The organism is Halomonas sp. ABH4_019 (assembly GCF_056159885.1).
In genome coordinates this window covers 449498-504977 of record NZ_JBSWWC010000002.1, presented here as the reverse complement: position 1 = coordinate 504977, position 55480 = coordinate 449498, and the positions used below count along the sequence as shown (strand labels likewise).

The following is a 55480-nucleotide window of genomic DNA, read 5'->3' as shown; positions in this document are numbered from 1 at the left end:
ATCATGGCTCAGATTGAACGCTGGTGGCAGGCCTAACACATGCAAGTCGAGCGGAAACGATGGAAGCTTGCTTCCAGGCGTCGAGCGGCGGACGGGTGAGTAATGCATAGGAATCTGCCCGGTAGTGGGGGATAACCTGGGGAAACCCAGGCTAATACCGCATACGTCCTACGGGAGAAAGCAGGGGATCTTCGGACCTTGCGCTATCGGATGAGCCTATGTCGGATTAGCTAGTTGGTGAGGTAATGGCTCACCAAGGCCGCGATCCGTAGCTGGTCTGAGAGGATGATCAGCCACATCGGGACTGAGACACGGCCCGAACTCCTACGGGAGGCAGCAGTGGGGAATATTGGACAATGGGCGAAAGCCTGATCCAGCCATGCCGCGTGTGTGAAGAAGGCCCTCGGGTTGTAAAGCACTTTCAGTGAGGAAGAACGCTTGTGGGTTAATACCCTGCAAGAGAGACATCACTCACAGAAGAAGCACCGGCTAACTCCGTGCCAGCAGCCGCGGTAATACGGAGGGTGCGAGCGTTAATCGGAATTACTGGGCGTAAAGCGCGCGTAGGCGGCTTGATAAGCCGGTTGTGAAAGCCCCGGGCTCAACCTGGGAACGGCATCCGGAACTGTCAGGCTAGAGTGCAGGAGAGGAAGGTAGAATTCCCGGTGTAGCGGTGAAATGCGTAGAGATCGGGAGGAATACCAGTGGCGAAGGCGGCCTTCTGGACTGACACTGACGCTGAGGTGCGAAAGCGTGGGTAGCAAACAGGATTAGATACCCTGGTAGTCCACGCCGTAAACGATGTCGACTAGCCGTTGGGGTCCTCGAGACCTTTGTGGCGCAGTTAACGCGATAAGTCGACCGCCTGGGGAGTACGGCCGCAAGGTTAAAACTCAAATGAATTGACGGGGGCCCGCACAAGCGGTGGAGCATGTGGTTTAATTCGATGCAACGCGAAGAACCTTACCTACTCTTGACATCGAGCGAACTTTCCAGAGATGGATTGGTGCCTTCGGGAACGCTCAGACAGGTGCTGCATGGCCGTCGTCAGCTCGTGTTGTGAAATGTTGGGTTAAGTCCCGTAACGAGCGCAACCCTTGTCCCTATTTGCCAGCGATTCGGTCGGGAACTCTAGGGAGACTGCCGGTGACAAACCGGAGGAAGGTGGGGACGACGTCAGGTCATCATGGCCCTTACGAGTAGGGCTACACACGTGCTACAATGGCCGGTACAGAGGGTGGCAATACCGCGAGGTGGAGCTAATCTCATAAAGCCGGTCTCAGTCCGGATCGGAGTCTGCAACTCGACTCCGTGAAGTCGGAATCGCTAGTAATCGTGAATCAGAATGTCACGGTGAATACGTTCCCGGGCCTTGTACACACCGCCCGTCACACCATGGGAGTGGACTGCACCAGAAGTGGTTAGCCTAACTTCGGAGGGCGATCACCACGGTGTGGTTCATGACTGGGGTGAAGTCGTAACAAGGTAGCCGTAGGGGAACCTGCGGCTGGATCACCTCCTTAATCGACGACGTCACCGACCCTCGGCAAGTGTCCACAATGAATTACCTGATCGGCCAGAGCAAAGACTGTTTGGGTATAGACCCAGCGTGACCAATGGGTCTGTAGCTCAGTTGGTTAGAGCGCACCCCTGATAAGGGTGAGGTCGGCAGTTCAAGTCTGCCCAGACCCACCAATTTTATCCAGTACCGCGTTGTTTTGTGACTCGCATAGCAGGCTATGCGTCGCCACAAAACGCCTTGTCCTGAATAAAATTCCCCATGTCGCGTATGGGAGTTCAGAGGGGCCTTAGCTCAGCTGGGAGAGCGCCTGCCTTGCACGCAGGAGGTCAGCGGTTCGATCCCGCTAGGCTCCACCATTCTCCCGACAGTCGATGACCGTTTCGTGACCAGTGGCAAGCGTTATCGCTAGCGTTTCTCACTGTTCTCTGAACAGTTGCTCTTTAACAATGTGAATCATGCTGACAAAGTCCCTTTCCTACCCGGGAAAGGGCATGAGATACGTCTCAAGCGTATCCGGCAATTGTCGTTGTTGTCATCGCGGATCAGACCCCTTGGGGTTATATGGTCAAGCGATGAAGCGCATACGGTGGATGCCTTGGCAGCCAGAGGCGATGAAGGACGTGGAAGCCTGCGATAAGGCTCGGCGAGGTGGCAAACAACCTGCGACCCGGGCATTTCCGAATGGGGAAACCCACTCAGGGTAACCTGAGTATCCTGCACTGAATCCATAGGTGCAGGAGGCGAACCGGGGGAACTGAAACATCTAAGTACCCCGAGGAACAGAAATCAACCGAGATTCCCCCAGTAGCGGCGAGCGAACGGGGACCAGCCCTTAAGCGGGTGACAGGTTAGGCGAATGAGTTGGGAAACTCAGCGATACAGGGTGATAGCCCCGTAGTCGAAAGCCTGATCCCGTGAAATCGAGTAGGTCGGGGCACGTGAAACCTTGACTGAAGACGGGGGGACCATCCTCCAAGGCTAAATACTCCTGGCTGACCGATAGTGAACCAGTACCGTGAGGGAAAGGCGAAAAGAACCCCGGAGAGGGGAGTGAAATAGATCCTGAAACCGTATGCGTACAAGCAGTGGGAGCACTCTCGTAGTGTGACCGCGTACCTTTTGTATAATGGGTCAGCGACTTATATTCAGTGGCGAGCTTAACCGTATAGGGGAGGCGTAGGGAAACCGAGTCTTAACTGGGCGACCAGTCGCTGGATATAGACCCGAAACCGGGCGATCTATCCATGAGCAGGTTGAAGGTTGAGTAACATCAACTGGAGGACCGAACCAGGATCTGTTGAAAAAGATTTGGATGACTTGTGGATCGGAGTGAAAGGCTAATCAAGCCCGGAGATAGCTGGTTCTCCTCGAAAGCTATTTAGGTAGCGCCTCACGTATCACCGCCGGGGGTAGAGCACTGTTTCGGCTAGGGGGTCATCCCGACTTACCAACCCGAGGCAAACTCCGAATACCGGTGAGTGCAGCGTGGGAGACACACAGCGGGTGCTAACGTCCGTTGTGAAAAGGGAAACAACCCAGACCGTCAGCTAAGGTCCCGAAATCCTGGTTAAGTGGGAAACGATGTGGGAAGGCTTAGACAGCTAGGAGGTTGGCTTAGAAGCAGCCATCCTTTAAAGAAAGCGTAATAGCTCACTAGTCGAGTCGGCCTGCGCGGAAGATGTAACGGGGCTCAAACCAGGTACCGAAGCTACGGGTGCATCGAATGATGCGCGGTAGAGGAGCGTCGTGTACGCCGACGAAGGTCCATTGAGAAGTGGGCTGGAGGTATCACGAGTGCGAATGCTGACATGAGTAACGATAAGGGGAGTGAAAAACTCCCCCGCCGGAAGACCAAGGGTTTCTGTTCGACGCTAATCGGAGCAGAGTGAGTCGGCCCCTAAGGCGAGGCCGAAAGGCGTAGTCGATGGGAAACGGGTCAATATTCCCGTACCTCACTGTATTGCGATGGGGGGACGAAGAAGGCTAGGTGAGCCAGGCGTTGGTTGTCCTGGTGAAAGTCAGTAGGCTGGGGAATCAGGCAAATCCGGTACCCCAAGGCCGAGAGACGAGACGAACAGACTACGGTCTGGAAGTCATCGATGCCACGCTTCCAGGAAAAGCCTCTAAGCTTCAGATACAGTGGGACCGTACCCCAAACCGACACAGGTGGTCAGGTAGAGAATACCAAGGCGCTTGAGAGAACTCGGGTGAAGGAACTAGGCAAAATGGTGCCGTAACTTCGGGAGAAGGCACGCCGCATTAGGGTGAAGGGACTCGCTCCCAGAGCCCGACGCGGTCGAAGATACCAGGTGGCTGCAACTGTTTATTAAAAACACAGTACTCTGCAAACGCGTAAGCGGACGTATAGGGTATGACGCCTGCCCGGTGCCGGAAGGTTAATTGATGGTGTTAGCTTCGGCGAAGCTCCTGATCGAAGCCCCGGTAAACGGCGGCCGTAACTATAACGGTCCTAAGGTAGCGAAATTCCTTGTCGGGTAAGTTCCGACCTGCACGAATGGCGTAATGATGGCCACGCTGTCTCCACCCGAGACTCAGTGAAATTGAAATCGCAGTGAAGATGCTGTGTACCCGCGGCTAGACGGAAAGACCCCGTGAACCTTTACTACAGCTTCACACTGGACGCTGATGTTGCTTGTGTAGGATAGCTGGGAGGCTTGGAAACCCGGTCGCCAGATCGAGTGGAGCCAACCTTGAAATACCAGCCTGGCATCATTGGCGTTCTAACTCAGGTCCGTGATCCGGATCGAGGACCGTGTGTGGTGGGTAGTTTGACTGGGGCGGTCTCCTCCCAAAGCGTAACGGAGGAGCACGAAGGTACCCTCAGCACGGTTGGAAATCGTGCAATGAGTGCAAGAGCATAAGGGTGCTTAACTGCGAGACAGACACGTCGAGCAGGTACGAAAGTAGGTTCTAGTGATCCGGTGGTTCTGTATGGAAGGGCCATCGCTCAACGGATAAAAGGTACTCCGGGGATAACAGGCTGATACCGCCCAAGAGTTCACATCGACGGCGGTGTTTGGCACCTCGATGTCGGCTCATCACATCCTGGGGCTGAAGTCGGTCCCAAGGGTATGGCTGTTCGCCATTTAAAGTGGTACGCGAGCTGGGTTTAGAACGTCGTGAGACAGTTCGGTCCCTATCTGCCGTGGGCGTTGGAGATTTGAGAAGCGCTGCTCCTAGTACGAGAGGACCGGAGTGGACGTACCTCTGGTGTTCCGGTTGTCACGCCAGTGGCATTGCCGGGTAGCTATGTACGGACGGGATAACCGCTGAAAGCATCTAAGCGGGAAGCCCCCTTCAAGATGAGATCTCCCCGAGGCCTCGAGCCTCCTGAAGGACCCAGCAAGACCAGCTGGTTGATAGGTCGGATGTGGAAGCGCTGCAAGGCGTTGAGCTAACCGATACTAATTGTCCGTGAGGCTTGACCATATAACACCCAAGTGGTCTGTCGATGACAACAGACGACGCCGGATACGCGAGACGCATCTCGTCAGCATGATTTGCATTGCCCTTTTTCGCCTGACGACCATAGCGTGCGGGAACCACCTGATCCCATGCCGAACTCAGCAGTGAAACCGCTCAGCGCCGATGGTAGTGTGGGAGTTCCCATGCGAGAGTAGGTCATCGTCAGGCATCTATTCCGAGAAAACCCCGAGCCCACAAGGCTCGGGGTTTTTTCATGTCGGACGAAAAGATCCGGAAGCTTCCCGCCGATGGAGCTCGGTCGCTGGCGGCTCGATGGCGTCGAAGGCTTGGCGAAGCGAGCGTCGATCGGTATAAGAGTGGCCTCGTCTTCCCGGCGAGACGCCGGGAAATGTTTTCCCAGGAGAAAGGAGTCTCTCTGCCATGCTGCCCCGTCGAACGACGCTATTCTCCCTCGCGCTGGCCGGTGCACTCTGGGCCGGTGCCAGTGCCCAGGCCGCCGAAGGGCCCGCCTGGTCCTATGCCGAGGCACGGCAATGGGCCGCGCTGTCGGCCGATTATGCCGTCTGCGGAGCGGGCCATAATCAATCGCCGGTGGATATCGTCGCGCCTCTGGAGGCCGACTTTTCCGCGCCGGTGCCGGACTACCCCGCCGTCGGCAATCGCGTCCAGCACGACGGTCACACCCTGAAGGTCGAGTTCCCGCCGGGGAACACCCTCGCGGTGGAGGATCGCAGCTATCGACTGCGGCAACTGCATTTCCACGTGCCGGCCGAGCATCGGATAGGGGGGCGCTCGTTTCCCATGGAGGCCCACCTGGTGCATGAGGCCGCGGATGGACGCCTGGCGGTGCTGGCCGTGCTGTTCGAGCGAGGCGAGCCGTTGCAGGCCCTGGCCGGACTGCTGGCCCAGGCGCCCGAGGCGCCGGGTGAGCGAGTCGCGCTGCCCGGCGGCCTCGATGCCCGCACCCTGGTGGGAGGCGATCTCGATGTCTATCGGCTGAACGGTTCGCTGACGACGCCGCCCTGCTCGGAGGGGGTGCTCTGGTGGGTCGCCAAGACGCCGCGCACGATCGGCGAGGCCCAGCTCGAGGAGCTGTCGCGGCGCATCGGCGAGGCCAACAACCGGCCGCTGCAGCCGCTGAATGCCCGGCGCGTGCTCGACTAGCGCGAGCTGCTACGCGAGGCCGGCCGCCGATGGTGGCGGGCTCCCGAAAACGAGAAGGCCGGGCATTCGCCCGGCCTTCTTGCATGCCATGCCCCTGCGAAGGGCAGGGTCAGGCGGGGTTCTGCTCGATCCCCTGGACGTGCCAAGGCGCACCGTCGCGCAGCTCGCGGACCAGGTGCCAGGTCTCGTTGAAGGCGTTCTGCTCGCCGTTCTCGTCGAGGATGCCGTGGAAGAGCACGGTGGCCTCGGCCTGGGCGCCGACTTCCCGGACGCTGCCCAGCTCGGCGAACAGGCGCACGATCTCGGTGCGGTTATTGGCCGGATGCTGGTCCCGCTCCTGGCGCAGCAGGTTGTAGAGCTCGGGCGTCACGTAGTCCTGGATCTGCGAGAAGTCATTGTTGTCCCAGGCCCGCTGCAGGGTCATGAAGTGTTCCTTGGCGCCGCCGAGGAAGCGCTCGCGATCGAACCAGGCGGGGTCCTTGCCGAGGCCGCCGACGCCCCCCAGGGGGCTGGCCTGGAAGGCCTGGGGCTGGTCGTGGGCCTCGCGGGCAGCCGCTGCCGGCCCGCCCGCCATGGCCGGGCGGCGCTTGCGAGCGAAGAGTCGGAACAACAGGAAGATCGCGCCGCCGATCAGCAGGATGTCGAGCATGCGCAGGTCATCGAAGGCGCCGCCGAAGAACAGCGAGGCCAGCAGGCCGCCGGCCAGCATGCCGGCGAAGGGGCCGGCGAAGCGCGACAGGCCGCTGGAAGGCTTGCGCTGGGCGGCGGCGGCTCCGGCTCCGGTGGAGCGGGTGGTCGTCGCGCTGGGCGCGTCGGCGGAGCGGGAGTAGCTGCCGAAGCTCTTGCCACCGCCCATGCGGCGGGCATCGGCGTGATCGACCGCCAGGCCGAAGCCCAGCAGGCCGACGACGAGCATGACGAGGAGTTGACGCATCGTGGGTTCTCCAGAGAATGTGGCGGGGGATCCGCCGTGAAGAGTCGAGACGCTCATTCTAGCGACTCCGCGGGTCACCGACACCGTCTATCGAACGAGGCCGGACGATGCGCATGACACGAGGGGACAGCCTGCTGCTGATCGTCGATCTGCAGGCGGGACTGGTGCCGGTACTGGAGGGCGGCGATCAGGCCGTGGCCGAGGCCGGCTGGCTGGGCGGCGTGGCAGACGCCCTGGGGGTGCCGGTGTGGCTCACCGAGCAGTATCCGGCGGGGCTTGGCGGCACCGACGCGCGTCTGCTCGAGGTCCTGGGTGACGTGCGTCGCTGGGAGAAGACCCGCTTCGACGCCCTCGCCGAGCCGGAGTTCGCCGCAGCGCTGGCGGCGAGCGGGAAGCGCCGGGTCGTGCTGTGCGGCGCGGAGGCGCATATCTGCGTGCTGCAGACCGGACTCGGGCTGCGCGAGGCGGGCTATGAGGTCGCCTGGCTGGCCGACGCGACGGTGAGTCGGCGCGGCGAGGAGGCCACCCTGGCCCGGCGGCGCCTCGAGCGCGCCGGCGGATGGACGGTGAGCGCCGACATGGTGGCCTACGAGTGGCTGGAGCGCTGCGACGATCGGTGTTTCAAGGACGTGCATCGGCGCTTTCTCAAGGGGCGCTCCCCGCGCCCCTTGCGCTTCTTCTAGCGGTCCCGCTCGGCGCGGCAGAACACCAGGGTATCGCCTTCGGACAGGGCGGCGCTGTAGCGGTAGCCGGCCACGTCGAAGCCCTTGAGGCCCTCGGGGTCGTCCAGGCGCTGGCGGATCATCCAGGCCGCCATCAGACCGCGGGCCTTCTTGGCGTAGAAGCTGATGATCTTGTACTGGCCGTTCTTCTCATCCTTGAACACCGGGGTGATCACCCGGGCATCGAGCGCCTTGGCGTCGACGGCCTTGAAGTACTCGTTGGAGGCCAGGTTGACCAGCACCTTGCTGCCGCTCTCGTCGATGGCGCGCCCCAGGGCGTCGGTCAGGGCGGGCTTCCAGTAGGCGTAGAGGTCCTTGCCCGCCGGGTTGGCCAGCTTGGTGCCCATCTCCAGGCGATAGGGCTGGATCAGGTCCAGCGGCCGCAGCAGGCCGTAGAGGCCGGAGAGGATGCGCAGGTGATCCTGGGCGAAGGCGTTATCGTCCTCGTCGAACGAAGCGGCCTCCAGCCCCACGTAGACGTCGCCCTGGAAGGCCTGGGCCGCCGCCTTGGCGTTGTCCGGGGTGAAGGGCGTCTGCCACTCGGCGAAGCGGGCGGCGTTGAGCCCGGCGATCTTGTCGCTGACCCCCATCAGCTCGCCGATCTGCTGGGGCGAGAGGTCGCGCAGGATGCCGATCAGCTCGCGACTGCGGTCGAGGAAGTCCGGCTGGGTGGCCTGGGACGTGGTCGCCGGGGTCTCGAAGTCCAGCGTCTTGGCGGGCGAGATCACGCTCAGCATGGGGCGCTCCTGTGCCTGGATAGATTCGGCACGAGTATATCAGGCGCGCCCGCGGGCCGGGGCTATGGCCTCGATAGCCCCGGCGGCGGAACTCAGGGGCTGGGGTTGGGGTGGCGCTGGTGCACCGCCTCGATGGCCGCCAGCACCTCGTCGTCGAGGCGCAGCGACTCGCTCGCCAGGTCGCTCTCCAGCTGCGCCATGGTGGTGGCGCCGATGATGTTGCTGGTCAGGAAGGAGCGCGAGTTGACGTAGGCCAGCGCCATCTGGGCCGGGTCGAGGCCATGCTCGCGGGCGATCGCCACGTAGGCGCGGGTCGCCTCCTCGGCCTGCGGCGTGTTGTAGCGCTGGAAGCGCTCGAACAGCGTCAGGCGTGCGCCCTCGGGCCGGGCGCCGTCGAGGTACTTGCCGGATAGCTTGCCGAAGGCCAGCGGCGAGTAGGCCAGCAGGCCGACGTCCTCGCGATGGGCGATCTCGGCCAGGCCGACCTCGAAGCTGCGGTTGAGCAGGCTATAGGGGTTCTGCACCGAGGCGACCCGCGGCAGCCCCTGCCGCTCGGCCAGTTGAAGGGCATGCATCACGCCCCAGGGCGTTTCGTTGGAGAGCCCCACGGCGCGGATCTTGCCGGCCTGGACCAGTTCCTGCAGCGCCGACAGGCTCTCCTCAAGGGCCGTGGCGTCTTCCTCCGCGTCGTGCTCGTAGCCCAGGCGGCCGAAGAAGTTGGCGCGTCGGTCGGGCCAGTGCAGCTGGTAGAGGTCGACGTAGTCGGTCTGCAGCCGCGACAGGCTGTCGTCGATGGCCCGGTGCAGATGGTCCCGGGTCAGGCGCGGGCCGCCGCGGATATGGTCCAGGCCCGGGCCGGCGGCCTTGGTGGCGATGATGACGTCGTCCCGAGTGCCCCGCGCCTTGAGCCAGCTGCCGATGTAGGCCTCGGTGAGTCCCTGGGTCTCGGCCCGGGGCGGCACCGGGTACATCTCGGCGGTATCGATGAAGTTGATGCCGAAGGCCACGGCGCGGTCGAGCTGCTCGTGGGCCTCGGCCTCGCTGTTCTGTTCGCCGAAGGTCATGGTGCCGAGGCACAGTCGGCTGACCTCGAGGCCGGTCCGGCCCAGGGGGCGGGTCTGCATCCGTCACTCCTCATCAAGAAGGGGGTTGGGGCGGTTCGCACCGCATGGTAGCCCCGGGCCGCGGCAGCGTAAATGTCGGGGGGTTGAGTCGCCGCCGGGGCGGGCGTATGCTTGCCCTCCCGTTGCCCCGGCGGAGGCCGCAGGGCCGATTTTCCCAGGACAGGACGCCGGACACAGGATAGTGCTCGACGTCGTCAATCGATCCACTGGACGCAAGGTTGTTTGCCATGCAGCAGGCATCATCACTGTTCACTCGGCTCGAGTATCGTCTGGCACGACAGCTATTCCATACCCGCTGGCTGCCGCGCTCGCCGCGCACCCAGCGCCTGACGCTGCACCTCTTCCAGCGTTGTGCCGACGCCGGCCATCCGGCGGCGCTGTCCCTGTACGGCCATATGCTGTTCCATCGTGCCGTCTCGCCACAGGACAAGGCCCGGGGGGCCCGCTACGTGCTCGAGGCCGCCCAGGGCGGTGACCGCCAGGCCCAGTACCAGGCCGGGCAGATCTACGAGCATGGCTGCGACCAGTATCCGCGTCGCGACGACCGGGCCGTGACCTGGTATGCCCGCGCCGGCGAGGCCGGCCACCCGCTGGCCGCGGAGCGCCTGGCGCGCGCCTATCGCGACGGCGAGCTGGGCCTGCCGGAAGATACCGAGCGCACCGCGTACTGGGCCGGCCTGGCCGAACAGCACGCCGGGCCGGCCGAGTCACTGGACAGCGGCGAAGCCGGGACGCGACACTAGGATGATGGCGCCTCGTTACGAGGCGGTGCCCTCGGTCGCCAATGAGCGGCGGCCCTACATCATCAAGGACTCAGCAGCCCGTGACGCTACCGACACTGCTGGATATCGAGGCGTCCGGATTCGGACGCGGCAGCTACCCCATCGAGGTCGGCCTGGCCCGTGCGGACGGCAGCACCTGTGCCTTCCTCATCCAGCCCCTCGAGGAATGGACGCACTGGGACCCCAAGGCCGAACTCCTGCACGGCATCTCGCGTGGCCGCCTGGCCCGCGAGGGCTATCCCGTGCGCCAGGTGGCGCGCTGGCTGAATGACGAACTCGCCGATGTCGGCGTGGCCTACAGCGACAGCTGGGGCTACGACAACACCTGGCTGTCGCTGCTCTTCCATCATGCCGGCATGCTGCCGGCCTTCCGCCTGGAGGCCCTGCGTCGTTTGCTCGGCGAGGCCCAGCTGGCGAGCTGGAGCGCCACCAAGGAAGCGCTCATCCGCGAGCGAGGCATCCACCGTCACCGTGCCGGCGAGGATGCGCTGCTGCTGCAGCTGACCTACCAGCGTACCCTGGCGCTCTAAGGCGCCATCGACAACGGCCTGCGCCCGCAGGGGCCCTCGCCTAACGCTCGCCACTGACCTCGAGCAGCACCTTGCCGATATTGGCGTCCGCCTGGACATGAGCATGGGCGGCCTCGGCCTCGATGATCGGCCAGTGGCGATCGACCAGCGGGCCGATCTCGCCGTTCGCCAGCCGCGGCCAGACATGGTCGCGCAGCGCGGCCAGGATCTCGCCCTTCTCCGTCGGCGGACGACCGCGCAGCGTCGAGCCGATCACCCGCTGGCGCTTCATCAGCAGCCGTCCGAAGTCCAGCTCCGCCCGACGACCGCCCATGAAGCCGATCACCACCAGCCGGCCGTCGGCGTTCAGCACCTGCTGGTTGTCGGCCAGGTAACTCGCGCCCACCGGGTCGAGGATCAGGTCGGCGCCGCCCCAGGCCTTCACCGCCTCGACGAAACTGCCTTGATGGCGATTCCAGCCGGCCTCGGCGCCGAGTTCGCGGCAGGCGGCGAGCTTGGCGTCGCCGCCGAGGGTGACGAAGCAGGGGTGGCCGAAGGCGCGGCATAGCTGGATGGCGGCGGTACCGACGCCGCTCGCCCCGGCGTGGAGCAGCACCCGCTCTCCCGGTGCGAGGGCACCCTCCATGAACAGGTTGAGCCAGGCGGTGGCGAACGCCTCCGGCAGAGCGGCGGCCTGGCGCAGGTCAAGGCCCCCCGGCAGCGGCAGCACCTGGCGGGCGTCGACCACCACCTCCTCGGCGTAGCCGCCCCCGGTCAGCAGGGCGCAGACCCGCTGGCCCGCCTCGAGCCCATCGACGCCCTCGCCGACCTCGACCAGGGTGCCGCTGACCTCCAGGCCGAGGACCGGCGAGGCCCCGGGCGGCGGAGGGTAATGGCCGGCGCGCTGCATCAGGTCGGCGCGATTGACGCCGGCCCAGGCGACCCTGAGTCGGACTTCGCCGCGGGCCGGGCCCGTCGGGGCGGGCGTTTCTCGCCAGTTCAGGCGGTCGTCGTCATGGTGAATGGCCAGCATGGAAGCGCCTCCGTTATCGATGGTGAGCGCACCGCGTCGCCGGTCGCCTCAGCGCCGGTTCCCGTCGAGCCTGGCTTCCAGGGCATCGAGCAGGGCGTCGGGCGCCTCGGCGGCGAGCAGGTCCCCGCGGGTATGAGCGTCGAGGAAACCGTGTTCCACGGTGCTGTCCAGGAAGGTCAGCAGCGGCGTATAGAAGCCGCCGGTGTCGAGCAGGCCGATGGGCTTGTCGTGCAGGCCCAGGTAGCGCCAGGTCCAGGCCTCGAACAGCTCCTCCAGGGTGCCGATGCCGCCGGGCAGGGCGATGAAGGCATCGCTGTGGGCCGCCATGTTGGCCTTGCGCTCGTGCATGTTGCGCACCCGGATCAGCCGGGTCAGTTCGAGATGGGCCTGCTCACGCTCCACCAGGTGGTCCGGCATCACCCCGACGACCTCGCCGCCGGCCGCCAGCACGCTGTTGGCCAGCTCGCCCATCATGCCCACGCGGGCGCCGCCGTAGACCAGCGAATGGCCGCGGCGGGCCAGGGCCTCGCCCAGGGCGCGGGCGGCGGCGAGGAAGCGGGGGTCGCGGCCTTGCCGCGAACCCAGATAGACGCAGAATCTCGACATGGGGTTCTCTCCTTGATGAGCCCTTCATCCTATGGGAAACGCTGCACAAATGTCTGCGCGAACGAGTCGCTGTGTTACGCGCTGCTCGCAAGCCTCACCTATACCCATAGGTTCCGGTTGCTGCGCTGCGGGCGCCTTGCGCCTCATCCGCTCGCCTATTTGTTCAACGCTTCCTTGGCGGGGGCGGGTAGCCGGCGGCAAAGCGCGCGGCCACGAAAAAGGGCGCCGAGGGCGCCCTTGGGGAAAGCATCGGGGGAGGCGCTCAGCGGGCGCGGGCGGCGTCGCGACGGATGGCGCGGCGCAGCAGGGCGCCGCCGCCGATGGCGATGCCGATCAGGCTGGCGATCAGGGCGAGACTGGCGATGACATGGGTGTCCAGATACATGGGGGGCTCCTGTTGTGGTGTCGTTATGGAGGGCGTCAGGGCAGGCGGTCGATGACGCCATACTCGGCGTCGACCCACTGGCCGATGACGTTGTCGCCGCACAGGTGGTGCGCGTACTGGGTGTGCAGGCAGCGCACCTGATCCCAGTTGGCGATGCCGCCGATGCCGCGCTGGCGCAACACCTCGGCGTAGCCGCGGCGCTCCACCTCGTCGCGCTGGGCCGGCGTCATGTGGCGCCAGCGGGCGGCCACGTAGTCCTCGTGGCTGCGATGGTAGGCGGCGAGAAACTCGGGGTCCTCCTGCAGCCGGGCCTCCAGGGTCTTGATCACCCCGGCGGCCTCGATGCGCGACAGCTCGACCTTGAGGCGCTCGTCGCTCAGCCAGAAGAGGGTCGGGAAGGGGGCCTCGTCGACGATGGGCGCCATGCGCAGCACCAGCGGCGTACCCTCGCCGTCGGTGGCGGCCAGCGCCTCGATGCCGCGGGGGGCGCGGCCGAGCTGGGCGGCGATGACGTCGAGCTGGCGTGCGTCAGGCGTCGTGTCGGGGTGGATCACCATCGTCGGGGTCGTCTCGTATGAACTTGGTCGAGCGTCCCACGGCGCGGAAGAAGGTGCGATTGAGCTGCTCGGGGGTGGGCACGTAGTGCCAATGCCGTTCGCAGTATTCGTTGCCCCGCGCCATCAGGACATCGTAGAGGCGGTTGAAGGGCGCATCATAATCGTAGGGATCGGCCCCGAACAAGCGGATGTGGGGGAAGTCGGCGAAGCGCTCCAGGAAGAAGTTCTCCAGGTCGGCCTCCACGGCGCGGTGGCGTGCCACGTCGTCGGGGTCGAGCCAGAGGTCGTAGCGTATGGCCATGGGCGGCTCCCTCGGGTGAATGGGCCGGGCATATGTGTGGGACCGCGCGGGGCGGGATTCGGCTCAGACGCGCGCCAGGGGGACGAAGGTCGCCGACAGCAGGCCGGCCAGGTCGGCCGGGGCCAGGGCGAGCTCCAGGCCGCGGCGCCCGCCGCTGACGTGGAAGCGCGGCAGGGCCTCGGCGCTGGCATCGATGAACGCCGGCAGGCGCTTCTTCTGGCCCAGCGGGCTGATGCCGCCGACCACGTAGCCGGTGGCCCGCTCGGCCTCGGCGGGGTCGGCCATGCGTGCCTTGCGGGCGCCGGCGGCGCGGGCCAATGCCTTGAGGTCGAGCTGGGCGGGCACCGGCACGATGGCCATCGCCAGGCGGCCGTCGTCGAGGCGGGCGAGCAGCGTCTTGAACACCGTCTCGGCGGGCAGGCCCAGGGCCTCGGCCGCTTCCTCGCCATAGGCCGGGCGGCGCGGATCGTGTTCGTAGCCGGCCGTCTCGAAGGCCACGCCGGCCTTCTCCAGGGCCTTGACGGCGGGGGTCATGCCTCGACGGTCTCCGTATCCTGCAGGTGGGCGGACAGCGCCTCGCGCAGCTCGCCCTCGATCGGCACGGCGCGCTTGGCCTGGTGATCGTAGTGGACCAGCACGGTATGGCCCAGGTTGGCCAGACGCCCATCCTGCCAGGCCTCCTGGGTCACGGTGAAGGAACTGTTGCCCAACCGGGTGAGGTAGGTGCGGATCTCGATGTCGCGGCCGTAGAAGAGCTCGGCCCGGTAGTCGACCTCCATGCGCGCCATGATCAGCCGCCAGCGGCCGGGGTCCAGGTCCGGGGTGAAGAGCCGGAAGAGGTCGTTGCGGGCCAGCTCGAACCAGGCCGGCAGACGCGTGTTGTTGACGTGGCCCAGGGCGTCGGTGTCGTAGAAGGCGGGTTCGATGGTGCGTGTGAACATGGGGGCTCCTCATCGGGTAGGCCGAGCCGGCCGGCCCTCCAGCATCGCCGCCGAGCAAGCGCTCGGTCAAGCGGCGGCGCGGCGGGCCCGCCACCAGGCCTGGCCGCGGGTCCAGGCCAGCAGCCAGGCGGTGGCGGCGGCGAAGCCGATCAGCGTGCCGGCCACCAGCCCCAGGCTGTCGTAGGTCAGCGAGACGCACAGCGCATAGCACAGCAGCGAGCCGAGCCCGGCGGGATAGTGCTTGATCACCGTGGTCACCGGGCCGGGCCCATGGGTCAGGTGGAGGATCACCAGGAACGGATACATGGTCACCGGGAAGGCGGCCATTACGCCGGCCCAGGCGGAGGGCAGCACGTGGGCCAGGCCGGTGATCAGGAAGATGATGCCGGCGGCCAGGCCGGCCCGCAGCCCCAGGGCGCCCCAGGAGAAGCCGCCCTTGGGCTGGGCGGTGGCGTCGGGCAGGCGGCGATACAGCCACAGGAAGACGGCGATCGCCGCCACCGTGGTCAGGGTGCCGGTGAGCCGATCGAAGTCGACCAGGGTCAGTAGCCAGGCCGCCACCAGCCAGGCCGCCAGGCCGGCGAGGGTACCCATCACCACGCCGGGCAGGCCCGCGCGGCGCCCGCCCAGCAGGTAGCCGCCGCCCAGCGCCAGGGTCGCGGAGAAGCCGGCCAGGGTGTGCACCGCCCCCTCGGCGGCGAAGGTCGGCGAGATCTCCAGGCCGATGAAGAACAGCGCGATGGCGGTGCCCAGCGGATAGCCGGAGAGCAGGCCGGCCATGCGGGTGCTGAGGCGCTCGGCGATCACCGAGAGGCCCAGCACCACGCCGATCGAGACCAGCAGCTTGGCCAGTTGCCAGGCGAGCGGAACGTCCATGTAATTTTCCTTATCCTAATAGGCCAGTATCGTCGTGGAGGTGGCCATGGCCGGTCATGACTTCTCGCCGCCGCCCCGTCCGGAGGGCTGTGCGCTCTGCGGGCGGGCGGCGCCGCTCACCAAGCATCACCTGATTCCCCGCGCCCTGCACGGCAAGGCGCGCTACCGGCGGCGTTTCGATCGGGTCGAGCGGCTTACCGCCATTCTCTGGCTTTGCCATGCCTGTCACAAGCACGTTCACGCGGTGCTCGGCGAGCGTGAGCTGGCCGAGCACTATCGCAGCCGCGAGACGCTGCTGGCGCATCCGGAGATCCGCGCCTTCGTCGAGTGGCTGGCCACCAAACCGGCGGGCTTCAAGCCCAAGAAGGCGCCGCGGCGGCGTTAGCGTTACACGAGGCGAAGCCCCTGGCGGTCCGTCCAGGCCGCCTTGAGGGCCGCGTCCAGCGGCTCGCGAAGATGCTCGGGGAGCGCCTCCCGGGCGGCCTCGAAGCTCGCCGGGTCGCGGTTGCGCAGCCAGCAATAGGCCCAGGCGCAGGCCTCGGCATCGTCGCCCGGCAGCGGCCGGGCCGGCATCTGCACCAGCAGGAACACCGCGGTGCGCCCGGCCCACAGCGGGATCTCGTCGTCGCCTTGCGGGTCGGCCCAGGCATGGAGCCGGGTGCCGTCGGGGGTGTCGTCGGGCTCGCCGAGCTTGGCCACCCGGGCGGTCTCGGCGAGGATCAGCGCCAGGCGGTCGGGCTCACCGCGGCCCAGCTCGAGCCAGCGGGCGATGATGGCCGGCAGGCCGCGGCGTACCTTGGCATAGAAGCCGCTTTGCGGCATCGTCTCGTTCATACGTCATGACCTTTCTTCGGAGCAGGGACTGCCATGGAATTCGATTTTGCCACGCCCGTGGAGCGACGCCACCCGCCGGGAGCCGACTGGCCGTCCCAGAAGTGGCACCGCTACGGCGAGCGGGTGCTGCCGCTATGGGTGGCCGACATGGACTTCCGTTCGCCGCCGGCGGTGACCGAGGCGCTGCGGGCCCGCGTCGACCATGGCGTCTACGGCTACGGCCTAGTGCCGGACAGCCTGCGCCGGGCCCTGTGCGACTGGAGCGCGACGCACTACGACTGGGCCATCGAGCCGGACTGGCAGCTGTGGCTGCCGGGCGTGGTGCCGGCGCTGCACCTGGCGAGCCTGGCGCTGACCTCGCCGGGCGACGGCGTGCTCACCGTGACGCCGATCTACCCGCCCTTCCTGCAGGTGGCCGAGCGCACCGGCCGGCTGCCCCAGCAGGCCGCCATGCGCCCGCCCGAGGCGCCCGGGGACGACTGGCGACTGGACCTCGACGCCCTGGAAGCGGCGATCACCCCCGAGACCCGGCTGCTGCTGTGGTGTCAGCCCCACAACCCCACCGGTCGGGTATGGCGCGCCGAGGAACTCGACGGCCTGGCCGCACTGGTAAAGCGCCACGACCTGATCGTGGTCTCCGACGAGCTGCACTGCGACCTGCTGCTCGACGAGGGCGCCCGGCACCGGCCGCTGGCCGCCGCCTACCCTGAGCTCGCCGCGCGCATTCTGACCCTCTGGGCGCCGTCGAAGACCTTCAACCTGGCCGGGCTGACCGCCGCCTGTGCGGTGATACCCGATGCGAGCCTGCGGCGCCGCTTTGCCGCGATGGCCAAGGGGCTGCAGCCGGACGGCAACGTGCTGGGCCTGGTGGCCGCCGAGGCCGCCTATCGCCATGGCGACCCCTGGCGTCAGGCGCTGCTCGAGACGCTGCGTGGGCATCGGGCGCGGCTGGTGGAGCGGGTGGCCGGCTGGCCGGGCGTGCGCATGGCGTCGCCGGCTTCCACCTACCTGGCCTGGCTGGACCTGCGCGAGGCGCCGGCGCTGCAGGATGCCGGCGCCTCGCCCCAGCGCGTGCTGCTCGAGCGCGCCGGGGTGGCGCTGTCCGATGGCGCCGCCTTCGGCTGGCCGGGCTTCGTGCGGCTCAACTTCGGCACCACCGCCACCCAACTGGAGGCGGCGCTGGCACGGCTGGATGAGGTGCTGCGGGCATGAGCCGTCGCGTCCGTCTCCCTGACGGGCGGCGAGACGGACGCGACGAGGCTCAGTAGAGCTGGGCGAACAGCTTGCGGCGGTAGGTGACGGTCAGCGGATGGTCGGCGCCCAGGGCGTCGAAGACCCGCAGCAGCGTCTTGCGGGCGGCATCGTCGCCGTAGGCGCGATCGCGCTTCATCAGCGCCAGCAGCGCCTCGAGGCCAGGCTCGTACTGGCCGTCCGCCACCTGGCGCAGGGCGCGCTGGTACTGGGCCTCGCTGTCGTCACGACCCTCCAGGGCGGCGAGCTCGTCCGCCGAGGGCGCTTCCTCGCCGAACTCGATGCTGGCGCGGACCCCGCGCGCCGCGGGCGCGTCGCGCTCCTCCGGCGGCAGGGCGTCAAGCAGGGCGCGGGCCTCCTCCGCTTCGCCGGTGGCCACCAGGGTGCGCGCGAGCTCTACCTGGTAGGGGCCGTGGTCCGGCCACTGCTGGGACAGTTCCGCGTAGATCTGGCGGGCGGTCTCGGCATCGCCGGCTTCCAGGGCGGCGGCGGCCTGCTCCTCGGGGCTCTGCTGTACGCCCTCGGGTTCCGGGAAGTACCTGCCGAGCCACTCGCGCACCTGCTTCTCCGGCAGGGCGCCCTGGAAGTGGTCCACCAGGCCGCCCTGGCTGATCAGCTTGACGTCGGGCACCGAGCGCACGCCCAGCTGGCCGGCGATGTCCTGGTTATCGTCGATATTCAGCTTGGCCAGGATGAAGGCGCCGTTGTACTCCCGGGTGAGCTTCTCCAGCACCGGCATCAGGTTCTTGCACGGCTCGCACCAGGGGGCCCAGCAGTCGAGCAGCACCGGCACTTGCATGGAGGTCTCGAGCAGCTGCTGGATGTTGCTGCGATCGACGTCGATGATCAGGTCGTCGCGCGGCTGGCCCTGTTGATGGGCGGCGGTCGCCGTCTCGGTTGGGGTGTCGGAGGTGAGTGGCTCACCGGTACGGGGATCGACGATCGGCATGGTGGTCTGGCCTTGGCTTTTAAGGTGAGTTCGTGCAGAAGATGCGGGTGTCGGCCCGCGTATTCAAGGGGGGAGGGCGATGAGACGACGCCGTCGCTGGGCGCTCGGAGCGGCGCTGCTGCTGGCCTTGCTGCTGGCGGGGCCGTTGGGATTGCTGGTGACCCAACAAATGGCGGGGGAGATGCATTGGTCCTCGGCCAGTCGGGCGTCGGCGGGCCTGGCGCCGCGCCCGACCCAGGCCTCCGGCGCGGTGGTGCAGGTCTACGAGGCCCGGGCCTGGAGCTGGCGCGGGGCCTTCGGCGTGCACACCTGGATTGCGACCCTGGCGCCGGGCGCCGAGGCCTATCGCCTGCACCAGGTACTGAGCTGGCGTCGCCCGACCCTGGTGACTCGCGTCACGGCCACGCCCGACCGGGCCTGGTACGGTAGCGCGCCGCGTCTGTTGGCCGATTACCGCGGCGCGGCGGCCGCGGCGATGCTCGATGACATCGAGGCCGCAGTCGCGGCCTATCCCGCCGCATCGCGCTATCGAGTCTGGCCGGGGCCCAACAGCAATACCTTCACCGCCTGGGTGGTGCGTCGTGTCGCAGGGCTCGAGGTCGGCCTGCCGGTCACCGCGGTGGGCAAGGACTACCTGTTCGATGAGCGCCTGGCGCCGGCCCCGGCCGGGCAGGGGGTGACCGTCTCGCTGTCGGGGCTGCTGGGGCTGACCCTGGGGCGCGACGACGGCCTCGAGATCAGCCTGCTGGGGCTGGCGTTCGGCATCGACCTGCGACGCCCCGCCCTCAAGCTGCCGGGCATCGGGCGGTTGGGGATGTCGCCGCGAATCGCCGGGCGGTAGCGGTGCCGCCGGGCTTGAGAGAGCGAACCGATGACCTTCCCCGGCCGGTAGCGTAGCGGGTCTGTCGAACCGGCTTGAGAACGAAAAAAGCCAAGATCGAGTGATCCTGGCCTCTTTCGATATTTGGTAGCGGGGACCGCTGGGCTTGAGAAAGCGAACCGATGGCCTGCCCCGGGAAACGAAAAAGACCGACACCCGTGGGTATCGGCCTTCTTCTGATGTTGGGTAGCGGGGCCGCCAGGCTTGAGAAAGCGAACCGATGACCTTCCTGCCATGAAGCGCCGAGCCCGACGAAGGGGCTAGCACCTGACACAAAACGAAAGAGGCCAAGATCGAGTGATCCTGGCCTCTTTCGATATTTGGTAGCGGGGACCGCCGGGCTTGAGAAAGCGAGCCGATGGCCTGCCCCGGAAAACGAAGAAGGCCGACACCCGTGGGTATCGGCCTTCTTCTGATGTTGGGTAGCGGGGACCGCCGGGCTTGAGAAAGCGAACCGATGACCTTCCCCGGCCGGTAGCGTAGCGGGTCTGTCGAACCGGCTCGAGAACGAAAAAAGCCAAGATCGAGTGATCTTGGCTTTTTTCTGATGTTTGGTAGCGGGGACCGGATTTGAACCGATGACCTTCGGGTTATGAGCCCGACGAGCTACCAGACTGCTCCACCCCGCATCAACGTGAGGCGTATTATACACAGGAAATGATGCAGGTCAACCGTGGATCGTCGTCGGGTCCTGAGCCCTCGTGTTGTCCGCGCGACCTGGTCCATACTCGGGCTGAGCTGTCACAAGAATGACAGCCTTGGCGACGATACTTTCGTCGAGGGACCGGGCCGATGCCCGGTCGCGGTCGTCAACCATCAGGGAGAGCATCAATGACAACATCAACTGCCGTAGCCTGGGTGACCGGGGGAACCGGAGGCATCGGGAGCGCCATCTGCCGCGCCCTGGCCGATGCCGGCTATCAGGTAGTCGCTGGATACCACAATCCCGAAAAGGCCAAGGCCTGGCTCGAGCAGCAGCAGGCGGATGGCTACGACAATATCGCCCTGTCGGGCGTGGACCTTTCCGACTTCGAAGCCTGCATGGCCGGGGCGAAGGAGATCCGCGATACCCATGGCCCGATCGGCGTGCTGGTCAACTGTGCCGGCATCACCCGCGATGGCACGCTCAAGAAGATGACCTCAGAGCAGTGGGGCGAGGTCATCGACACCAATCTCAACAGCGTCTTCAATACCTGCCGCAGCGTGATCGAGGACATGCTGGAGCAGGGCCAGGGGCGCATCGTCAACATCTCGTCGATCAATGGCCGCAAGGGCCAGTTCGGCCAGGTGAACTACGCCGCGGCCAAGGCGGGCATGCATGGCCTGACCATGTCGCTGGCTCAGGAGACGGCCACCAAGGGGATCACCGTCAACACGGTATCGCCGGGCTACATCGCCACCGACATGATCATGAAGATTCCCGAGAAGGTCCGCGAGGCGATCCGCGAGACCATCCCGGTGAAGCGCTACGGCACGCCGGAGGAGATCGCCCGCCTGGTGGTCTTCCTGGCCGACAAGGAATCCGGCTTCATCACCGGGGCCAACATCGACATCAACGGCGGCCAGTTCATGGGCTGAGGGTGGTTGCCACTCACGTCGCGAACGCGAGGCTTCGGCCTCGCGTTCGCGTTTGTGGCGGCATGATCGGATCAGGGCGGCGGGAGGCGCGTCAGGCTCTCCAGGGTGCGGTCGAGTTCGCCGACCTCGCGCTCCCACAGGGCCTGGGGGATCGGCCCGGTGGCCAGCAGCTCGGCGAGTACGCCGCGCAGCTCCTCGGCCCGGGACGGCTCGCGGCCCAGGTTGTCGTTGAGTCGTTCCACCTGGATCGCCAGTCGCAATGGGTCGTCCTGGCGGTGCGTCGGGTCGCCCGCCAGCACCGACAGGTGCACGCGCAGCCGTGCCAGGCGTTCCGCCACGTCGTCCGGCGGTGCCGGGGCGCCACGGGCGGCATTGCGCTCGTCGTGGGCCTGCCTCAGGTCCGCCGGCAGCTCGGCCTCGGCCGGCAGTGCCACCTGCCGGCATGAGGCCTCCTCCAGGCAGGCCGCGTCGGCCTCGAGATGGGCGTCCAGCAGCGGGCGCACCCGTCGCCAGCGCTCGACCTCCTCCACCAGGGCCAGCCGCGCCAGGCGCTCGCGACGGGCGCGGACGATGCCCGACCAGCGTCGCCGCATGCCCTCGCTGCGCCGTCCCGCGGGTAGCGGTTCCAGCGCGGCGGCCTCGCGGATGGCGTCCTCCAGGCGGGCCTCATCCTCGCTGTGGGTCGGCTGCCAGGCGTCGATGCGGTCGATCAGGGCCTGCATGGCCTCCAGCTGGGCGCGGCTGCGCTGGGCCTGGTCGCTGCGGGCGGCGTCGCGGTGGGCGAAGATCTCGTCGCACAGGTGGCGGAATTCCCGCCACAGCGCCTGTTCCTCGCCCTTGGGCGCGCGCCCCAGCTCGCGCCAGCGCCGCTGCAGGGTCTTGGCCTGCTCCGCGCGCCGGTTCGCCGGGAGGCGGCCGTCGCGCAGCTTGCGGGCATCCTCGATCAGCGCGCGCTTGGCGTCGGCGATCTCGGCGGCGCGCTGCTCGATGAGCGCCTGCAGATCGTGGCGGATGCGACCGAAGCGCCGTCCGATGGCCTCGGCCTCGTCCCGGGGCACCGGCGACAGGCGCCGCCATTGCTGGCGGGCGCGGTCGCGGATCTCGCGCAGGGCGTCCGGGTCGGCCGCGGCGGCGGGCTGCGCGAGCAGCGTCTCGAGCTGTTCGCAGAGCGCTTCCCGGGCCTCCAGGTTGTCGCGGCGGCGCCGCTGCTGGCGCGCGTACCAGTCGCTCAGGCGCTCGCGGATGCGTTCCGAGGCGTCGCGGAAGGCGCTGGCCTGTTCCCGGTTGGCGGCCGCGTCGCCCAAGGCCCGCCACTCCTTGACCAGGCGGCGATGGCGGCGGTCGAGCTCGGCGTCGTCGAGGCCGTGATCGTCGGCCAGGGCCTGGATGGCTTCGCAGAGATGGGCGCGCTTGGGGCCGGCGACGAAGCCGCGCCAGTCGCGCAGCTCCGCCAGGCGGGCGCCGAGTCGCCGGAGCCGCGCCTGGTGCTCGCCCGCCTGGGCGCCGGGCACCGCCTCGGCCAGCTGGCGCAGGCGTTGATGGAGCCGGCTCGCGCCCTTGAAGGCGCCGTGATCGAGCAGTTCTTCCAGGCGGTCCAGGTCGGCGCCCAGGCGGGCGAGTCGGGCCTCCGGGGCGCCGTTGTCGTCGTCCCGGGCCGTGAGACGGTGGCGGGCGCGCTGCAGCAGCGGCGACGGGGGCAGGTTCGACGGCCAGCCGCAAGCGTCGACCAGGCCGGACAGGCGTTCGTCGTCGCCGTCCTTCAGGGCCTGCTCGATGGCGTCGGCGCGCTCGTCCAGGCGCACCCGAGCCTGGACGATCTGGTCATAGCCGGCCAGCGCCTGGTCGTAGCGACGACGCAGCGCCTCATCGGCGAGGTGCTGCTCGGAGAGCGCCTGCCAGCGGCTGGCCAGCAGCTGCTTCTGGGCCCGCAGGCTGGCGATGTCCTGGTCGGCCAGGCGTTCCCCGTGGCGCAGTCCCTCGAGGCTTTCCTCCAGGGCCTCGACCAGGGACTCCCGGGTCTGGTCGGCGTTCTCGCGGCGCTGTTCGGCGGCGTCCCGGGCCTGCTCGTGGGCCTCGTGGTCGCTGATCGTCTTGCGGCAGCGCTGACAGGCATCCAGGTAGCGGCGCTCCTGGTCGGCATCCGGCAGGTCGCCGAGCGACGACCATTCGCGCATCAGGTGGCGGAAGCGGCCGGCGTACAGCGGTTCCCAGGAGCTTCGGGCATGGCTCTCGAGCCGCTCCAGCAGGGCCTCGCGGCGCGCCTTCGCCTCGGCCAGCGAGGCCGCGTCGGCGCGCCGTCGATTGAGGCGTTCCCGGGCCTGGCGGACCACCCGGCGGTCGCGCTTGGCCTCATGGGTCAGGCGCTGCAGGCCGGCCTCGCTCTCGACGCGGGCGGCGGCGGCCTGGCGCACGGCGGCGATGCCGTTGTCGCAGGCCTGGCGGATCAGCGCGTCTTCCTCGCCGAGGCGGGCCAGGGCGGCCAGGCGCAGCTGCTGGTTGTCGCCCTGCAGGGCGACGCGCTCGGCCAGGTCGGCATCGTCCAGGGTTTCCACCAGGGCGATTCGGCGGGGCAGCTCGAGGGCGCCGTCGCGGCCGCACAGCAGCCCCACCAGGCGCTCGCGCAGCTCGATCGAATCGGCGCCCTCGCCGCGCAGGGCCAGCAGCCGCCGGGGATCCGTGAGCGCGCCCAGGGCGGCGCGACGCACCTCGGGGTCGTCATCGACGGCCAGGCGCTCGAGTCGCGTGCGCTGCTCCGGTTGTGCCGGGTCGAGACGGACCGCGGCCTGGCGGCGTACCTCGGCATCCGGGTGCTGCCAGCGGGGAGCGAACAGGCGGCGAAGGAGTCCTGGCATGGGGGGTCCTGACATGGGCCGGCGAACCTGACGTGGCCGGCGCGCTGTGACGTAGGTCGCGTCGCAACGACGCGGGATCATTGACTTATCTAAGCATGCGGCGTGCCGGCAGAAAAGGGGAGGGGCGGCGAGTGTAGCCGTTCCGAGACACTGACAAGGCGCCCCGGCGTGACATATGATCGGTTGCGGGATCGTGGGCACTCGCTTAGCTTGGGTTCAGGCCCTCGACCATCACCCGACGTGGAGTTCGGCAATGAGTCTCAAACTGGACAGGGATGGGATGGCATTCACCTTCAAGGGCGGCATGCTGCCGATGACGGTCATGGAGCTGGCCAGCGCCGACCCCGAACACATTCGCGAGCAGCTCGCCGGCAAGCTCAGCCAGTCTCCCGCCTTCTTTCAGCACACTCCGGTGGTGCTCAACGTCGAGCGCCTCGACGAGCCGCACCTGGCCCTCGAGCGGATCTGCGCGGTGTGCCGGGCCCACAAGCTGTTGCCCGTGGCGGTGCGAGGCGGGCCGGATCCCGTCAAGCAGTCGGCCTGGGCCCTGGGGCTCGGCTGGTTTCCGCCCCAGGAGGCGGCGCGGCCGCGTGCCCTGGAGAGCGTGGCCGGCCCCGAGGACGAGGCGACGCAGGAGTCGGCGGCGGTCGAACAGGAGTCGCCGCTGCCGGGGACGGGAGGCCGGATCTTCCGCGGTACGGTGCGTTCCGGCCAGCAGATCACCGCGCCGGACGGCGACCTGGTGGTGGTCGGGGCGGTCAACGCCGGTGCCGAGGTGCTGGCGGGCGGCAGCATCCATGTCTATGGCGCCCTGCGCGGCCGCGCCCTGGCCGGCATCCACGGCAATCCCGGGGCCGGCATCTTCTGCCGCGAGCTGCGCGCCGAGCTGCTGTCGGTGGCCGGCAACTACAAGCGGCTGGAGGACATCGACCCCCGGCTGCTGGGAACCCCCGTCCAGGTGCGCCTGGACGATGACCAGCTGGGCATCACCTCGCTGGCCTGAAGGTGGGCGACGACGGGGCGACGGGTCCCGGGCGGGTCGCCTTTTCCACTACACGACAGACAGGATGTGACACTTGGCCAAGATCATCGTTGTGACCTCCGGCAAGGGTGGGGTCGGGAAGACAACCAGTGCTGCCGCCATCGCCACGGGGCTGGCGCTGCGCGGTCAAAAGACCGCGGTCCTCGACTTCGACGTGGGCCTGCGCAACCTCGACCTGATCATGGGCTGCGAGCGGCGCGTGGTATACGATCTGGTCAACGTCATCCAGGGCGAGGCGGGGCTCAACCAGGCGCTGATCCGCGACAAGCGGGTCGACAACCTGCATATCCTGCCGGCCTCCCAGACCCGCGACAAGGACGCCCTGACGCTGGAAGGCGTCGAGACCGTGCTCAATACCCTGAACAAGGACTTCGACTTCATCGTCTGCGACTCGCCGGCGGGCATCGAGCGCGGCGCCCAGCTAGCCATGTACTTCGCCGACGAGGCGATCGTGGTCACCAATCCCGAGGTCTCCTCGGTGCGGGACTCCGATCGTATCCTCGGGTTGCTGGCCTCCAAGACCCGGCGCGCCGAGCGCGGCGACGACCCGGTCAAGGAACACCTGCTGATCACCCGCTACAACCCCAATCGGGTGGATAGCGGCGACATGCTCAATCTCGAGGACATCCAGGAGATCCTGGCCATCAAGCTGCTCGGGCTGATTCCCGAGTCCGAGGCGGTGCTGCGTGCCTCCAACCAGGGCATTCCGGTGACCCACGACGAAGCCAGCGATGCCGGCCAGGCCTACGCCGATACCGTGGCCCGCCTGCTGGGCGAGGAGGTCGACCTGCGTTTCCACGAGTACCAGAAGAAGAGCCTGTTGAGCCGCATGTTCGGAGGAGGTCGTCGGTGAAGCTACTCGATTTCCTGAAGCGCGAGCGCAAGAAGTCTGCCTCCGTCGCCAAGGAGCGGTTGCAGATCATCGTGGCGCACCAGCGCAGCCAGCGCGGCCAGCCGGACTACATGCCGATGCTCGAGAAGGAGCTGCTGGAGGTGATCCGGCGTTACGTGCAGGTCGATGACGAGGCCGTCAACATCACCCTCGACAGCGAGGACAACTGCTCGGTGCTGGAGCTCAACGTCACCCTGCCCAAGAGCTGAGCGGCGGCTGAGCCGCCGCCCGCCCTGTGCTAGGCTTGGGGCCCGTTTTCCAATGCCTGCTCGGAGAGCTCGTTCATGGCGCAGTCGCAAGCCGCCCCCCTGACCTTCCTCTGGCACGACTACGAGACCTTCGGTGCCGATCCGCGCCGCGATCGGCCCTCCCAGTTCGCGGCCATTCGTACCGACGCCGAGTTCAACGAGATCGGCGAGCCCATCGAGCTGTTCTGCAAGCCCGCCGACGACTACCTGCCCCATCCCCAGGCCTGCCTGATCACCGGCATCACGCCGCAGCAGGCGCGGCGCCGTGGCCTGCCCGAGGCGGAGTTCGCCGGCAGGGTGATGGAGGCCATGGCCCAGCCCGGCACCTGTGCGCTGGGCTACAACAGCCTGCGTTTCGATGACGAGGTCGGCCGCCACCTCTTCTACCGCAACCTGCTCGACCCCTACGCCCGGGAATGGCAGAACGGCAACTCCCGCTGGGACCTGATCGACGTGGTACGGGCGTTTCATGCCCTGCGTCCCGAGGGCATCGAGTGGCCGGCCCGGGAGGACGGCTCGCCGAGCTTCAGGCTCGAGGACCTGACCGCCGCCAACGGCATCGAGCACGCCGGTGCCCACGATGCCCTGGCCGACGTGCGGGCGACCATCGCCCTGGCCCGGCTGCTGCGTCGCTGCAACGCCAAGCTCTTCGACTACCTGCTGGCCCAGCGCGGCAAGCGTCGGGTGGCGCGTCAGCTGGACGTGCCGGGGCGCAAGCCGCTGCTGCACATCTCGCGGCGCTATCCGGCCAGCCGCGGTTGCAGTGCCCTGGTCATGCCGCTGGCGGAGCACCCCACCAACCCCAACGGGGTGATCGTCTACGACCTGGCGGTGGATCCCGAGCCGCTGTTGACGCTGTCGCCGGAGCAGATCCGCGAGCGGGTCTTCGTCAGCAACGACGACCTGGCGGAGGGCGAGTCGCGCATCCCGCTCAAGGTCATCCACATCAACAAGTGCCCGGTGGTGCTGCCGCCGAATGCCCTCAAGGACGTCGCCGGGCCGCGTCAGGGGGAGTACGGCGACATCGTCGAGCGTCTGGCGCTGGACATGCCCACCTGCCGTCGCCACTGGAAGCTGCTGGCCGACCATCCCGAGGTGGCCGCCCGGGTCAGCGAGGTGTTCGCCGCCCCGCCGCCGGAGCCGCCCCACGACCCGGACCTGATGCTCTACGTTGGGGGCTTCTTCTCGCCCTCGGATCGCCAGCAGATGGAGAGGGTCCGGGCCACCGATCCCTGGGACCTGGTGGGGGCGAGTTTCGCCTTCCAGGACCCGCGGCTCGAGGAGATGCTGTTTCGCTACCGGGCGCGCAGCTATCCGGACACCCTGACGGGGGAAGAACAGGCCCGCTGGGAAGCCTTCCGCTGGGAGCGCATGAACGACACCGCCGTGGCCGGCTTCGCCCTGAAGGACTTCGCCCGGGAGATCGAGCGCCTCAACCAGGGCTCGCTCGGCGACCGCGAGCGGCAGATCCTCGAGGAGCTGGTGATGCACGTGGAGGCCATGATGCCGGCCCAGGCCTTCGGCTGACCCTTCCAGCCACCTCGCCGCCTTTCCCCCTCTCACCAACGACGAGGCCCGGCCGATCGGCCGGGCCTCGTCGTGTCGGGCGGTGGGCGGCTAGTCCTCGCCGCCGGGCAGGGGCGGCAGGTCGCCCCTGAGGGCCATGACATCACTGGCGACATCGCCGGGGTCATGGGTGATCTGTACCACGGCGCCGTCGACCAGGCCCGGCCACAGTTCGCGGAGCGCCTCGGGCGTCACCGAGAGGACGCGTTCGGCGAGGCGCTCGCGGCGGGCGAAGTCGCCGTCGTTGATGGCCAACGCCTGCCACAGTCGGTTGGTGCGGGCCGAAAGGTTGGGGTCGCGGGTCAGCAGGTCGTCGTGGACCGCCTGGCGATAGGGCGCCAGGGCGTCGCCGTCCAGCGTCGCCAGGCGCTCTCCGAAGGCGGCCAGGAAGGCGTCGATGCGGGCCTGGATGGTGGCGCTGTCGGTGCTGGGCGACTGCACCAGCAGGCCGAGCCCTGGGGCGTCGAGCAGCGGCCGGTAGCCGGCGTTGACCACATAGCCGAGTTGCTGCTCGGTGCGCAGCTGCTGATAGAAGGGCGTCTCCAGCAGTCGGCCGAGCACCGCCAGCCGGGCCTGGCTGTCCAGCGAGCGGTCCGGCCCCTGCAGGTAGCGCATGACCAGGAACTCGTCGCGGGAGGTGTCGGGGGTCAGGGCGGGCAGGTCCTGGGCGGCGCGCAGCGGGGTCAGTTCGGGAATCGCCGACGCGGGCAGCTGCGGCGCCAGCGTCTCGGCCACCGCCCGGGCCTGGCGCGTCGCCGCCTCGGCGCCCTGGTTGCCCACCGCCATGGCCTCCAGGTGCAGGTCGGCCAGGAAGGCGTCGCGGAACTCGCGCAGCGCCGCGGTGTCCAGCGTCTCGCTGGCGGCGAGCAGTGCCTCGGGGGACCACTGCGGGCGGATCAGGGTCTCGGCCAGGGTGCGTCCGGCCTGTCGATAGAGGGCGTCCTGGGGCGCGTTGCGCCACTCCTGACGCAGCCGCTGGCGCACGCGCTCGACGCTGGCCGCCTCGATGGGCCCCTCGCGGAGCTGCTCGAGGACCCGCTCGATCAACGGCCGCTGGCCGTCGCGCCAGCCGGAGAACGACAGGGTGATGCCGCGGGCGTGGGCGTAGGCCTCGAAGCCGTGGCCGGCCAGGCGGGCCGGATACAGTGCCTCGTTGAGGCTGTCCTGAAGCCAGCCGGCGAGCAGCCGCGACAGGGCGGCCTCGCGAGCCTGCCGGCTGGCGCCGGGGTGCTGCAGGCTGAAGCGCCACTCGACCCGCGGCGTATCGAAGCTGGCGTCGCGCATCTGCCAGAAGTCGAACGCGGGACTGTCGATGCGCTGGATCGGCGCCTCGTCCTGACCGTCGAGCAGGGCGAGGTCCTCGGCGATATAGGGGTTCGGGTCGGGCAGCGCCAGGCCGGCCAGGGGCATGGCGTCGCCGAGCTCGGGGTCGGCCTTCGACCAGGCAACGTCGAACCAGGGCGTCTCCTCGTCGCCTTCGACCTCGGGGCCGCTGTAGAGGCGCAGCAGGCGCGATGGTTGCAGCGCCGACAGCCATTCGTCGATGCGCTCGGCGTCGAAGCCGTCCATGCGGTAGGGGGCGTAGTTGACGTCCTCGAGCGGGTAGCGGGACAGGCTGGTGGCCAGTCGCATGGCCTCGCCCAGGGCGTTGCTGCGCTCCTGGAAGCGGAATCGCTGTTCGGCGAGGCGGGCCTGCTCGTCGTAGCGCCAGGCCTCGAGCCCCTGGCGGCGAATCGCCTCGATGGCGGCGAACAGGCTGGCCTGGATGCGGTCCCGGTGCCGTGCGCCCTCCGGCGTCAGGCTGATGTCGACGGCGAACAGCGCCTGGTGGCCGTCGCCGCGGGTGGCGCCGGCGGAGAGGCCGTCCGCCCAGCCGGCCTCGCGCAGGGCGTGCAGCAGGCTGCCCTCACCCTCGTGGCCGAGCAGGTTGGCCAGGTAGCTGGCCGGTTTCAGGCGGTAGGCCGTCTCGGGATCGGGGATCGGGAAGTAGAAGGTCAGTTGGCGATCGTCGCGCAGCGAGCGTAGCTCGGCGGCGGCGGGCAGCTCATCCGGCGTCGCCAGGGGGGCGGTGATCGCCGGCCGCGACAGGTCGCGGTCCGGCACCGCGGCGAAGTCGTCGCGCACCAGCGCCTCGAGCTCGTCCAGGGGCTGGGGGGCAACGATCGCGAGGTGCATGACGCGGGCGCCATAGTGCCCCTCGTAGAAGTCGATCACCCGCTGGCGTAGGGGCGTTTCGCCCTCCGGCCGCTCGCCCAGGGTGGCGTTGCTGCCCACCGAGAAGCGGGTGGTCGGGTGCTCGGGGTTCAGCAGTCGGTCGAGAACGGCGGCGTGGCGCCGGCCGGCATCGCGCTGTCGCGCCATGTATTCGGAATGCACCACCTGGCGTTCGCTGGCCAGCCGGTCGGCGTTGAACAGCGGGTCGACGAAGAAATGGCTGAAGCGATCCAGGGCGCCGTCCAGGGCGTCGGGCTCCACGGCGAAGAAGTAGTTGGTGTCCTGGGCGGCGGTGTAGGCGTTGTGTTGCCCGCCATGCTGCGACAGGTAGCGCTGGTAGGCGTCGGCCTGGGGATAGGCCTCGGTGCCCAGGAACAGCATGTGCTCGAGGTAGTGGGCCAGGCCGGCCAGGTCGTCCGGGTCCTGGGCGCTGCCCACGCCCACGTTGAGCGAGGCGGCGGCCTTGTCCGCCTCGGCGTCGCTGACCAGCAGGACGCTGAGGCCATTGTCCAGGGTCAGCGCGCGGTAGTCCCGCTTGTCCGTGGGGCTCGCCAGCGGTGCGGCCGCCGGTGTGTCATCGGCCATCGCCGGGGCGGCGATCATCGCGGGCAGCAGGACCATGGCCAGGGCGAGGGGAAGTGCCGGGCGAGGCGGGTGGGATCGGGTCATCATCACTCCTTGGCGGCGGCCTGGCGCAGCATCGGGCCGGTAGGGTAGGCGCAAGCGGCCTCCTGGTGGCTGGGATCGTTCACTCGTCTTGATACCGGAAAGGCGCCCAACAGTTCCCCTGGAGCGGGCGTTAGCAGGTCGTCCAGGTCCGTCGTGGCGGTCGCCGGGTCGAGCCAGCGGTCGGTGTCGGCGACGGGGATCGCCGCCGGCAGCCGGTCGGTGAGCGGCGAGAGCAGGTCGTTGGTCGGCACCGTGATCAGCGCCAGGGAATCGTGGAAGTCCGTGAGGCCGGTGTGGAATCGGCACCACAGGGCGGCGAGCAGCAGCGGGCCGCGGTCGACGCGGGTCACCAGGAAGGGCTGCTTGGCCCGGGGCTGGGCCTTCCAGACGTAGACGCCGCCCGCCGGTACCAGGCAGCGGCGGGCGGCGAAGGCCTCGCGGAACATGGGGCGCGAGGCGAGGGACTCGGCCCGGGCGCAGTGGGGCGCGCGATCGAGGACGTCCAGCCAGGGTGGCGTCAGGCCCCAGAAGGCGTGGCACAGCCGCAGGCGGCCGGCTTCGAGCCGAATCATCGACAGCGGCCGCCGCGGGGCCAGGTTGGCGCCGGTGATCGGCGTCGCGTCGACGCCCAGGCCCGGCAGCAGGCGTTCGAGGTCGAGGGGCGGGATGTAGAGACGGCCGGCCATGGAACCTCCGCGGACTGGGGGCGTCAGGGTACCCAAGAGATCCCGGCGAGGAAAGCGCCGCCGGCGGTGGGCTTGCGTTGGATGGCAGGCACGATATGCTAGCGGAAACAGTGTTTTTATATGAGATCGTCACCGGTGCCCGCCGATCGGGGTGCCGGACGCTCCCCGGCTCGCGAGGAAGTCGATGGCCCGTCCCAGACAGCACGCCCCCGAGGCCCTTCATGCCCAGGTGATGGCCGCCTGCGATGCCTGGCTGCAGGAACAGCCCGTGCACACGCTGTCGCTGCGCTCCCTGGCGCGGGAGATCGGCTGTGCCCCGAGCACGCTGCTCAAGCTCTACGGCAGCTTCGGCAACCTGCTGCAACATGTGAACATCGAATCCCTGGCTCGGTTGCGCACCGCCATCGACCCCTTGCTCGAGGCCTCGGCCCCCGAGGAGAGGCTCAAGGCGCTGGCCCGGGCCTATTGGGAGTTCGCCCGTCGCGAGCCCTTCCGCTGGCAACTGCTGTTCGATTATCCGCTGGCCCAGGAGGGCGAGCTGGACCAGCGGCAGAGCGACATGATCGAAGCGTTGTTCCTGCGCGTCGAGACCACCCTCAGGGAATATCAGCCGGCGCTCGACGACCTCGAGGCACGCCGCCTGGGGCGCACCCTCTGGGGCAGCGTGCACGGGCTGGTGCAGCTGGGGCTCAACGAGCGCCTCGGCTACTGGCAGAGCGAGCCGCTGGAGGTAGGCGAGTTGCTCGACCAGCTGCTGTCGACCCTGCTGGCGGGGCTGAAGGCGAGGTCCGACGCCCCTTGATGGACCTGTTCGCGTGGGGGGCGCCGATCCTGCTGGCGATGGCGGCCCTGGGCTGGTGGCTCCGCTCGCCGCGTCGGGCGGTACGGCGGCTGGTGTTCCTGCTTATCCACCTGCTCTATCGGCTGCGCTTTCGCGGCCGCCGTCACATACCCGCCCACGGCCCCGCCCTGGTGGTCTGCAACCATGTCAGCTTCGTCGATGCCCTGGTGGTAGGGGGCGCGAGCCCGCGCCCGCTGCGCTTCCTGATGGATCGGCCGATCTACGAGTCGCCCCGGCTGCACTGGCTGTTCAAGCTGGTCGGGGCGATTCCGGTGGATTCCGAGCGTCGCGATCCCGGTGGATTGCGACGGGCGCTGGAACAGGTCAGCCAGGCGCTGCGCGCCGGCGAGGTGGTGATGCTGTTTCCCGAGGGGCGCCTGACCCCGGACGGCGAGGTCCAGCACTTTCGCCGCGGACTGGAGCTGATCCTGGCTCGCGACCCGGTGCCGGTGGTGCCGGCGGGGCTGGCCGGGCTGTGGGGGTCCTGGACGTCGCACTGCGGTGGCCGGGCGCTCACCAAGTGGCCGCGGCGCTGCCGCGCCCGGGTGGCGCTGTATTTCGGCGAGCCGCTGCCCGCCGAGACGGCCGAGCGCCCCCGGGTAGAGGCGCGGGTGCGGGCCCTGAAGGCCGAGGCCGACGGCTGGGTGGCCGGCCGGGGTCGCTGAATCAGGCCTGTGTCACCACCGGTCGGCGCACCGCCTGCCAGCAGCGCGCGGAGGTGATCAGGTTGTCGCGCACCTCGAGGATCTCCATGCGCACCGGGCCGATCTGCAGGCAGGCCGGACCGTCGGGGAAGGACTCCAGGTGCTCGAGGATCAGGCCGTTGAGGGTCTTGGGGCCGTCGGTGGGCAGCTGCCAGCCCAGCGACTTGTTGATGTCGCGGATGTTGGCGGTGCCGTCGATCACGTGGCTGCCGTCTTCCTGGGGGTGGATCTCCTGGTCCTGGCCGGCCACGTCGGTGGTGAACTCGCCGACGATCTCCTCGAGGATGTCCTCCAGGGTCACCAGGCCCTCCACGTCGCCGTACTCGTCCACCACGATGCCGATGCGCCGCTTCTGCTTCTGGAAGTTGAGCAGCTGGGTGTGCAGCGGCGTGGATTCGGGGATGAAGTACGGCTCGCGGGCCTCCTGGACGATGGCCGCCTTGGTCACCTCGCCGCGGGACAGGAAGCGGGCGGCATTGCGCAGGTGCAGCATGCCGATGATGTTGTTGATGTCGCCCTTGTAGACCGGCACTCGGGTGTGCTGGCTGGTGCGGATCTGCGTCAGGATATCGTCCAGGTCGTCGTCGAGATCGATGCCCACCACTTCGTGGCGGGGCACCATGATGTCGTTCACGGTGACGTTCTCGAGGTCGAGGATCGAGACCAGCATGGCCTGGTGGCGGCGCGGGATCAGCGGCCCGGCCTCGTGGACCACGGTGCGCAGCTCGTCGCGAGTCAGGTTGTCGCCGCCGGCCTCGAGGGTCTTGACCCCGAGCAGCCGCAGCAGGCCGTTGGAGATGGCGTTGACCATCCACACCAGCGGGTAGAGCAGCTTGAGCAGCGGCTCCAGCACCCGCGAGGCGGGGTAGGCGATGCGCTCCGGCTTCACCGCGGCGTAGGTCTTGGGCGTGACCTCGGCGAAGATCAGGATGGCGATGGTCAGCAGGCTGGTGGCCACTGCCGGACCGGTCACCTCGCCGAAGAAATGAATGGCGATGATGGTGGCGATCGACGCCGCCAGGTTGTTGACGAAGTTGTTGCCGATCAGGATCACGCCGATCAGCCGGTCGGGACGCCCCAGCAGGCGCATCACGCGCTGGGCCCGACGCTCGCCCTCGCCGGCCCGGTGGCTGAGGCGGTAGCGGTTGATCGACATCATGCCGGTCTCGGAACTCGAGAAGAAGGCGGAGAGGCAGATGAGTAGCAGCAGCAGGCCGAACAGCAATCCCAGAGGGAAATCGTCGCTCAAGTCGAAGGATCCTCAATCGCGTATCAGGCTTGAGTTGTAGGGACGGCGCCCCGCGGTGTCAAGGACGAGCCAGCAGGACCTCGAGCACGAACTTGCTGCCGAAGTATGCCAGCAACAGCACCAGGTAGCCGCCGAGCGTCCAGCGCACCGCGCGCATGCCGCGCCAGCCCAGCCGGTGGTGGCCCGCCAGCAGGGCGGCGAAGATCACCCAGGCCGCCAGCGACAGCACGGTCTTGTGCACCAGGTGCTGGGCGAACATGTTGTCGACGAACGCGAAGCCGCTGGCGATCGCCAGGGTCAGCAGCAGCATGCCGGCCCAGATCAGTTCGAACAGCACCCGTTCCATGGTGGTCAGCGGCGGCAGCGACTGGACGACGCCGCGAATGTGGTGATGGCGCAGCGCCTGGTTCTGAACGCCGAGCAGGATCGCCTGGACCGCGGCGATGGCCAGCAGGGCGAAGGCCAGCGCCGAGCTCAGGGCGTGAAGGGCGATGCCCGGCGTCATGCCCGAGGCCTTCTCGGGGCTCGGCCACTCGATGGCCAGCAGCAGCACTACCCCGACCAGCGGGAACAGCCCGGTGGCGACGTTGAGCACCGGCTTTAACAGGCTGACCAGCAGCAGCACCAGCACCGCCAGGGCGCCGGCCAGCACCACGCTGGTGGTGAAGCCCGGCAGCAGGGAATCGCCTTCGTCGAGCAGGCCCACCGCCAGCGGCAGGTGGCAGAGCAGGCCGAGTGCGCCGAAGCTGCGCACCAGGGTGTCTCGCGGCGGCACGCGTCGGGCCAGCGCCAGGGCCTGCCAGGAGGCGGCCGCGAGATAGAGGATGAAGGCCATGAGGGCTAGGGGGAGCGCGTGCATCGATGGCTGTCCGTGCGCCTTTGCCTGCCGGTGACAGGATGAAATGGAGCCGCCACTATACCGAATCCTCCCAGCCCCGCCCAGCCGGGCGAGCCGGCGCCATGGAGACTCGTCGCCACAAGGCGTATAATTTTGGCCCATTGCGGGAGAAGCCGTCGCCGTCGAGACGCGGGGCGACGTAGCGCTTCCCCAGGCCAGCGTATGCGGAGAGGCCCATGTTCCAGAATCTCAGTGATCGTCTGTCCCAGACGCTCAAATCGATCAAGGGTCAGGCGCGCCTGACCGAAGACAACGTCAAGGATACCCTGCGCGAGGTGCGTCGGGCGCTGCTGGAGGCCGACGTCGCCCTGCCGGTGGTCAAGGCCTTCGTCGACCGGGTACGCGAGCGCGCCGTGGGACAGGAGGTGTCGAAGAGCCTCTCCCCGGGCCAGCAGTTCGTCAAGATCGTCCAGCAGGAGCTCGAGGCGATCATGGGCGAGGCCAACGAGGGCCTGGCGCTCAAGAGCCAGCCCGCGGTGGTGCTGATGGCCGGCCTGCAGGGCGCCGGCAAGACCACCTCGGTGGCCAAGCTGGCGCGCTACCTGCGCGAACGCGAGAAGAAGAAGGTGCTGGTGGTTTCCGCCGACGTCTATCGCCCGGCGGCCATCGACCAGCTCGAGACGCTGGCGAAAGAGGTCGATGTCGACTTCTTCCCGTCGAGCAGCGATCAGCAGCCGGTGGCCATCGCCGAGGCGGCGATCAAGCACGCCAGGATCCAGTTCCACGATGTGGTGCTCGTCGACACCGCCGGCCGGCTGGCCATCGACGAGGCGATGATGGCCGAGATCCAGGCCCTCGAAAACGCCGTGTCGCCCGACGAGACGCTGTTCGTGGTCGACGCCATGACCGGCCAGGACGCGGCCAATACCGCCAAGGCGTTCCACGAGGCGCTGCCGCTGACCGGCGTGGTGCTGACCAAGACCGACGGTGACGCCCGCGGCGGCGCGGCGCTGTCGGTGCGGCATATCACCGGCAAGCCGATCAAGTTCATGGGCGTGGGCGAGAAGGTCGACGCCCTGGAGCCCTTCCATCCGGACCGCGTGGCCTCGCGCATCCTCGGCATGGGCGACGTGCTGTCGCTGATCGAGGAAGCCGAGCGCACCGTCGACAAGGGCCAGGCCGAGAAGCTCGCCAAGAAGGTCAAGAAGGGCGACGGCTTCGATCTGGAGGACTTCCGCGACCAGCTCCAGCAGCTCAAGAAGATGGGGGGCATGGGCGGCCTGCTCGGCAAGCTGCCCGGCATGGGGCAGATGGCCGAGATGGCCCAGGGCCCGGGGCCCGAGAAGGAGATGGGCAAGCTCGAGGCGCTGATCAATTCCATGACGCCCCAGGAACGCCGCAAGCCGGAGATCATCAACGGCTCTCGCAAGCGCCGCATCGCCGCCGGTGCCGGCCTGCAGGTGCCCGATCTCAATCGCCTGCTCAAGCAGCACAAGCAGATGCAGAAGATGATGAAGAAGGCCGGCAAGAAGGGCGGCATGCAGAAGATGATGCGCGGCATGTCCGGCATGATGGGCGGCGGCGGCCCGGGAGGGCCGGGTGGCATGGGCGGTCCCGGCGGTATGGGCGGCCCCGGCGGGGGCATGCCGTGGCGCTGAGCCGCGGCGCGCGCGAGCTAAAAAGGTTTCCAAGCCGGGGAGATTTCCGTAGAATGCGGCGTCTTCACTGGCAGGCCTGCGATTCTTCGCGGGCATCGTCGTGACCGAACACCCCGGCGGCACGCCCTCCGGCGTGCGGTCGAACCGATTGTCGAGGGCCTCGCTCCCGACCGACAACCTCCGTAACTCAACCGAAGGACAGTCAACGCATGGTTACCATTCGTCTGGCACGTGGTGGCGCCAAGAAGCGTCCCTTCTACCACCTCACCGTGACCGATTCCCGTAAATCGCGCGACGGCCGCTTCATCGAGCGCCTCGGCTTCTTCAACCCGGTCGCCCGCGGCCAGGAAGAGCGCCTGCGCGTCGATCTCGAGCGCATCCAGCACTGGCAGGACCACGGCGCCCAGCTCTCCGGCCGCGTCGCCGAGCTGGTCAAGGAAGCCCGCAAGCAGGCCTGAGCCTGGTTGACGCTCCGACTACCTGAGGCAGGATCGCGATGAGCGCAGGCGCCGAGCCCGGCCCGGCCAACGAGCACGTGGTGCTGGGCAAGTTGACCAGCCCCTACGGTGTCAAGGGCTGGCTGAAGGTGTATTCGTACACCAGCCCGATGGAGGGCATCCTCGAGTACGACGAGTGGGTGCTGCGCCATCAGGGTCGCCTGGAACGCTTTCGCCTCGCCCAGGGTCGCCTGCAGGGCAAGGGCCTGGTGGCCCGCCTGGAGGGCGTCGACGACCGCAATCGGGCCGAGGCCCTGGCCGGCGCTGAAGTGCTGCTGCCCACGGCCGAGCTGCCCGACCTCGACGGCGACGACGACTTCTACTGGTATCAGCTGGAAGGCCTGCGGGTCGTGACCCGCGACGGCGTGTCGCTGGGCCGCGTCGACTACCTCTTCGAGACCGGCGCCAACGACGTGCTGGTGGTCAAGGGGCGTGACGACGAGGCCATCGACGATCGCGAGCGGCTGCTGCCCTTTCTGCCCGGCGAGGTCGTGCAGGACGTGGATCTCGAGGCCGGCGTGATGACCGTCGACTGGGATCCGGAGTTTTGAGTCGTAGCGACGCCTCCATGTGGGTCGGCGTAGTGACGCTGTTCCCCGAGATGTTCGAGGCGCTGACCCGTCAAGGCGTGACGGGCAGAGCGGTGGACAAGGGCCGTATCGCCCTGGAGTTCTGGAATCCCCGGGACTACGCCACCGATCGGCATCGCACCGTGGACGATCGCCCCTATGGCGGCGGACCGGGGATGCTGATGAAGGTCGATACCCTGCGCTCGGCCATCCACGACGCCCGCGAGCGGGCCGAGGACGCCACCGGGCAACGCCCGAAGGTGATCTACCTCTCGCCCCAGGGGCGACAGCTGGATCAGCGCGGCGCGCAGGCACTGGCGGATGGCCCGCCCCTGGTGGTGGTGGCCGGACGCTACGAAGGCATCGATGAACGGGTCGTTGAAGCCGACATCGATGAGGAATGGTCGATCGGCGACTATGTGCTGAGCGGCGGCGAGCTGCCCGCCATGGTGCTGATCGATGCCGCGGCAAGGCTGGTGCCCGGGGTATTGGGCCACCAGGATTCCGCGGTCGAGGACTCCTTCAACGACGGACTGCTGGACTGTCCGCACTACACCCGTCCCGAGGTCATCGACGGGCGGCATGTGCCGGAGGTCCTGCTCAGCGGCCATCATGGCGCTATCCGGCGCTGGCGGCTCAAGCAGTCCCTGGGGCGGACCTGGCTCCGGCGGCCCGACCTGCTCGAGGGCAGGCCGCTGAGCGCCGAACAGCAGGCCCTGCTGAAGGAGTTCATCGAGGAGTACGCGCCGGCCGACAGCGACTAGGTCGGAGCGGAGGTGCAGGACGCGCCCGGACGGGCGGCGGACCTGTGTCACCAACAGACTCCCGTGCCTCGACGCGTTCGAGCGCCGGGATCACGATTCGCCGGCCACCCACTGCCGGATCGGCGAGTCAACGAATGTTATCGAGGAGTTATCGTCATGAGTAGCAAGAACAAGGTGATCCAGGCGCTCGAAGCCGAGCAGATGAGCAAGGACGTGCCGGAGTTCGCCCCGGGCGACACCGTGACCGTCCAGGTCAAGGTCAAGGAAGGCAGCCGCGAGCGCCTGCAGGCCTTCGAGGGCGTGGTCATCGGCAAGCGCAACCGCGGCCTGAACTCCGCCTTCACCGTGCGCAAGATCTCCCACGGCGTGGGCGTCGAGCGGACTTTCCAGACCTACAGCCCGCTGGTCGACTCCATCCAGGTCAAGCGCCGCGGCGACGTGCGCCAGGCCAAGCTGTACTACCTCCGCGAGCGCAGCGGCAAGTCCGCCCGCATCAAGGAAAAGCTGGCCTGAGGCAACGCCTCACCGGCCAGTGGTGACGCGGCGCCTTCGCCCGCGTGACATCGAGACCCCGTCACCGCTGCCGCGGGGCGGGGTCTCGTCGTGCAGGGAGGTCCGAGGAAATGCCCATGACGATCGGCGACGATGCCCTGGCCCTGATCGAGGCCTGCCTCGACGATCTGTGGCTGGGGCAGGGCGCCAGCGACAACACCCTGGCGGCCTATCGCCGCGACCTCGTCGCCTGGGGCGCCTGGCTCGAGGCGCGTGGCGCCACGCTGCTGGCCCCCGGCGGCGAGGCGCTGCCGGCCTGGCTGGAGGCACGACGTGAGGCCGGTTACCGGCTGCGCAGCGATGCCCGGCTGCTGTCGAGCCTGCGAGGCTTCTACCGCTGGACGCGGGCCGAGGGGCACCTCGACCACGATCCGCTCGCCGAGGTGCGCCTGCCGCCGGCTCGCCCCGCGCTGCCCGATACCCTGGAGGAAGACGAGGTGGAACGGCTGCTCGCCGCCCCCGACCTCGACAGCGAGCTCGGGCTGCGCGATCGCACCATGCTCGAGGTGCTCTATGCCGCCGGGCTGCGGGTCAGCGAGCTGGTCGGCCTGACCACCGATGCGGTCAACCTGCGACAGGGCGTGGTGCGGGTGCGCGGCAAGGGCGACAAGGAGCGTCTGGTGCCGCTCGGCGAGGAGGCCGTGGCCTGGCTCGAACGCTACCTGCGCACCGGCCGCCCCGGGCTGATGCGCGACCCGACGCGACCGGCGCTGTTCCCCGGCCGGGCCGACGCCTGCCTGACCCGCCAGGCGTTCTGGCACCGCATCAAGGCCCATGCCCTGGTCGCCGGCATCGACCGACCGCTGTCGCCGCACACCCTGCGCCACGCCTTCGCTACCCACCTGTTGAATCATGGGGCCAACCTGCGTGTCGTACAGCTGTTGCTGGGTCACAGCGATCTCTCGACCACCCAGATCTATACCCATGTGGCGCAGGCCCGGCTCGAGGCCCTGCACGCCGATCATCATCCCCGAGGCTGAAACATGAGACGAATCACACGCGCCCTGGTCGCCGGCACCTTCGCCGCCCTGTCCCTGCCCGCCCTGGCCGAGGACCCGGCCATCGAACGGCTGACCGAGCACCTGGCGGTCGACGGCCAGCCGATGCCGGTGAAGCGCATCGAGCCGACGCCGCTGGCGGGGTTCTACGAGGTGCGCCTGGAGACCGGCGAGCGCTTCTACACCGATAGCCAGGGCGACTACTTCCTGGTCGGCGATCTGTTCGAGAATGCCCAGGGCGGGCTGGTCAACCTCACCGAGCGGGCGCGGAACGCCGAACGGGCCGCCAGGCTGGCCGCGATTCCCGACGAGGAGCGGGTGGTGTTCCGCGGCATCGACGAGCCCCGGGCTCGCGTCACGGTGTTCACCGATACCACCTGCCCCTACTGTCGCCGGCTGCATGAGGAGGTGCCGCGGCTCAACGAGATGGGCATCGAGGTGGACTACCTGGCCTTCCCCCGCGGCGGCATGAACTCGCCGGGGGCTCGGGAGCTCGAGCGGGTGTGGTGCGCGGACAACCCGAGCGAGGCCATGTCGGCGGCCAAGCGCGAGGAGGCGCTCGAAGGCGACGCGGCCTGCGACAATCCGGTCGAGGCACAGTATCATCTGGGCATGGAACTCGGCGTGCAGGGCACGCCGGCCATCGTGCTGCCCGATGGGCGCCTGGTGCCCGGCTACGTGCCGGCGGAACGCCTGGCGACCATGCTGGGCCTGAACGATCAATAGCCGCGCCGGCGAGCGCGGGGCTAGGGAAGCGCGGAATCAATCGGTGAGCGGAGTAAGGCGCCAGGCGCACGGGGCACAGAAGCCGGAGCCTATGGGTATAGGTGACGGCTTCGAGCACCGCGCAACGTGGCGACGTGCCCGCGCAGGCATTTGTTCGGTGCCTTCCCGAGGCCGATATCGCTGAGACACAAGCACAGTAACGAGGGGAATGACATTGAAACCGGTGAGAGTGGGAATCTGTGGCCTGGGCACCGTCGGCGGCGGGACCTTCAACGTACTGACGCGCAACGCCGACGAGATCGCCCGTCGGGCGGGGCGGCCCATCGTCATCGAGCAGGTGGCCTTCCGGACGCCCAATCCCGAGTGTGACGTCACCGGCATCAAGACCACCCAGGACGTCTTCGAGGTCGCCGCCAACCCCGACATCGATGTCGTCGTCGAACTGATCGGCGGCTACGACGTGGCCCGGGAGCTGGTGCTGACCGCCATCGACAACGGCAAGCACGTGGTCACCGCCAACAAGGCGCTGATCGCGGTGCACGGCAACGAGATCTTCCAGGCCGCCCACGAGAAGGGCGTGATCGTGGCCTTCGAGGCCGCGGTGGCCGGCGGCATCCCGGTGATCAAGTCGCTGCGCGAGGGCCTGGGGGCCAACCGCATCGAGTGGCTGGCCGGCATCATCAACGGCACCGGCAACTTCATCCTCACCCACATGCGCGACGAGGGCCGTGCCTTCGAGGACGTGCTCGCCGAGGCCCAGGCGCTGGGCTATGCCGAGGCCGACCCGACCTTCGACGTGGAAGGCATCGATGCCGCCCACAAGCTGACCATCCTGGCCTCCATCGCCTACGGCGTGCCGCTGCAGTTCGAGAAGGCCTACACCGAGGGCATCTCCCGGGTCACCGCCGAGGACGTCGAGCAGGCCGACAACCTGGGCTACATCATCAAGCACCTGGGCATCTCCAAGCGCACCGACGACGGCCTGGAGCTGCGCGTCCACCCGACGCTGATTCCCAAGGAGCGGCTGCTGGCCAACGTGCATGGCGTCAAGAACGCCATCGCCGTGATGGGCGACGCCGTGGGCCCGACCCTCTACTACGGCGCCGGCGCCGGCGCCGAGCCGACCGCCTCGGCGGTGGTGGCCGACGTGCTCGACGTGGCCCGCGACATCACCACCGATCACCACTACCGGGTGCCCTACCTGGCCTTCAGCGGCATCGGCGAGAACGCCGACCAGCCGCCGATCCTGGCCATGGAGGAGATCAGCACCGCCTACTACCTGCGCCTGCTGGCGGTGGACCGCCCCGGGGTGCTGGCCCGGGTCGCCACCATCCTCTCCGAGGAGGGCATCTCCATCGAGGCGCTGATCCAGAAGGAGGCCACCGAGGGCGAGCTGGTGCCGATCATCCTGCTGACCCACCGCACCCGCGAGCGGCAGATGAACGAGGCGATCCGCAAGATCGAGTCCATGGCCGACATCGCCGGTTCCGTCACTCGCATTCGCGTCGAGTCGCTGGAAGAGAACCAATAACCATCGGCCGCGGGCCTCGGGCAGCGGGCGGCGGGCAGTGAAGTGCCCGTAGCTCGTCGCCCGTGGCCCGAGTCCCACGGAGTGGAATGATGCGCTATATCAGTACCCGCGGGCAGGCGCCTGCGCTCTCCTTCGAGGAGGTCGTGCTCACCGGCATGGCCAGCGACGGGGGCCTCTACGTGCCCGAGGCCGTTCCCCAGCTGAGCCACGAGCAGCTGGCCGACATGGCCGGCTGTTCCTATGCCGAGATCGCCTTCCGGGTGATGCAGCCCTACGTGGGCGGCGAGATCGACGACGACACCTTCCGCGAGATCGTCCGCGACGCCTACGCGACCTTCAGCCACGACGCCGTGGTGCCGCTCAACCAGCTCGACGCCAACCACTTCCTGCTCGAGCTGTTCCACGGCCCGACGCTGGCGTTCAAGGACGTGGCCCTGCAGCTGCTCGGCCGGCTGCTCGACCACTTCCTCAAGAAGCGCGGCGAACGCGCGGTGATCATGGGCGCCACCTCCGGCGACACCGGCTCGGCCGCCATCGAGGGCTGCCGCCACTGTGACAACCTGGACATCTTCATCCTGCATCCGCACCAGCGGGTGTCCGAGGTCCAGCGTCGCCAGATGACCACCGTGCTGGCCGACAACGTCTTCAACGTCGCCATCGAGGGCAACTTCGACGACGCCCAGGCGATGGTCAAGGCCAGCTTCGCCAACCAGGACTTCCTGAAGGGCACCCGGCTGGTGGCGGTGAACTCGATCAACTGGGCGCGCATCATGGCCCAGATCGTCTACTACGTGGCCTCCGCCGTGGCACTCGGCGCACCGCACCGCAAGGTGAGCTTCTGCGTGCCCTCGGCCAACTTCGGCAACGTTTTCGCCGGCTACATGGCCTACCGCATGGGCCTGCCGGTCGAGCGCTTCGTGATCGCCACCAACGCCAACGACATCCTGCACCGCACCCTGGCCGACAACGACTTCTCCAAGCAGGAGCTGGTCGCGACCCTGGCGCCGTCCATGGACATCGTGGTGTCGTCCAACTTCGAGCGCCTGCTGTTCGAGGCCTACCAGCGCGACGGCGACGCCGTAGCCGCGCTGCTCGAGCGCTTCCAGGACGAGCCCTCGGCGCTGGCCGAGGCGCCGCTGGCGCGGCTGCGCGAGATGTTCGCCAGCCACAGCATCGACGACGCCACCATCCTGGAGGTGATCCGCGAGGCCCATCACCGCACCCAGGAGATCCTCGACCCGCACACCGCCACCGGCTATCGCGCCGCCGAGCGCGAGCGCGGCGACGAGAGCGCGCCGATGGTCACCCTGGCCACCGCCCATCCGGCCAAGTTCGCCGAGGCGGTGGTCAAGGCCGGCTTCCCGGGCGTGCCGCTGCCGCCGCACATGGACGACCTGCTGGAGCGCGAGGAGCGCTACAGCGTGCTGCCGGCCGAGCTCGCCGCCGTGCAGCGCTTCGTGGCTGAGAATCGGCGGTAAGGCCCGGGAAATGGTGACCTGAATCGCCACCAGGCGAGGGGCGCCGGGGGCAGGCCGAAGAGGAGGTCCTACGCCAGGGATGGCGTCGGTAGCGCCCAAGGATGGGTTCACAGCGCCTCCTCGGTGGTCCGGCACCCCGGAGGCCTGTCCCCGGATCAGCCCCGGTTGACTCCCATCTGATTGAATTCGCTACCCCATCCAAAGGAGTCGGGCTTGGATGCCGTGACCGATCCCCACGACCTGCATGAACGCCTTGAACCCCGCATCCTGCCGCGTCCCCGCGACGAGGCCCTGGAGGCCCGCGCCCTGGCCGAAGGGCTGACGCCGCTGCAGGCCCGCGTGCTGGCCGGGCGCCTGCCCGGCCATACCGGCGAGCTCGCCCCGCTGGTGTCGCCGAGCCTGCGCCACCTGGCGCATCCCGAGCGACTCAAGGACGCGCGCCCGGCCGCCGAGCGCATCGCCCAGGCGGTGGTCGAGGGCGAGCACATCGGCATCCTCACCGACTACGACGTCGATGGCATCACCTCCCACGTGGTGATCCGCCGCACCCTGAACGAGCTGTTCGGCGTGCCCGAGGACCGGCTGCACAGCCTGATCGGCCACCGCATCCATGACGGCTACGGCATCAGCCTGCCGCTGGTGCAGCGCACCCTGAAGCTCTCGCCGCGGCCGAGTCTGGTGATCACCGCCGACTGCGGCAGCTCCGATGAGCCGCGCATCGCCCGGCTCAAGGCCGCCGGCATCGATGTGGTCGTCAGCGACCACCACGCGCTGCCGGTGGAAGGCCCGCCGGCCTCGGCCTTCGCCACCGTCAACCCGACCCGCGACGACTGCGATTACCCGGACCCGACCATCGCCGGCTGCATGGTCGCCTGGCTGGTGATGTCGCTGGCCCGTTCGGTGCTGATCGAGTGGGGCGTGCTGGCGGGCTCCACGCCCAAGCTCTCGCCCTGGCTCTCCTACGTGGCGCTGGGCACCGTGGCCGATTGCGTGTCGCTCGGCGGCAGCGCGGCCAACCGCGCCGTGGTCACCCAGGGCCTGGCGCTGATCAATCGCATGGAGGCGGCCTGCTGGCGGACCATGGCCGAGCGGCTGGGCGCCGACAGCGTGCCCTTCGACGCCGAGACCCTGGCCTTCCAGATGGGCCCGCGGATCAACGCCCGCTCGCGGCTCGACGACCCCTACGCCGCGCTGCATTTTATGCTCGCCGAGCAGGATCATGTCGCGCAGCGCTATCTCGAGGTGCTCGATCAGGACAACCAGTCGCGCAAGGCGATCGAGGCGGACATGGCCGAGCAGGCGAGGGCGCTGGCTCGGCCGCAGCTGGCTGAGAACGCCCCGGCGCTGGTGGTCTTCCTCGAGGATGGCCATCCCGGCGTGCAGGGCATCGTCGCCTCACGGCTGGTGCAGGCCTTCGGCCGGCCGACCCTGGTGCTGACCCCGGCCGCCCAGGCCGGCATGCTCACCGGCTCGGGACGCTCCATCGAGGCGCTGCACCTGCGTGACGCCTTGCAGCGCGCCTTCGAGCTCGCCCCCGAGGCGCTGCCGCGCTTCGGCGGCCATCGCGGCGCCGCCGGCGTCGGCGTACCGGTAGAAGCGCTCGAGGCCTTCCGTGCCGCCTTCCTGCAGGCGGTCGGCGAGCAGCTCGGCGACACCGAGCTGTTCCCCAGGATCTTCACCGACGGCGAACTGGCACCGGCTCAGATGAGCCTCGCCACCCTCGACGAGCTGGAGGCGCTTGGGCCCTACGGCCGCGAGTTCGACCCGCCGCTGTTCGAGGGCGAGTTCCTGGTGGAATCGTTACGTCCGGTAGGCGCCGAGGGGAATCACCTGATGATGGAGCTCTCGGCCGGCCTGGTGGCGACCCGGGCGATCTGGTTCCGGGCGCTGACCCCGGGAGAGGTACCGGCCTTCGGGGTCGGCGACCGGCTGCACTGCGCCTACAAGCTCAACCGCAACCGCTGGCGCGGCCGCGAATCGCTGCAGCTGATGGTCGAGCACGCCGCCGCAGTATAGTGTGTCGGGCTGCGGGCTGCGGGCTGCGCGGCGCCGGGGACAGGCCGAAGAGGAGGTTCGATTCCAGGAAAGGAATCGGTAGCGTACAGGGAAGTATTCACAGCGCCTCCTCGGAGGCTTGTGCCCGGGAAAGCCGCGGATTTCAGAATCGAAGGCGAGCAAATCGGGCCATACCCCAGGGGTGGCGAGTTCCAGCAGGTGGCCGTCGGGGGCTCGGTCGGATAGAGAGCGGGCTCTCCCGAGAGCGGTCTCAGTAAGTCGGCCATACCCCGGGGGTGGCGAGTTCCAGCAGGTGGCCGTCGGGGGCTCGGTCGGATAGAGAGCGGGCTCTCCCGAGAGCGGTCTCAGTAAGTCGGCCATACCCCGGGGGTGGCGAGTTCCAGCAGGTGCCCGTCGGGGTCGCGGAAATACAGGCTCTCGCCGCCCCGCGGCCAGTGGGTGCGACCTTCGATGGCGACGCCGTGGTCGCGCAGCTGGCTCTCCCAGGCCGCCAGATCGCCGGCGGCGATGGCGAAGGCCATGTGTACCCGGCCGCTGCCATCGTGGGGGGGAATGGTCCCCATGTCGTCGGGGAGGACCACCGTCTGGAGGGTCTCGCCGCTCAGGAACAGCAGCAATACCGAGCCCGCCCCGGCGTCGAAGGCGGTGAAACGATGGTCCGCGGTGAAGGGCGTGAGGCCCATCACGCCTTCGAAGAAGGTCTGGGCCCGTGCCATGTCCTCCACGTAGAGGGCCGTCTCCAGTACCCCGTTGAGTTCGGGCATTCGGCTTGCTCCCTTTGGCCTCCTGGTTATCAGCCTAGCAGTCTCGTGCTTGAGGCCGCGGGCGGCCTCGTCGGGCAGGCGTCAGCGAGTCGGCCCCCAGAACCACCAGGCGATCAGGGCGATCAGCGCCAGGCCGGCGAGATTGACGATCCAGCTCATGGGGAGACCTCCTGCTGGTGGGTGGAAGGTGTTCCGGTGGATGACGCGCCGGCGTGCCTGGGGCGCAAGGCGCGCAGGCGGCTGGCGTTGCCGACCACGGTGATCGAGGAGGCCGACATGGCGGCACCGGCGATGACCGGCGACAGCAGGCTGCCGGTCAGCGGATAGAGGGCGCCGGCGGCGATGGGGATGCCGAGCACGTTGTAGCCGAAGGCGCCCACCAGGTTCTGCTTGATGTTGGTCAGCGTCGCCCGGCTGATGGCGATGGCGTCGGCCACGCCGTGCAGCGAGTCGCGCATCAGGGTGATGCCGGCGCTCTCGATCGCCACGTCGGTGCCCTGGCCGATGGCGAAGCCGACGTCGGCGCGGGCCAGCGCCGGGGCGTCGTTGATGCCGTCGCCGACCATGCCGACCGTCTCGCCGTTGGCCTGACGCCGCTCGATCTCGGCGTGCTTGTCCTCGGGCAGCAGCCCGGCGCGGACCTCGTCGATGCCGACCTCGTCGGCGATGGCGCGGGCGGTGTGCGCGTTGTCGCCGGTCAGCATCACGATGCTCAGCCCTTCGTCTCGCAGGCGTGCGACGGCCTCCCGGGCATCGGCACGCAGCGGGTCGCTGACGCCGAACAGGGCGACGAGCCGGCCGTCGACGGCCAACTGGACCACGGTGCGTGCCTGGCCCTCGAGCGCGTCGACGCGGTCCTTGCCGGGCGTGAGGTCGACGCCGGCCTCCTCGAGCAGCCGGGCGTTGCCGAGCAGCAGCGTGCGGCCGTCGGGCGTGCCGGCGCGCACGCCGCCGCCGGTCACGCTGGTGAAGTCGCGGATCTCGGCGGCCGCGGCGCCCTGTGCCTCGGCATGGGCGAGCAGGGCGCTGGCCAGCGGGTGCTCGGAGCCGCGCTCCAGCGCCGCCACCCAGCCGAGCGCCTCCTGCTCGTCGCCGGCGAGGACCTCGGCCTCTGTCAGCCTCGGCTTGCCCTCGGTCAGGGTGCCGGTCTTGTCCACCACCAGGGTGGTGAGACGGCTGGCGGTCTGCAGCGCCTCGCCGCTTCTCACCAGCACGCCGTGTTCGGCGGCCTTGCCGACGCCGATCATGGTGGAGATCGGCGTGGCCAGGCCCAGCGCGCAGGGGCAGGCGATGATCAGCACCGTGCTGGCGGTGACCAGCATGTGCAGCACGCGCGGCTCGGCGCCGACGTTGAACCAGACCAGCGCGGTGAGCACGGCGATGATCATCACCGACGGCACGAAGATGCCGGAGATAGTGTCGGCGAGCCGGCCGATGGGCGGCCGCGAGGCCTGGGCGCGAGCCACCTGCTCGGTGATGCGGCCGAGCCGGGTGTCGGCGCCCACGCGGGTGGCCCGATAGACCAGCCCGCCCTGGCCGTTGACGGTGCCGGCGCTGACCTCGTCGCCGGCCGCCTTGGCCACCGGGGCGGGCTCGCCGGTGAGCATGGACTCGTCGAGGTGACTCTCGCCCTCGATCACCTTGCCGTCCACCGGCAGGCGCTCGCCGGGGCGCACGCGCAGCCGGTCGCCCTCGCGCACCTCGTCGATGTCGACCTCGCACTCCTGACCGTCGCGGATCACCCGGGCGGTGCGGCTCTGCAGGTCGAGCAGGCGGCGCAGGGCGTCGCTGGTGCGGCCCTTGGCCTTCAGCTCCAGGGCGTTGCCCAGCAGCACCAGGCCGATCACCATCGCCGAGGCCTCGAAGTAGAGGCCGCGGGCCATCTCGGGCAGGGCCTCGGCGAAGGCCACTACCGCCATGGAATAGAGCCAGGCGGTGCCGGTGCCCATGGCGATCAGAGTGTCCATGTTGGCCTGGTGATGGCGCAGGTTCTTCCAGGCGTTGCGGAAGAAGTGCCGGCCGGGGCCGGCCATCACGGCCAGGGTCAGCAGGCCCACCACCAGCCAGAACCACCGGCCGGCGCCGAGCGGTTGGGGATGATAGACGAACATGCTGACCATCAGCGGCACGGCCAGCGCCAGCGACAGGGCGCTGCCGCGCATCCGGCGGCGATACTCCACGGCGTCGCGCTCTGCGCGTACCTTCTCGGCCTGGCGCAGGTCGAGGATCGGCTCGGCGCCGTAGCCGACCGCGTCCACGGCGTCGATCAGCGCCTGGGTGTCGGCGCTGCTGCGCACCTGGGCGGTGTGGTTGCCGAGATTGACCGTGGCCGAGGCGACGCCCGGGGTGCGCTCCAGCGCCTGCTGGACGCTCTTCACGCAGCCGGCGCAGGTCATGCCGGTGATGGAGAGGCGCAGGGTGGTCGCGCCATCGTCGTCACCCTCGCTATGGCTGTTGGCCTGCGGCGCCGGCGTGGTTTCCGGCGCGGGCTCGGGGGCAGGCTCGGTCGCGGCGCCCGGCTCGATGGACGACGTCTCGGGTGGATAGCCGGCGTCCGCCAGCACCCGGTCCAGCTCGGCGTCGCTCAGCGCGCTCACGACCTCGAGACGATGCTCGGCCGGCGTGCCGCTCACCTCGGCCTCGGCGTCCTGGGCCTGGATGGCCTCGCGCATGCGCTTGACGCAGCCCTGGCAGCGCATGGCGGGAATGTGGCGTTCGCGTCGCATGGACGAGGTACTCATGACGATGCCTCCCTGGGCGATGCTTCTCGCGGCGACGACTCCAGCGGCTCGGGGAAGCTCTCGATCAGCCGGCACAGGCTATGGCCGTCCGGCGTGCCATCCGGGAGGTGCTCCCAGGCCGCCAGCGCCTCCTCCATGCGTCCGGCCAGGGCCTCGAGCTCGCGGATGCGCGCGCGAATCTCCGGCAGGCGATGGGCCAGCAGGTCGCGGACCAGCGGGCAGGGTGAGTCGCCCTGGTCGGACTGTTCGAGGATCTCGCGGATCTCGGTGACGCCGAACCCCAGGGTGCGGGCCCGCTGGATGAAGCGCAGGCGGCGCAGGTCGGTGTCGTCGAAGAGTTGATAGCCGTTGCTCGGATCGCGCTCGGGGTGCAACAACGCTTCCCGGGTATAGTGCCGCACGGTCTCGGCGGTGACGCCGGCCTGGCGGGCGAGTTCGCTGACCTTCATGGAGCGTCTCCTGAATCGGGATCTGCTCGCAGTGTAAAACCTTTGGGTAACACTCAGGTCAAGCGCCTCGTTCGGCCTCTCCGAAGGCTTCGGAGAAAAGTGCTAACTTATTGATGCCGCAGGACAAGGCGTTGCCCTCATACCAAAGTATTAGCAAAAATGGGATTAAAACGAACGTTTGGCCTTGAACCCGCCGGAAGATTCGGCAAACACTGTCGTCAGCACCCGCGTCATCACCCGACTCATCATTACAACAGTCACAACAACAGCCATCGAGAAAGGATGCCCAGCGCCATGCACAACAAGCCCCGCACGCTCACCGTCGCCATCGCCCTGGCCTCCGCGACCCTGGCGGCCGGCCAGGCCGCCGCCTCCGGCTTCCAGGTCCGAGAGCAGAGCGCCAAGACCCTGGCCAACGCCTTCTCCAACGCCGCCGCCGGCGCCGAGGACGTCAGCTTCATGGCCTACAACCCGGCCGCCATCGGCAACATCGATGGCAGCCAGGTGGCCGGCGGCGTGTCCTATATCGATGCCTCCTTCGAGCTGCAGGACGCCGAGGCGTCCAACGTGCTCGGCATGCCCTATGCGTCCGATGCTTCGGGAGAAGGGGGCGAATCGGCGGTGGTGCCGAGCTTCGCCATCAAGACACAGCTCGACGAGCGCTTCGATCTGGGTCTGGCGATCCACTCGCCCTACGGCCTGGCCACCAAGTACGACGAGGACTGGATCGGTCGCTATCACGGCATCGAGACCGAGCTGAAGACGATCGACTTCCAGCCGACCCTCAACTATCGGGCCAGCGAGCGACTCAATCTGGCGGTCGGCCTGCGCGCGCAATATGCCGATGCCACCCTGTCGAACGCCATCGATTTCGGCGCTGGCGCGGCCGCCCAGGGCGTGCCGGGGGCGATGCCCGGCCAGAACGACGTGATCGGCGAGCTCACCGGTGACGACTGGGGCTACGGCTATACCCTGGGGGCACTCTTCCAGGCCACCGAGCGGACTCGCGTCGGGGTCAGCTATCGTTCCGAGATCGACCTGACCCTGGAGGGTGACCTGGACGTGAAGGGCACCGATCCGCTCTCCGATGGCGCCATCGCCGCCGGCCAGGTGTCCGACATGGGCGGCTCCGCCGACCTGACCACCCCGGCGAACTTCAACCTGGGGGTGAACCACCGGCTGACCGATCGCCTGACGCTGATGGCCAACGCCGAATGGACCGAATGGAGCAGCTTCGACGAGCTGCTGGTGGAGTTCGACGACGGCAGCGAGAGCCGGACCACCGAGAACTGGAACGATACCTGGGCCTTCTCGGTGGGGGCCAACTACCAGCTCAACTCGCAGTGGCTGCTGCGCACGGGCCTGGGGGTCGACGAGACGCCGGTACCGGACGCCGAGCACCGTACCCCGCGGGTGCCGGACGCCGACCGTCGCTGGGCGTCCATCGGCGCCACCTACCAGCCCACCGAGAACCTGGGCATCACCGCCGGCTACCTGCGCATCTTCGGCGACGACGTCGACATGGACCAGGATGCGACCCCGACCAACGAGAACGCCACCCGCGGCAACCTCTCGGGCACCTACGAGGTCGAGGCCGACGTCTTCGCGCTGTCGATGGATTATCGTTTCTAGCGGCGGCTCGCCTCGCGATGTCCTGTACCCCGGCCCTCGGCCGGGGTTTTTCATGCGCGGAGCTCGCGGCGCGCTCAGGCGGCCTCGGCGTCGATAAAGGCCGCGCGCATCAGTTCACGGGTATAGGCTTCTCGCGGCGCCTCGAACAGTGCCTGGGTGTCGCCCTGTTCGACCACTTCGCCCTGCTTCATCACCAGTACGGTATCGGCCAGGGCGCGGACCACGGCCAGGTCGTGACTGATGAACAGGTAGGTCAGGCCATGCCGGGCCTGCAGGTCGCGCAGCAGCGCGATCACCGTGGCCTGCACCGAGCGGTCCAGCGCCGAGGTGGGCTCGTCGAGCAGCAGGAACTCGGGCTTGAGCACCAGGGCCCGGGCGATGGCGATGCGCTGGCGCTGGCCGCCGGAGAACTCGTGGGGATAGCGGCGGCGCATCGCCGGGTCGAGGGCGACCTCGCCGAGCGCCTCCTGGACCCGGGCATCGCGCTCCCGGGCGGAGAGCTCGGGGGCGTGAACCTTCAGGCCCTCACCGACGATCTCGCCGACCGTCAGGCGCGGCGACAGCGATCCGAAGGGGTCCTGGAAGACCACCTGCATCAGAGAGCGCAGCGGGCGCATGGCGGTGCTGTCCAGGCCGCTCAGGGCGGCGTCATCGAAGCGGATGTCGCCGCGGCTGTCGAGCAGTCGCAGCAGGGCGCGCCCCAGGGTCGACTTGCCGGAGCCTGATTCGCCGACGATGCCCACCGTCTGTCCCCGGCGAATCGCCAGGTCGATCCCGCGTACCGCCTCGAAATATTCCACAGGGCGAAACAGCCGCTTGCCGAGCGGGAAGCGCACCCGCACGTCACGGGCCTCGAGCAGCATGGGGGCGTCCTCGGGCACCGCTGCCTTGCGGCCCCGCGGCTCGGCGTCGATCAGCATCCGCGTATAGGCGTGACGGGGGGCCTCGAACAGCGCCCGGGTCTCGCCGCTTTCCACCAGTTCGCCCTGGCGCATCACGCACACCCGGTCGGCGAAGTGGCGCACCAGGCCCAGGTCATGGGTGATGAACAGGATGGCCATGCCGTAGCGGTGCTGCAGGTCCTTGAGCAGGGCCAGGATCTGCGCCTGGACGGTGACGTCGAGCGCCGTGGTCGGCTCGTCGGCGATCAGCAGCTTGGGCTCGCAGGCCAGCGCCATGGCGATCATGACCCGCTGTCGCTGGCCGCCGGAGAGCTCATGGGGGTAGCTGGAGAGGCGTCGCTCGGGCTCGGGAATGCCGACCTGGCCGAGCAGCTCCAGCACTCGCGCCCGGGCGGCGCGTCCCTTGAGGCCGCGATGGCGCTCGAGCGCCTCGGCGATCTGGCGGCCGATGCGATGCAGCGGATTGAGCGAGGTCATCGGCTCCTGGAAGATCATCGCGATGTCGTTGCCGCGCAGTCGACGCAGGCGTTTCGGCGTCGCGGCCAGCAGGTCCTCGCCCTCGAAGCGGATGGCCCCGCGGGTGCTGGCCAGGTCGGGCAGCAGGCCCATGGCGGCGGTGGAGGATACCGACTTTCCCGACCCGGATTCGCCGACCAGGGCCAGGGTCTCGCCCGCCTCAATGTGGTAGCTGACGCGCTTGACGGCGGGAACGGTGCCGTGGGGCAGGGTGAAGTCGACGCACAGGTCGTCGACCTCGAGCAATGGGGTTGTCATCTTTCACTCCTGGTATCGCTCATGTGCGTGACATGGGAGTGCCGATTTATGTTGCGAGCGAAGAGAGGTTGGTTACCGCCGGCGCGCAGCAACCAGTCTTGACTGGCTGCGCATTGAGGATTGCGACGGTCCGACGCTTCGGCCCCGCCGGGGGCCAGCTCTTTGTCTCAACTACGCGAGCGCAGCAATAAATCGGTGCTTCCATCAGCGTGTCTTGGGGTCCAGGGCATCTCTCAGCCCATCGCCCAGGAAGTTGAGGCACAGCAGGGTCACCGCCAGGAAGGCGGAGGGCACCAGCAGCATCCAGGGGGCCGTCTCCATCATGTCCTTGCCCTCGCTGATCAGCACGCCCCAGCTGGTCAGCGGCTCTTGCACGCCGAGCCCCAGGAACGACAGGAAGCTCTCCAGCAGGATCACCTTGGGCACGGTGAGGGTGACGTAGACGATCACCGGGCCGATGGCGTTGGGGATCAGGTGGCGGGTGACGATCTTGTGACTGCGCACGCCCAGGGCATGGGCGGCCTCCACGAACTCGCGACGCTTCAGCGCCAGCACCTGGCCGCGCACGATGCGCGACATGTCCAGCCATTCCACGGCGCCGATGGCGGCGTAGATCAGCAGGATGTTGCGGCCGAACACCACCATCAGCAGGATCACCAGGAACATGAACGGCAGCGAATACATGATGTCGACGAAGCGCATCATCAGGTTGTCGACGCGCCCGCCCAGGTAACCGGCGACGGCGCCGTAGAGCACGCCGATGACCAGCGAGACGAAGGTGGCCACCAGTGCCACGGACAGCGACACCTGACCGCCATGCAGCACTCGGGTCAGCAGGTCGCGACCGTTGGCGTCGGTGCCGGCGTAGTGGCCGTCGCCCAGGCTCGGCGGAGTGAGGATGGCGTTCCAGTCCACCTCATCCAGCGCCCAGGGGGTCAGCCATGGGCCGGCGATGCACGCCAGGGTGACCAGTGCCAGCAGTACCAGGCTGGTGGTGGCGGCCTTGTTCTGCTTGAGCCGGCGCCAGGCCTCGCGGGCCAGGCTGTCGCCGGCGATATCGGGGGTCGAGACAGCGGTATCAGTCGTCATAGCGAATCTGCGGGTCCAGGGCCGAGTAGATCAGGTCGACGAGGAGGTTGAGCAGCACGATCAGGGCGCCGTAGAACACCACCGTGCCCATCACCAGGGTGTAGTCGCGGTTGAGCGCGGCCTGGACGAAGTAGCGGCCGATGCCGGGAATGCCGAAGATCTGCTCGATCACCACCGAGCCGGTGATGATCCCGGCGATCGCCGGGCCCAGGTAGGAGACCACGGGCAGCATCGCCGGGCGCATGGCGTGGCGCCGGATCACCTCGGTCTCCGCCAGGCCCTTGGCCCGAGCGGTGCGGATGAAATGGCTGCCGAGGATCTCGATCATGCTGGCGCGCATCATCCGGGCGATGTAGGCGATCTGCTGGATCGACAGCGCCACCACCGGCAGCACCAGGTTCTTCCAGTGGCCGTCGTTCCAGCCGCCCACCGGCAGCCAGGCCAGGAAGACGCCGAACACCAGCGCCAGCAGCGGGGCGATGACGAAGTTGGGGATGGCCACGCCGGCCAGGGCGGTGCCCATCACCAGGTAGTCGACGGTGGAGTTGCGCTTCAGGGCGGCGATCACCCCCAGCGGCAGGCCGATCAGCAGGGCCAGGCCGATGGCCCAGAGCCCCAGCTCGAGGCTCACCGGAAAGCCCTGGGCGACCAGCTCGGTGACGGTGAAGTCCTTGTACTTGAACGACGGTCCGAGGTCGCCCCGGAGCAGGTCGCCCATGTAGATCAGGTACTGCTTCCACACCGGCTCGTCCAGGTGGTAGGTGGCCAGCAGGTTGGCCTCGATCTCCGCCGGCAGCTGGCGCTCGCCGTCGAAGGGGCCGCCCGGGGCCAGGTGCATCAGGAAGAACGACAGGGTGATGACGATGAGTAGCGTCGGAATCGCCAGCAGCAGGCGCTTCAGGGTATAGCGGAGCATGGGGAACCCTCGGGCCCCGGGGGTTCCCGGGGCCGTCGCTAGGTGAAGGAGGCGTGACTCAGTTCTCGAAGTCGATCCAGCGCGAGCGGTGGATATCCTCGATGTTGGTCTGCCAGCCGGTCAGCTCGGGACTGACCAGGTTGCGGGAGACGTAGTAGTAGAGGGGCAGGGTGGCGCTGTCCTCCAGGGCCAGGGCCTCGGCCTCGGCCATCAGCGCGGCGCGGGCGTCCATGTCCTGGGTCTCGGCGGCCTGATCCATCAGGGCGTCGAACTCGTCGTCGCCATAGGCGCCGTAGTTGTTGGCGACGCCGCTCTCCAGCAGGCTCAGGAAGTTCTGGGCATCGTTGTAGTCGCCGATCCAGCCGGCCCGGGCCACGTCGAAGTCGCCCTGGCGGATGTCGGCGTAGTGCACGGCGACCTCGGAGTTGTAGAGCTCCACCTCCACGCCCAGCGGCTTCCACATGGCGGCCAGGGCGATCGCCACCTTGCGA

50 protein-coding genes, 3 tRNA genes and 3 rRNA genes (2 of these 56 cut by a window edge) are annotated in these 55480 nt (G+C 68.4%); 30 read left to right on the top strand and 26 right to left on the bottom strand.

All coding sequences use genetic code 11. The annotated features are described in order from the left end of the window. The 6 genes from ACXAFN_RS09485 to ACXAFN_RS09460 form a co-directional block, all read left to right on the top strand. Positions 1 to 1523 (top strand): 16S ribosomal RNA (locus ACXAFN_RS09485); it begins 15 nt to the left of the window's first position. Positions 1524 to 1618: 95 nt separating this feature from the next. Continuing rightward, positions 1619 to 1695, top strand: a tRNA-Ile gene (locus ACXAFN_RS09480). Positions 1696 to 1802: 107 nt separating this feature from the next. Then, positions 1803 to 1878 (top strand) — tRNA-Ala (locus ACXAFN_RS09475). Positions 1879 to 2085: 207 nt separating this feature from the next. After that, a 23S ribosomal RNA gene (locus tag ACXAFN_RS09470) occupies positions 2086 to 4972 on the top strand. Between the two features lie 89 nt (positions 4973 to 5061). After that, positions 5062 to 5176 (top strand): 5S ribosomal RNA (gene rrf / locus ACXAFN_RS09465). The 16S, 23S and 5S rRNA genes sit together here with 2 tRNA genes alongside, the layout of an rRNA operon. A gap of 213 nt (positions 5177 to 5389) precedes the next feature. Beyond that, entirely contained in the window at positions 5390 to 6133 is a 744-nt protein-coding gene (locus ACXAFN_RS09460) for a carbonic anhydrase (RefSeq protein ID WP_474988229.1), read from the top strand. A gap of 109 nt (positions 6134 to 6242) precedes the next feature. Here the strand turns inward: ACXAFN_RS09460 and ACXAFN_RS09455 are convergent, their stop codons facing one another. Continuing rightward, positions 6243 to 7067 (bottom strand): Tim44 domain-containing protein, encoded by an 825-nt coding sequence (locus tag ACXAFN_RS09455; protein WP_474988227.1) that lies wholly within the window; start codon positions 7065 to 7067, stop codon positions 6243 to 6245. Between the two features lie 107 nt (positions 7068 to 7174). Here ACXAFN_RS09455 and ACXAFN_RS09450 point away from each other — a divergent pair, with 107 nt between their 5' ends. Next, entirely contained in the window at positions 7175 to 7750 is a 576-nt protein-coding gene (locus ACXAFN_RS09450; protein ID WP_474988225.1) for an isochorismatase family protein, read from the top strand. Here ACXAFN_RS09450 and yaaA read toward each other — a convergent pair. Both yaaA and ACXAFN_RS09440 read right to left on the bottom strand, forming a co-directional pair. After that, the gene (gene yaaA, locus ACXAFN_RS09445; RefSeq protein ID WP_474988223.1) at positions 7747 to 8526 is read right to left on the bottom strand and encodes a peroxide stress protein YaaA; all 780 of its coding nucleotides are present in this window, start codon (positions 8524 to 8526) and stop codon (positions 7747 to 7749) included. The two genes, ACXAFN_RS09450 and yaaA, sit on opposite strands and share 4 nt — an antisense overlap. 92 nt (positions 8527 to 8618) lie before the next feature. Then, complete coding sequence (locus tag ACXAFN_RS09440; RefSeq protein WP_474988221.1) at positions 8619 to 9650, bottom strand: NADP(H)-dependent aldo-keto reductase; 1032 nt, start codon at positions 9648 to 9650, stop codon at positions 8619 to 8621. Between the two features lie 227 nt (positions 9651 to 9877). Here ACXAFN_RS09440 and ACXAFN_RS09435 point away from each other — a divergent pair, with 227 nt between their 5' ends. Together ACXAFN_RS09435 and ACXAFN_RS09430 are read left to right on the top strand one after the other, a co-directional pair. After that, the gene (locus ACXAFN_RS09435) at positions 9878 to 10393 is read left to right on the top strand and encodes a tetratricopeptide repeat protein (protein WP_474988219.1); all 516 of its coding nucleotides are present in this window, start codon (positions 9878 to 9880) and stop codon (positions 10391 to 10393) included. 80 nt (positions 10394 to 10473) lie between these two features. Continuing rightward, positions 10474 to 10962, top strand: a complete 489-nt coding sequence (locus tag ACXAFN_RS09430) for a hypothetical protein (RefSeq protein ID WP_474988217.1) — start codon at positions 10474 to 10476, stop codon at positions 10960 to 10962. 40 nt (positions 10963 to 11002) lie between these two features. Here the strand turns inward: ACXAFN_RS09430 and ACXAFN_RS09425 are convergent, their stop codons facing one another. The 8 genes from ACXAFN_RS09425 to ACXAFN_RS09390 all read right to left on the bottom strand — a co-directional run bounded on the left by ACXAFN_RS09425 (position 11003) and on the right by ACXAFN_RS09390 (position 15640). Then, positions 11003 to 11974: an NAD(P)H-quinone oxidoreductase gene (locus ACXAFN_RS09425; protein WP_474988215.1), complete on the bottom strand. Its 972-nt coding sequence runs from the start codon at positions 11972 to 11974 to the stop codon at positions 11003 to 11005. Positions 11975 to 12022: 48 nt separating this feature from the next. Continuing rightward, positions 12023 to 12580: an LOG family protein gene (locus ACXAFN_RS09420; protein ID WP_474988214.1), complete on the bottom strand. Its 558-nt coding sequence runs from the start codon at positions 12578 to 12580 to the stop codon at positions 12023 to 12025. 262 nt (positions 12581 to 12842) lie between these two features. After that, positions 12843 to 12965 (bottom strand): hypothetical protein, encoded by a 123-nt coding sequence (locus ACXAFN_RS09415; RefSeq protein ID WP_474988212.1) that lies wholly within the window; start codon positions 12963 to 12965, stop codon positions 12843 to 12845. Positions 12966 to 13000: 35 nt separating this feature from the next. Then, positions 13001 to 13522, bottom strand: a complete 522-nt coding sequence (locus tag ACXAFN_RS09410) for a DUF501 domain-containing protein (protein WP_474988210.1) — start codon at positions 13520 to 13522, stop codon at positions 13001 to 13003. After that, a complete protein-coding gene (locus tag ACXAFN_RS09405; protein WP_474988208.1) occupies positions 13494 to 13823 on the bottom strand; it encodes a hypothetical protein in 330 nt (109 codons plus the stop codon). Before ACXAFN_RS09405 ends, ACXAFN_RS09410 begins: the two co-directional genes overlap by 29 nt. A gap of 63 nt (positions 13824 to 13886) precedes the next feature. Continuing rightward, the gene (ybaK, locus tag ACXAFN_RS09400) at positions 13887 to 14357 is read right to left on the bottom strand and encodes a Cys-tRNA(Pro) deacylase (RefSeq protein ID WP_474988206.1); all 471 of its coding nucleotides are present in this window, start codon (positions 14355 to 14357) and stop codon (positions 13887 to 13889) included. After that, positions 14354 to 14764: an acyl-CoA thioesterase gene (locus ACXAFN_RS09395; protein ID WP_474988204.1), complete on the bottom strand. Its 411-nt coding sequence runs from the start codon at positions 14762 to 14764 to the stop codon at positions 14354 to 14356. The genes ybaK and ACXAFN_RS09395 overlap by 4 nt, the downstream gene beginning before the upstream one ends. 66 nt (positions 14765 to 14830) lie before the next feature. Beyond that, entirely contained in the window at positions 14831 to 15640 is an 810-nt protein-coding gene (locus tag ACXAFN_RS09390) for a hypothetical protein (RefSeq protein ID WP_474988203.1), read from the bottom strand. A gap of 46 nt (positions 15641 to 15686) precedes the next feature. Between ACXAFN_RS09390 and ACXAFN_RS09385 the strand changes: the two genes are divergently transcribed. After that, positions 15687 to 16025 (top strand): hypothetical protein, encoded by a 339-nt coding sequence (locus tag ACXAFN_RS09385; protein WP_474988201.1) that lies wholly within the window; start codon positions 15687 to 15689, stop codon positions 16023 to 16025. Between the two features lie 2 nt (positions 16026 to 16027). On the opposite strand, the gene ACXAFN_RS09380 is transcribed toward ACXAFN_RS09385, so the two are convergent. Continuing rightward, the gene (locus ACXAFN_RS09380) at positions 16028 to 16462 is read right to left on the bottom strand and encodes a hypothetical protein (protein WP_474989096.1); all 435 of its coding nucleotides are present in this window, start codon (positions 16460 to 16462) and stop codon (positions 16028 to 16030) included. 45 nt (positions 16463 to 16507) lie between these two features. Here ACXAFN_RS09380 and ACXAFN_RS09375 point away from each other — a divergent pair, with 45 nt between their 5' ends. After that, on the top strand, positions 16508 to 17686 hold the full coding sequence (locus tag ACXAFN_RS09375) for a MalY/PatB family protein (protein WP_474988199.1): 1179 nt from the start codon (positions 16508 to 16510) through the stop codon (positions 17684 to 17686). Positions 17687 to 17735: 49 nt separating this feature from the next. Here ACXAFN_RS09375 and ACXAFN_RS09370 read toward each other — a convergent pair whose 3' ends face one another. Then, positions 17736 to 18674: a tetratricopeptide repeat protein gene (locus tag ACXAFN_RS09370; RefSeq protein WP_474988197.1), complete on the bottom strand. Its 939-nt coding sequence runs from the start codon at positions 18672 to 18674 to the stop codon at positions 17736 to 17738. A 79-nt stretch (positions 18675 to 18753) separates the two neighbouring features. Here ACXAFN_RS09370 and ACXAFN_RS09365 point away from each other — a divergent pair, with 79 nt between their 5' ends. Next, positions 18754 to 19515, top strand: coding sequence for a DUF3750 domain-containing protein (locus ACXAFN_RS09365; RefSeq protein ID WP_474988195.1), 762 nt, complete (start codon positions 18754 to 18756; stop codon positions 19513 to 19515). A 591-nt stretch (positions 19516 to 20106) separates the two neighbouring features. Here the strand turns inward: ACXAFN_RS09365 and ACXAFN_RS09360 are convergent. Continuing rightward, a tRNA-Met gene (locus tag ACXAFN_RS09360) sits at positions 20107 to 20183 on the bottom strand. A 202-nt stretch (positions 20184 to 20385) separates the two neighbouring features. On the opposite strand from ACXAFN_RS09360, the gene phbB reads away from it, so the two are divergent. Next, positions 20386 to 21132 (top strand): acetoacetyl-CoA reductase, encoded by a 747-nt coding sequence (gene phbB, locus ACXAFN_RS09355; RefSeq protein WP_474988193.1) that lies wholly within the window; start codon positions 20386 to 20388, stop codon positions 21130 to 21132. A gap of 71 nt (positions 21133 to 21203) precedes the next feature. Here phbB and ACXAFN_RS09350 read toward each other — a convergent pair whose 3' ends face one another. After that, positions 21204 to 23984: a DUF349 domain-containing protein gene (locus ACXAFN_RS09350; protein WP_474988191.1), complete on the bottom strand. Its 2781-nt coding sequence runs from the start codon at positions 23982 to 23984 to the stop codon at positions 21204 to 21206. 253 nt (positions 23985 to 24237) lie between these two features. Between ACXAFN_RS09350 and minC the strand changes: the two genes are divergently transcribed. The 4 genes from minC to sbcB all read left to right on the top strand — a co-directional run bounded on the left by minC (position 24238) and on the right by sbcB (position 27693). After that, complete coding sequence (minC, locus tag ACXAFN_RS09345; protein ID WP_474988189.1) at positions 24238 to 24987, top strand: septum site-determining protein MinC; 750 nt, start codon at positions 24238 to 24240, stop codon at positions 24985 to 24987. 73 nt (positions 24988 to 25060) lie between these two features. Further along, a complete protein-coding gene (gene minD / locus ACXAFN_RS09340) occupies positions 25061 to 25879 on the top strand; it encodes a septum site-determining protein MinD (RefSeq protein ID WP_474988187.1) in 819 nt (272 codons plus the stop codon). After that, a complete protein-coding gene (minE, locus tag ACXAFN_RS09335) occupies positions 25876 to 26127 on the top strand; it encodes a cell division topological specificity factor MinE (RefSeq protein WP_183389100.1) in 252 nt (83 codons plus the stop codon). Before minD ends, minE begins: the two co-directional genes overlap by 4 nt. Positions 26128 to 26202: 75 nt before the next feature. Beyond that, positions 26203 to 27693 (top strand): exodeoxyribonuclease I, encoded by a 1491-nt coding sequence (gene sbcB, locus ACXAFN_RS09330; protein WP_474988185.1) that lies wholly within the window; start codon positions 26203 to 26205, stop codon positions 27691 to 27693. Between the two features lie 90 nt (positions 27694 to 27783). Here the strand turns inward: sbcB and ACXAFN_RS09325 are convergent, their stop codons facing one another. Continuing rightward, a complete protein-coding gene (locus ACXAFN_RS09325; RefSeq protein ID WP_474988183.1) occupies positions 27784 to 30615 on the bottom strand; it encodes an insulinase family protein in 2832 nt (943 codons plus the stop codon). A 2-nt stretch (positions 30616 to 30617) separates the two neighbouring features. Continuing rightward, positions 30618 to 31301, bottom strand: a complete 684-nt coding sequence (locus ACXAFN_RS09320) for an SOS response-associated peptidase (RefSeq protein ID WP_474988182.1) — start codon at positions 31299 to 31301, stop codon at positions 30618 to 30620. Positions 31302 to 31485: 184 nt separating this feature from the next. On the opposite strand from ACXAFN_RS09320, the gene ACXAFN_RS09315 reads away from it, so the two are divergent. Both ACXAFN_RS09315 and ACXAFN_RS09310 read left to right on the top strand, forming a co-directional pair. Next, on the top strand, positions 31486 to 32103 hold the full coding sequence (locus ACXAFN_RS09315; RefSeq protein ID WP_474988180.1) for a TetR/AcrR family transcriptional regulator: 618 nt from the start codon (positions 31486 to 31488) through the stop codon (positions 32101 to 32103). Further along, positions 32103 to 32807 carry a 1-acyl-sn-glycerol-3-phosphate acyltransferase gene (locus tag ACXAFN_RS09310; protein ID WP_474988179.1) on the top strand — a complete coding sequence of 235 codons (705 nt, stop codon included), beginning with the start codon at positions 32103 to 32105 and terminating at the stop codon, positions 32805 to 32807. The genes ACXAFN_RS09315 and ACXAFN_RS09310 overlap by 1 nt, the downstream gene beginning before the upstream one ends. Before the next feature lies 1 nt (position 32808). Here the strand turns inward: ACXAFN_RS09310 and ACXAFN_RS09305 are convergent, their stop codons facing one another. Then, positions 32809 to 34095 carry an HlyC/CorC family transporter gene (locus ACXAFN_RS09305; protein WP_474988177.1) on the bottom strand — a complete coding sequence of 429 codons (1287 nt, stop codon included), beginning with the start codon at positions 34093 to 34095 and terminating at the stop codon, positions 32809 to 32811. Positions 34096 to 34153: 58 nt separating this feature from the next. Continuing rightward, a complete protein-coding gene (locus tag ACXAFN_RS09300) occupies positions 34154 to 34954 on the bottom strand; it encodes a cytochrome C assembly family protein (RefSeq protein ID WP_474988175.1) in 801 nt (266 codons plus the stop codon). A 215-nt stretch (positions 34955 to 35169) separates the two neighbouring features. Between ACXAFN_RS09300 and ffh the strand changes: the two genes are divergently transcribed. From ffh to ACXAFN_RS09250, 10 genes are all read left to right on the top strand, one after another. Further along, positions 35170 to 36591, top strand: a complete 1422-nt coding sequence (gene ffh, locus ACXAFN_RS09295) for a signal recognition particle protein (protein ID WP_474988174.1) — start codon at positions 35170 to 35172, stop codon at positions 36589 to 36591. A gap of 209 nt (positions 36592 to 36800) precedes the next feature. Continuing rightward, entirely contained in the window at positions 36801 to 37049 is a 249-nt protein-coding gene (gene rpsP, locus ACXAFN_RS09290; protein ID WP_474988172.1) for a 30S ribosomal protein S16, read from the top strand. Between the two features lie 38 nt (positions 37050 to 37087). After that, complete coding sequence (gene rimM, locus ACXAFN_RS09285; RefSeq protein ID WP_474988171.1) at positions 37088 to 37639, top strand: ribosome maturation factor RimM; 552 nt, start codon at positions 37088 to 37090, stop codon at positions 37637 to 37639. Between the two features lie 17 nt (positions 37640 to 37656). After that, positions 37657 to 38421: a tRNA (guanosine(37)-N1)-methyltransferase TrmD gene (gene trmD, locus ACXAFN_RS09280; RefSeq protein ID WP_474989095.1), complete on the top strand. Its 765-nt coding sequence runs from the start codon at positions 37657 to 37659 to the stop codon at positions 38419 to 38421. A gap of 156 nt (positions 38422 to 38577) precedes the next feature. Further along, complete coding sequence (gene rplS, locus ACXAFN_RS09275; RefSeq protein ID WP_474988170.1) at positions 38578 to 38934, top strand: 50S ribosomal protein L19; 357 nt, start codon at positions 38578 to 38580, stop codon at positions 38932 to 38934. Between the two features lie 116 nt (positions 38935 to 39050). Then, positions 39051 to 39953, top strand: a complete 903-nt coding sequence (gene xerD / locus ACXAFN_RS09270) for a site-specific tyrosine recombinase XerD (RefSeq protein ID WP_474988168.1) — start codon at positions 39051 to 39053, stop codon at positions 39951 to 39953. A gap of 3 nt (positions 39954 to 39956) precedes the next feature. Beyond that, positions 39957 to 40697 (top strand): DsbC family protein, encoded by a 741-nt coding sequence (locus ACXAFN_RS09265; protein ID WP_474988166.1) that lies wholly within the window; start codon positions 39957 to 39959, stop codon positions 40695 to 40697. A 214-nt stretch (positions 40698 to 40911) separates the two neighbouring features. After that, the gene (locus ACXAFN_RS09260) at positions 40912 to 42228 is read left to right on the top strand and encodes a homoserine dehydrogenase (RefSeq protein ID WP_474989094.1); all 1317 of its coding nucleotides are present in this window, start codon (positions 40912 to 40914) and stop codon (positions 42226 to 42228) included. Between the two features lie 89 nt (positions 42229 to 42317). Then, positions 42318 to 43706, top strand: coding sequence for a threonine synthase (gene thrC / locus ACXAFN_RS09255; RefSeq protein WP_474988165.1), 1389 nt, complete (start codon positions 42318 to 42320; stop codon positions 43704 to 43706). A gap of 213 nt (positions 43707 to 43919) precedes the next feature. After that, positions 43920 to 45722 (top strand): single-stranded-DNA-specific exonuclease RecJ, encoded by a 1803-nt coding sequence (locus ACXAFN_RS09250; RefSeq protein WP_474988164.1) that lies wholly within the window; start codon positions 43920 to 43922, stop codon positions 45720 to 45722. A 344-nt stretch (positions 45723 to 46066) separates the two neighbouring features. Here ACXAFN_RS09250 and ACXAFN_RS09245 read toward each other — a convergent pair whose 3' ends face one another. The 3 genes from ACXAFN_RS09245 to ACXAFN_RS09235 form a co-directional block, all read right to left on the bottom strand. Beyond that, positions 46067 to 46486 (bottom strand): VOC family protein, encoded by a 420-nt coding sequence (locus ACXAFN_RS09245; RefSeq protein WP_474988162.1) that lies wholly within the window; start codon positions 46484 to 46486, stop codon positions 46067 to 46069. Between the two features lie 155 nt (positions 46487 to 46641). Continuing rightward, entirely contained in the window at positions 46642 to 49227 is a 2586-nt protein-coding gene (locus ACXAFN_RS09240) for a heavy metal translocating P-type ATPase (RefSeq protein WP_474988160.1), read from the bottom strand. Next, positions 49224 to 49676 carry a MerR family transcriptional regulator gene (locus ACXAFN_RS09235; protein WP_474988158.1) on the bottom strand — a complete coding sequence of 151 codons (453 nt, stop codon included), beginning with the start codon at positions 49674 to 49676 and terminating at the stop codon, positions 49224 to 49226. Before ACXAFN_RS09235 ends, ACXAFN_RS09240 begins: the two co-directional genes overlap by 4 nt. Positions 49677 to 49970: 294 nt before the next feature. Here ACXAFN_RS09235 and ACXAFN_RS09230 point away from each other — a divergent pair, with 294 nt between their 5' ends. Further along, entirely contained in the window at positions 49971 to 51308 is a 1338-nt protein-coding gene (locus tag ACXAFN_RS09230) for an OmpP1/FadL family transporter (protein ID WP_474988156.1), read from the top strand. A 74-nt stretch (positions 51309 to 51382) separates the two neighbouring features. On the opposite strand, the gene ACXAFN_RS09225 is transcribed toward ACXAFN_RS09230, so the two are convergent. From ACXAFN_RS09225 to ACXAFN_RS09210, 4 genes are all read right to left on the bottom strand, one after another. After that, on the bottom strand, positions 51383 to 52984 hold the full coding sequence (locus ACXAFN_RS09225; RefSeq protein WP_474988154.1) for an ABC transporter ATP-binding protein: 1602 nt from the start codon (positions 52982 to 52984) through the stop codon (positions 51383 to 51385). A gap of 204 nt (positions 52985 to 53188) precedes the next feature. Continuing rightward, entirely contained in the window at positions 53189 to 54073 is an 885-nt protein-coding gene (locus ACXAFN_RS09220; RefSeq protein WP_474988152.1) for an ABC transporter permease, read from the bottom strand. Beyond that, positions 54063 to 54989, bottom strand: a complete 927-nt coding sequence (gene oppB, locus ACXAFN_RS09215) for an oligopeptide ABC transporter permease OppB (RefSeq protein ID WP_474988151.1) — start codon at positions 54987 to 54989, stop codon at positions 54063 to 54065. Before oppB ends, ACXAFN_RS09220 begins: the two co-directional genes overlap by 11 nt. Positions 54990 to 55047: 58 nt before the next feature. Continuing rightward, positions 55048 to 55480, bottom strand: partial view of a peptide ABC transporter substrate-binding protein gene (locus tag ACXAFN_RS09210; protein ID WP_474988149.1) — the 3' end only. The gene runs 1145 nt beyond the window's last position; the window shows 433 of its 1578 coding nt (coding positions 1146-1578); its start codon lies beyond the right edge, outside the window; its stop codon occupies positions 55048 to 55050.

Bases quoted from the DNA above. Each gene is read 5' to 3' on its own strand.
- rimM (WP_474988171.1), top strand. From the start codon at position 37,088: ATGAGCGCAGGCGCCGAGCCCGGCCCGGCCAACGAGCACGTGGTGCTG.
- phbB (WP_474988193.1), top strand. From the start codon at position 20,386: ATGACAACATCAACTGCCGTAGCCTGGGTGACCGGGGGAACCGGAGGC.
- ACXAFN_RS09220 (WP_474988152.1), bottom strand. From the start codon at position 54,073: ATGACGACTGATACCGCTGTCTCGACCCCCGATATCGCCGGCGACAGC.
- ACXAFN_RS09350 (WP_474988191.1), bottom strand. From the start codon at position 23,984: ATGCCAGGACTCCTTCGCCGCCTGTTCGCTCCCCGCTGGCAGCACCCG.
- ACXAFN_RS09390 (WP_474988203.1), bottom strand. From the start codon at position 15,640: ATGGACGTTCCGCTCGCCTGGCAACTGGCCAAGCTGCTGGTCTCGATC.
- minC (WP_474988189.1), top strand. From the start codon at position 24,238: ATGAGTCTCAAACTGGACAGGGATGGGATGGCATTCACCTTCAAGGGC.
- ACXAFN_RS09230 (WP_474988156.1), top strand. From the start codon at position 49,971: ATGCACAACAAGCCCCGCACGCTCACCGTCGCCATCGCCCTGGCCTCC.
- ACXAFN_RS09440 (WP_474988221.1), bottom strand. From the start codon at position 9,650: ATGCAGACCCGCCCCCTGGGCCGGACCGGCCTCGAGGTCAGCCGACTG.
- ybaK (WP_474988206.1), bottom strand. From the start codon at position 14,357: ATGACCCCCGCCGTCAAGGCCCTGGAGAAGGCCGGCGTGGCCTTCGAG.
- ACXAFN_RS09240 (WP_474988160.1), bottom strand. From the start codon at position 49,227: ATGAGTACCTCGTCCATGCGACGCGAACGCCACATTCCCGCCATGCGC.
- ACXAFN_RS09425 (WP_474988215.1), bottom strand. From the start codon at position 11,974: ATGCTGGCCATTCACCATGACGACGACCGCCTGAACTGGCGAGAAACG.
- ACXAFN_RS09235 (WP_474988158.1), bottom strand. From the start codon at position 49,676: ATGAAGGTCAGCGAACTCGCCCGCCAGGCCGGCGTCACCGCCGAGACC.
- ACXAFN_RS09385 (WP_474988201.1), top strand. From the start codon at position 15,687: ATGGCCGGTCATGACTTCTCGCCGCCGCCCCGTCCGGAGGGCTGTGCG.
- ACXAFN_RS09415 (WP_474988212.1), bottom strand. From the start codon at position 12,965: ATGTATCTGGACACCCATGTCATCGCCAGTCTCGCCCTGATCGCCAGC.
- ACXAFN_RS09365 (WP_474988195.1), top strand. From the start codon at position 18,754: ATGAGACGACGCCGTCGCTGGGCGCTCGGAGCGGCGCTGCTGCTGGCC.
- xerD (WP_474988168.1), top strand. From the start codon at position 39,051: ATGACGATCGGCGACGATGCCCTGGCCCTGATCGAGGCCTGCCTCGAC.
- ACXAFN_RS09450 (WP_474988225.1), top strand. From the start codon at position 7,175: ATGCGCATGACACGAGGGGACAGCCTGCTGCTGATCGTCGATCTGCAG.
- ACXAFN_RS09435 (WP_474988219.1), top strand. From the start codon at position 9,878: ATGCAGCAGGCATCATCACTGTTCACTCGGCTCGAGTATCGTCTGGCA.
- ACXAFN_RS09300 (WP_474988175.1), bottom strand. From the start codon at position 34,954: ATGCACGCGCTCCCCCTAGCCCTCATGGCCTTCATCCTCTATCTCGCG.
- ACXAFN_RS09320 (WP_474988182.1), bottom strand. From the start codon at position 31,301: ATGGCCGGCCGTCTCTACATCCCGCCCCTCGACCTCGAACGCCTGCTG.
- yaaA (WP_474988223.1), bottom strand. From the start codon at position 8,526: ATGCTGAGCGTGATCTCGCCCGCCAAGACGCTGGACTTCGAGACCCCG.
- ACXAFN_RS09310 (WP_474988179.1), top strand. From the start codon at position 32,103: ATGGACCTGTTCGCGTGGGGGGCGCCGATCCTGCTGGCGATGGCGGCC.
- sbcB (WP_474988185.1), top strand. From the start codon at position 26,203: ATGGCGCAGTCGCAAGCCGCCCCCCTGACCTTCCTCTGGCACGACTAC.
- oppB (WP_474988151.1), bottom strand. From the start codon at position 54,989: ATGCTCCGCTATACCCTGAAGCGCCTGCTGCTGGCGATTCCGACGCTA.
- trmD (WP_474989095.1), top strand. From the start codon at position 37,657: ATGTGGGTCGGCGTAGTGACGCTGTTCCCCGAGATGTTCGAGGCGCTG.
- ACXAFN_RS09265 (WP_474988166.1), top strand. From the start codon at position 39,957: ATGAGACGAATCACACGCGCCCTGGTCGCCGGCACCTTCGCCGCCCTG.
- ACXAFN_RS09225 (WP_474988154.1), bottom strand. From the start codon at position 52,984: ATGACAACCCCATTGCTCGAGGTCGACGACCTGTGCGTCGACTTCACC.
- rpsP (WP_474988172.1), top strand. From the start codon at position 36,801: ATGGTTACCATTCGTCTGGCACGTGGTGGCGCCAAGAAGCGTCCCTTC.
- ACXAFN_RS09460 (WP_474988229.1), top strand. From the start codon at position 5,390: ATGCTGCCCCGTCGAACGACGCTATTCTCCCTCGCGCTGGCCGGTGCA.
- thrC (WP_474988165.1), top strand. From the start codon at position 42,318: ATGCGCTATATCAGTACCCGCGGGCAGGCGCCTGCGCTCTCCTTCGAG.
- ACXAFN_RS09375 (WP_474988199.1), top strand. From the start codon at position 16,508: ATGGAATTCGATTTTGCCACGCCCGTGGAGCGACGCCACCCGCCGGGA.
- rplS (WP_474988170.1), top strand. From the start codon at position 38,578: ATGAGTAGCAAGAACAAGGTGATCCAGGCGCTCGAAGCCGAGCAGATG.
- ACXAFN_RS09410 (WP_474988210.1), bottom strand. From the start codon at position 13,522: ATGGTGATCCACCCCGACACGACGCCTGACGCACGCCAGCTCGACGTC.
- ffh (WP_474988174.1), top strand. From the start codon at position 35,170: ATGTTCCAGAATCTCAGTGATCGTCTGTCCCAGACGCTCAAATCGATC.
- ACXAFN_RS09315 (WP_474988180.1), top strand. From the start codon at position 31,486: ATGGCCCGTCCCAGACAGCACGCCCCCGAGGCCCTTCATGCCCAGGTG.
- ACXAFN_RS09370 (WP_474988197.1), bottom strand. From the start codon at position 18,674: ATGCCGATCGTCGATCCCCGTACCGGTGAGCCACTCACCTCCGACACC.
- ACXAFN_RS09395 (WP_474988204.1), bottom strand. From the start codon at position 14,764: ATGTTCACACGCACCATCGAACCCGCCTTCTACGACACCGACGCCCTG.
- ACXAFN_RS09380 (WP_474989096.1), bottom strand. From the start codon at position 16,462: ATGCCGCAAAGCGGCTTCTATGCCAAGGTACGCCGCGGCCTGCCGGCC.
- ACXAFN_RS09405 (WP_474988208.1), bottom strand. From the start codon at position 13,823: ATGGCCATACGCTACGACCTCTGGCTCGACCCCGACGACGTGGCACGC.
- ACXAFN_RS09455 (WP_474988227.1), bottom strand. From the start codon at position 7,067: ATGCGTCAACTCCTCGTCATGCTCGTCGTCGGCCTGCTGGGCTTCGGC.
- ACXAFN_RS09325 (WP_474988183.1), bottom strand. From the start codon at position 30,615: ATGACCCGATCCCACCCGCCTCGCCCGGCACTTCCCCTCGCCCTGGCC.
- ACXAFN_RS09420 (WP_474988214.1), bottom strand. From the start codon at position 12,580: ATGTCGAGATTCTGCGTCTATCTGGGTTCGCGGCAAGGCCGCGACCCC.
- ACXAFN_RS09245 (WP_474988162.1), bottom strand. From the start codon at position 46,486: ATGCCCGAACTCAACGGGGTACTGGAGACGGCCCTCTACGTGGAGGAC.